The organism is Sphingobium phenoxybenzoativorans, assembly GCF_001757355.1.
In the GTDB taxonomy this organism is placed as follows: domain Bacteria; phylum Pseudomonadota; class Alphaproteobacteria; order Sphingomonadales; family Sphingomonadaceae; genus Sphingobium; species Sphingobium phenoxybenzoativorans.
Window position 1 is genome coordinate 56485 of sequence record NZ_MINO01000006.1, and the last position, 57671, is coordinate 114155.

50 protein-coding genes (2 of these 50 only partly in view) are annotated in these 57671 nt (G+C 63.0%); 22 read left to right on the plus strand and 28 right to left on the minus strand.

Annotated features, from left to right (window positions below):
• A protein-coding gene (locus BHQ40_RS05045) for a lipopolysaccharide biosynthesis protein (protein ID WP_070153330.1) crosses the window boundary here: on the plus strand, nt 1-1296 show its 3' portion. It extends 186 nt beyond the left edge of the window; only the last 1296 of its 1482 coding nucleotides appear in the window; its start codon lies beyond the left edge, outside the window; its stop codon occupies nt 1294-1296.
• A gap of 15 nt (nt 1297-1311) precedes the next feature.
• Here BHQ40_RS05045 and BHQ40_RS05050 read toward each other — a convergent pair whose 3' ends face one another.
• A complete protein-coding gene (locus tag BHQ40_RS05050) occupies nt 1312-2469 on the minus strand; it encodes a GumK N-terminal domain-containing glycosyltransferase (RefSeq protein WP_070153333.1) in 1158 nt (385 codons plus the stop codon).
• A gap of 480 nt (nt 2470-2949) precedes the next feature.
• Here BHQ40_RS05050 and BHQ40_RS05055 point away from each other — a divergent pair, with 480 nt between their 5' ends.
• Together BHQ40_RS05055 and BHQ40_RS05060 are read left to right on the plus strand one after the other, a co-directional pair.
• Nucleotides 2950-3228: a Rap1a/Tai family immunity protein gene (locus tag BHQ40_RS05055; RefSeq protein ID WP_139139189.1), complete on the plus strand. Its 279-nt coding sequence runs from the start codon at nt 2950-2952 to the stop codon at nt 3226-3228.
• A gap of 77 nt (nt 3229-3305) precedes the next feature.
• Entirely contained in the window at nt 3306-4907 is a 1602-nt protein-coding gene (locus tag BHQ40_RS05060; protein WP_070153336.1) for an alpha-amylase family glycosyl hydrolase, read from the plus strand.
• 178 nt (nt 4908-5085) lie between these two features.
• Here the strand turns inward: BHQ40_RS05060 and BHQ40_RS05065 are convergent, their stop codons facing one another.
• The 6 genes from BHQ40_RS05065 to BHQ40_RS05090 all read right to left on the minus strand — a co-directional run bounded on the left by BHQ40_RS05065 (nt 5086) and on the right by BHQ40_RS05090 (nt 10716).
• Complete coding sequence (locus BHQ40_RS05065; protein ID WP_171905768.1) at nt 5086-6354, minus strand: Xaa-Pro dipeptidase; 1269 nt, start codon at nt 6352-6354, stop codon at nt 5086-5088.
• A 73-nt stretch (nt 6355-6427) separates the two neighbouring features.
• The gene (locus BHQ40_RS05070) at nt 6428-6853 is read right to left on the minus strand and encodes an MAPEG family protein (RefSeq protein WP_083276708.1); all 426 of its coding nucleotides are present in this window, start codon (nt 6851-6853) and stop codon (nt 6428-6430) included.
• Between the two features lie 78 nt (nt 6854-6931).
• Complete coding sequence (locus BHQ40_RS05075; protein WP_070153345.1) at nt 6932-7549, minus strand: phosphatase PAP2 family protein; 618 nt, start codon at nt 7547-7549, stop codon at nt 6932-6934.
• 23 nt (nt 7550-7572) lie between these two features.
• Nucleotides 7573-8967, minus strand: coding sequence for a dihydrolipoyl dehydrogenase (lpdA, locus tag BHQ40_RS05080; protein WP_070153348.1), 1395 nt, complete (start codon nt 8965-8967; stop codon nt 7573-7575).
• A gap of 22 nt (nt 8968-8989) precedes the next feature.
• The gene (locus tag BHQ40_RS05085; protein WP_070153351.1) at nt 8990-9388 is read right to left on the minus strand and encodes an acyl-CoA thioesterase; all 399 of its coding nucleotides are present in this window, start codon (nt 9386-9388) and stop codon (nt 8990-8992) included.
• The gene (locus BHQ40_RS05090) at nt 9388-10716 is read right to left on the minus strand and encodes a pyruvate dehydrogenase complex dihydrolipoamide acetyltransferase (RefSeq protein WP_070153354.1); all 1329 of its coding nucleotides are present in this window, start codon (nt 10714-10716) and stop codon (nt 9388-9390) included. The genes BHQ40_RS05085 and BHQ40_RS05090 overlap by 1 nt, the downstream gene beginning before the upstream one ends.
• A 139-nt stretch (nt 10717-10855) precedes the next feature.
• Between BHQ40_RS05090 and BHQ40_RS05095 the strand changes: the two genes are divergently transcribed.
• The gene (locus tag BHQ40_RS05095; protein ID WP_070153593.1) at nt 10856-11311 is read left to right on the plus strand and encodes a universal stress protein; all 456 of its coding nucleotides are present in this window, start codon (nt 10856-10858) and stop codon (nt 11309-11311) included.
• Between the two features lie 120 nt (nt 11312-11431).
• Here the strand turns inward: BHQ40_RS05095 and rnr are convergent, their stop codons facing one another.
• Nucleotides 11432-13729 (minus strand): ribonuclease R, encoded by a 2298-nt coding sequence (rnr, locus tag BHQ40_RS05100; RefSeq protein WP_070153357.1) that lies wholly within the window; start codon nt 13727-13729, stop codon nt 11432-11434.
• A gap of 65 nt (nt 13730-13794) precedes the next feature.
• Here rnr and glpD point away from each other — a divergent pair, with 65 nt between their 5' ends.
• Together glpD and BHQ40_RS05110 are read left to right on the plus strand one after the other, a co-directional pair.
• Entirely contained in the window at nt 13795-15249 is a 1455-nt protein-coding gene (glpD, locus tag BHQ40_RS05105; RefSeq protein WP_070153360.1) for a glycerol-3-phosphate dehydrogenase, read from the plus strand.
• 27 nt (nt 15250-15276) lie between these two features.
• Nucleotides 15277-15744, plus strand: coding sequence for a cupin domain-containing protein (locus tag BHQ40_RS05110; RefSeq protein WP_070153363.1), 468 nt, complete (start codon nt 15277-15279; stop codon nt 15742-15744).
• 6 nt (nt 15745-15750) lie between these two features.
• Here BHQ40_RS05110 and proS read toward each other — a convergent pair whose 3' ends face one another.
• A complete protein-coding gene (gene proS / locus BHQ40_RS05115; protein WP_070153366.1) occupies nt 15751-17274 on the minus strand; it encodes a proline--tRNA ligase in 1524 nt (507 codons plus the stop codon).
• A gap of 113 nt (nt 17275-17387) precedes the next feature.
• Nucleotides 17388-17939, minus strand: a complete 552-nt coding sequence (gene phaR / locus BHQ40_RS05120; protein ID WP_070153369.1) for a polyhydroxyalkanoate synthesis repressor PhaR — start codon at nt 17937-17939, stop codon at nt 17388-17390.
• Here phaR and BHQ40_RS05125 point away from each other — a divergent pair.
• Both BHQ40_RS05125 and BHQ40_RS05130 read left to right on the plus strand, forming a co-directional pair.
• A complete protein-coding gene (locus BHQ40_RS05125) occupies nt 17938-19059 on the plus strand; it encodes an alpha/beta fold hydrolase (protein ID WP_139139190.1) in 1122 nt (373 codons plus the stop codon). The two genes, phaR and BHQ40_RS05125, sit on opposite strands and share 2 nt — an antisense overlap.
• A 55-nt stretch (nt 19060-19114) precedes the next feature.
• Nucleotides 19115-20287 carry an acetyl-CoA C-acetyltransferase gene (locus BHQ40_RS05130; RefSeq protein ID WP_070153375.1) on the plus strand — a complete coding sequence of 391 codons (1173 nt, stop codon included), beginning with the start codon at nt 19115-19117 and terminating at the stop codon, nt 20285-20287.
• 106 nt (nt 20288-20393) lie between these two features.
• Here BHQ40_RS05130 and alr read toward each other — a convergent pair whose 3' ends face one another.
• From alr to BHQ40_RS05180, 10 genes are all read right to left on the minus strand, one after another.
• On the minus strand, nt 20394-21440 hold the full coding sequence (gene alr / locus BHQ40_RS05135) for an alanine racemase (RefSeq protein WP_070153379.1): 1047 nt from the start codon (nt 21438-21440) through the stop codon (nt 20394-20396).
• A gap of 19 nt (nt 21441-21459) precedes the next feature.
• Nucleotides 21460-23061, minus strand: coding sequence for an MFS transporter (locus tag BHQ40_RS05140; RefSeq protein ID WP_070153381.1), 1602 nt, complete (start codon nt 23059-23061; stop codon nt 21460-21462).
• A gap of 62 nt (nt 23062-23123) precedes the next feature.
• The gene (locus tag BHQ40_RS05145; protein WP_070153384.1) at nt 23124-23495 is read right to left on the minus strand and encodes a tRNA-binding protein; all 372 of its coding nucleotides are present in this window, start codon (nt 23493-23495) and stop codon (nt 23124-23126) included.
• A 94-nt stretch (nt 23496-23589) separates the two neighbouring features.
• Nucleotides 23590-25575 (minus strand): acetyl-CoA carboxylase biotin carboxylase subunit, encoded by a 1986-nt coding sequence (locus tag BHQ40_RS05150; protein WP_070153387.1) that lies wholly within the window; start codon nt 25573-25575, stop codon nt 23590-23592.
• Entirely contained in the window at nt 25576-26112 is a 537-nt protein-coding gene (locus tag BHQ40_RS05155) for a hypothetical protein (RefSeq protein WP_070153392.1), read from the minus strand.
• 130 nt (nt 26113-26242) lie between these two features.
• Nucleotides 26243-27244: a biotin synthase BioB gene (bioB, locus tag BHQ40_RS05160; RefSeq protein ID WP_070153395.1), complete on the minus strand. Its 1002-nt coding sequence runs from the start codon at nt 27242-27244 to the stop codon at nt 26243-26245.
• The gene (gene scpA / locus BHQ40_RS05165) at nt 27244-29397 is read right to left on the minus strand and encodes a methylmalonyl-CoA mutase (RefSeq protein WP_070153399.1); all 2154 of its coding nucleotides are present in this window, start codon (nt 29395-29397) and stop codon (nt 27244-27246) included. Before scpA ends, bioB begins: the two co-directional genes overlap by 1 nt.
• 1 nt (nt 29398) lies before the next feature.
• Nucleotides 29399-30175: an enoyl-CoA hydratase-related protein gene (locus BHQ40_RS05170; RefSeq protein ID WP_070153401.1), complete on the minus strand. Its 777-nt coding sequence runs from the start codon at nt 30173-30175 to the stop codon at nt 29399-29401.
• Entirely contained in the window at nt 30172-30612 is a 441-nt protein-coding gene (gene mce, locus BHQ40_RS05175; RefSeq protein ID WP_070153404.1) for a methylmalonyl-CoA epimerase, read from the minus strand. The genes BHQ40_RS05170 and mce overlap by 4 nt, the downstream gene beginning before the upstream one ends.
• A 123-nt stretch (nt 30613-30735) precedes the next feature.
• On the minus strand, nt 30736-32268 hold the full coding sequence (locus BHQ40_RS05180) for an acyl-CoA carboxylase subunit beta (RefSeq protein ID WP_070153596.1): 1533 nt from the start codon (nt 32266-32268) through the stop codon (nt 30736-30738).
• 118 nt (nt 32269-32386) lie between these two features.
• Between BHQ40_RS05180 and BHQ40_RS05185 the strand changes: the two genes are divergently transcribed.
• Complete coding sequence (locus BHQ40_RS05185) at nt 32387-33802, plus strand: helix-turn-helix domain-containing protein (RefSeq protein WP_070153407.1); 1416 nt, start codon at nt 32387-32389, stop codon at nt 33800-33802.
• 91 nt (nt 33803-33893) lie between these two features.
• Nucleotides 33894-34370: a response regulator gene (locus BHQ40_RS05190; protein WP_070153410.1), complete on the plus strand. Its 477-nt coding sequence runs from the start codon at nt 33894-33896 to the stop codon at nt 34368-34370.
• 4 nt (nt 34371-34374) lie between these two features.
• On the opposite strand, the gene gorA is transcribed toward BHQ40_RS05190, so the two are convergent.
• The 3 genes from gorA to pgi form a co-directional block, all read right to left on the minus strand.
• Nucleotides 34375-35721 carry a glutathione-disulfide reductase gene (gene gorA, locus BHQ40_RS05195; RefSeq protein WP_070153413.1) on the minus strand — a complete coding sequence of 449 codons (1347 nt, stop codon included), beginning with the start codon at nt 35719-35721 and terminating at the stop codon, nt 34375-34377.
• 94 nt (nt 35722-35815) lie between these two features.
• Entirely contained in the window at nt 35816-36829 is a 1014-nt protein-coding gene (locus BHQ40_RS05200) for a class I SAM-dependent methyltransferase (protein ID WP_083276709.1), read from the minus strand.
• Nucleotides 36830-36943: 114 nt separating this feature from the next.
• Entirely contained in the window at nt 36944-38443 is a 1500-nt protein-coding gene (gene pgi / locus BHQ40_RS05205; RefSeq protein WP_070153421.1) for a glucose-6-phosphate isomerase, read from the minus strand.
• 140 nt (nt 38444-38583) lie between these two features.
• Between pgi and lepB the strand changes: the two genes are divergently transcribed.
• The 9 genes from lepB (at nt 38584) to lexA (ending at nt 46213) form a co-directional block, all read left to right on the plus strand.
• Nucleotides 38584-39405, plus strand: coding sequence for a signal peptidase I (lepB, locus tag BHQ40_RS05210; RefSeq protein WP_070153424.1), 822 nt, complete (start codon nt 38584-38586; stop codon nt 39403-39405).
• An 11-nt stretch (nt 39406-39416) separates the two neighbouring features.
• Nucleotides 39417-40070 carry a ribonuclease III gene (gene rnc / locus BHQ40_RS05215; RefSeq protein WP_070153427.1) on the plus strand — a complete coding sequence of 218 codons (654 nt, stop codon included), beginning with the start codon at nt 39417-39419 and terminating at the stop codon, nt 40068-40070.
• Nucleotides 40067-40960, plus strand: a complete 894-nt coding sequence (era, locus tag BHQ40_RS05220) for a GTPase Era (RefSeq protein WP_070153428.1) — start codon at nt 40067-40069, stop codon at nt 40958-40960. Before rnc ends, era begins: the two co-directional genes overlap by 4 nt.
• 51 nt (nt 40961-41011) lie before the next feature.
• Nucleotides 41012-41596 (plus strand): anthranilate synthase component II, encoded by a 585-nt coding sequence (locus tag BHQ40_RS05225; protein WP_070153431.1) that lies wholly within the window; start codon nt 41012-41014, stop codon nt 41594-41596.
• 210 nt (nt 41597-41806) lie between these two features.
• The gene (gene trpD, locus BHQ40_RS05230; RefSeq protein ID WP_070153433.1) at nt 41807-42799 is read left to right on the plus strand and encodes an anthranilate phosphoribosyltransferase; all 993 of its coding nucleotides are present in this window, start codon (nt 41807-41809) and stop codon (nt 42797-42799) included.
• Complete coding sequence (trpC, locus tag BHQ40_RS05235) at nt 42796-43587, plus strand: indole-3-glycerol phosphate synthase TrpC (protein ID WP_070153434.1); 792 nt, start codon at nt 42796-42798, stop codon at nt 43585-43587. The genes trpD and trpC overlap by 4 nt, the downstream gene beginning before the upstream one ends.
• Nucleotides 43584-44057 carry a cyclic pyranopterin monophosphate synthase MoaC gene (moaC, locus tag BHQ40_RS05240; RefSeq protein ID WP_070153435.1) on the plus strand — a complete coding sequence of 158 codons (474 nt, stop codon included), beginning with the start codon at nt 43584-43586 and terminating at the stop codon, nt 44055-44057. Before trpC ends, moaC begins: the two co-directional genes overlap by 4 nt.
• A 10-nt stretch (nt 44058-44067) precedes the next feature.
• Entirely contained in the window at nt 44068-45252 is a 1185-nt protein-coding gene (locus BHQ40_RS05245; protein WP_070153436.1) for a molybdopterin molybdotransferase MoeA, read from the plus strand.
• Between the two features lie 286 nt (nt 45253-45538).
• On the plus strand, nt 45539-46213 hold the full coding sequence (gene lexA, locus BHQ40_RS05250) for a transcriptional repressor LexA (protein ID WP_070153437.1): 675 nt from the start codon (nt 45539-45541) through the stop codon (nt 46211-46213).
• Here the strand turns inward: lexA and BHQ40_RS05255 are convergent.
• The gene (locus tag BHQ40_RS05255; RefSeq protein WP_083276710.1) at nt 46210-48369 is read right to left on the minus strand and encodes a ComEC/Rec2 family competence protein; all 2160 of its coding nucleotides are present in this window, start codon (nt 48367-48369) and stop codon (nt 46210-46212) included. The genes lexA and BHQ40_RS05255 overlap by 4 nt on opposite strands.
• Nucleotides 48370-48422: 53 nt before the next feature.
• On the opposite strand from BHQ40_RS05255, the gene gltX reads away from it, so the two are divergent.
• Both gltX and BHQ40_RS05265 read left to right on the plus strand, forming a co-directional pair.
• Entirely contained in the window at nt 48423-49871 is a 1449-nt protein-coding gene (gene gltX, locus BHQ40_RS05260) for a glutamate--tRNA ligase (protein WP_070153443.1), read from the plus strand.
• A 20-nt stretch (nt 49872-49891) separates the two neighbouring features.
• Nucleotides 49892-51178 carry a citrate synthase gene (locus tag BHQ40_RS05265; RefSeq protein ID WP_070153448.1) on the plus strand — a complete coding sequence of 429 codons (1287 nt, stop codon included), beginning with the start codon at nt 49892-49894 and terminating at the stop codon, nt 51176-51178.
• Between the two features lie 87 nt (nt 51179-51265).
• On the opposite strand, the gene BHQ40_RS05270 is transcribed toward BHQ40_RS05265, so the two are convergent.
• From BHQ40_RS05270 to BHQ40_RS05285, 4 genes are all read right to left on the minus strand, one after another.
• Nucleotides 51266-52630 carry a sensor histidine kinase gene (locus tag BHQ40_RS05270; protein ID WP_070153451.1) on the minus strand — a complete coding sequence of 455 codons (1365 nt, stop codon included), beginning with the start codon at nt 52628-52630 and terminating at the stop codon, nt 51266-51268.
• The gene (locus BHQ40_RS05275; RefSeq protein WP_139139191.1) at nt 52627-53718 is read right to left on the minus strand and encodes a hypothetical protein; all 1092 of its coding nucleotides are present in this window, start codon (nt 53716-53718) and stop codon (nt 52627-52629) included. Before BHQ40_RS05275 ends, BHQ40_RS05270 begins: the two co-directional genes overlap by 4 nt.
• 71 nt (nt 53719-53789) lie before the next feature.
• Entirely contained in the window at nt 53790-54974 is a 1185-nt protein-coding gene (locus tag BHQ40_RS05280; RefSeq protein WP_070153459.1) for a hypothetical protein, read from the minus strand.
• Between the two features lie 120 nt (nt 54975-55094).
• A complete protein-coding gene (locus BHQ40_RS05285) occupies nt 55095-55397 on the minus strand; it encodes an Hpt domain-containing protein (RefSeq protein ID WP_070153462.1) in 303 nt (100 codons plus the stop codon).
• Between the two features lie 84 nt (nt 55398-55481).
• Between BHQ40_RS05285 and BHQ40_RS05290 the strand changes: the two genes are divergently transcribed.
• Nucleotides 55482-57671: the 5' portion of a coiled-coil domain-containing protein gene (locus BHQ40_RS05290; protein ID WP_070153465.1), read on the plus strand. Its footprint extends 99 nt past the window's final position; 2190 of the gene's 2289 nt are visible here — the first part of the coding sequence; the start codon lies at nt 55482-55484; its stop codon lies beyond the right edge, outside the window.

The following is a 57671-nucleotide window of genomic DNA, read 5'->3' on the forward strand; positions in this document are numbered from 1 at the left end:
ATGCTCCGCAATGCCGGGGCCGCTTCGGGACCGGGCGATGCCTGGAAGGGGCTGGTGCATTCGGCGCTGCGCACCTTCCTCCTTTCCGTGATGCTGGTGGGTGCGGGCATGCTTGGCTACGCAGCGTGGCTGGGCCGGCACGAGGATGGAGGCGGATGGCGCTGGGCGGTCACGGCGGCACTGTTTGTCGCCTATGCGCTGGCCGCTTTCTCCACGGCGGTCGCGCGGGGACGGGGGCGTTTCGGGCAAACGGCGATCAGCACGGCGATAGGCGGCGCGCTGCAGGTGCCCCTGGTACTCATCGGGGCATGGTTCTGGGGCGCGGCGGGGGCCCTGATCGGCCATGTCGCCCGCTACCTGCCGCAAGCTTTGCGCCTGCGGGGCTATTTCAGGCACCCCGCCCGTCCCCTGACGCCAGAAATGCGGTCCTATGCAGGGAATATGTGGCTGAGCGACCTGGTGGAGAATATGATCCTCTCGCGGATCGAATTCCTGTTCCTGGGCATCTTCTTCGCCTCTACCCAGATCGGCTATTTCGCATCCGGCCTCGCGCTTGCAGGGCTGGTCGAGCAGATCATGCTGCAGATATCCCCCGCGCTTATCGTGGGATTTGCCGATGCGCATTCGCGCGGCGACATGAAGTCGCTGCAAACATCCTACAGCCGCGTCATGCGCATGGTCAGCCTGATCATCTTTCCCGTGACTTTCGGTGGAGCCGCGATCATCCCCGCGCTTCTGCCGCTGGTCTTCGGCGAGCCTTTCACCCCCGCCATTCCCGCCGCCGTCATACTGATGGCGACGGTCGGCGCTGCTGCGCTCGCCGTCATTCCCTGGGGCCTGATCAGCGCCGCCAGCCAGAGCCAGCAGATCCTGCGCATCCAGATATTCAGCGGCTTCCTGACGATCATCCTGCTGCTGGCCATCGTCCCCTGGGCGGGGCTGGAGGGGGCAGCCTGTTCGCGCGCCGGGGTCAGCCTCCTGACGCTTGCGATACTCCTCTATATCGCGGCCCGGCATATCGGGATTGCGACGCCCTGGGCAGCGTTGATCCGCACCATGATCGCGGGCGGCCTGTGCGCCGCTGCGGCGGCCATCCCGGTGATGATGATGCCGCCCATTCCCGCCATCGCCGTCGGAGTGATTGCAGGCGCTCTGGTCTATATCTTTGCGATCCGCATGCTTCGCCTGGTCGATCCGGACGATGCCGGCCTATTGCTGGCTGCTGTGGAGGGCAAATTGCCCGGCCCTGCGAAGCGGATCGCGGCGAGCCTGTCAGCCTTCATCGCGCCACGATAGCGGCAGCATCCGGCGTCAGCCCTCGAAGGCCGCCTCAAGCGTCTGCCGGGCCACATCGTGCCAGGTCATGATCCCCTTGCGCAAAGATGCCGAGTGGGGAAGCGCCAGCGCCGCATCGATCTTGCCTCGCCAGTCATCCTCTCCGTCCAGCCGGTAGGTGATGGCGTTCTTGCCGGTATAAGGAATGAGGTCCGGCATAAGGATCGGCAGTCTGCAATAGCTATATTGGGGCAGCTTCAGGCTGGATTCCGAAAGATACACCTCCCCCGCCGTCATCCTGTACGGCGCCAGACCGATGTCGGCGTGGCGGATATAGGGCACGATGCTGTCGAAATCCCGCTCGCCATAGATGACGACATTGGCGGGCAGCGGCCCATGCCACTGCGCGCCGAAGATATGGAAGGTCACTTCCGGGGCGGCCGCCGCCATTGCGGCAACGGCATCCTCATCGAACAGCATATTGCCCACGGACACGGCGTTCCGGCTGCCCGCCGGATAGGGCGATGGCTGCTTCTTGTCGAACAGGCGCGCATCGACGCCCTGCGGAATGAAGCGCACATTGCCGCCCGCGGGCAGGCGCTCGGCCAGCAGGCGGGACGGCACGCAGATGGTGTCGAACTGCGGGATAGCCCGCTCCTGGATGCTTTCCAGCACTGATGCCGCGCCCACGCTTTTCAACAGGTCGCGGCAGAAATAGAGCAGGCGCGCTTCGGGATTGTAACGATGCACCGTGTCGAAGAAACACAGGGCGGAGCCGCTCTCGATGACGACAAGATCGGCATCGGCGATCTGCTCGCGCGCGAATTTGGGCAGATAACTGCCATATAGCCGGAACGCGCCCTCGCTGAGCCGGTCGAGCACCGCGTTGCCCGAACTGAAGGCGTGAATGGGCGGCAGATAGGCTCCTGCCCACAGATTTTGCCGTACAAGCTCGAAATGGTTCGCCTGATGCGCGGACAGCGCCAGGAAACGCGGCCTGTCCTTGGCGTAGGTCAGCCAACTATGTCCGACGGTAGTGAAATAGACCTGGTTGCCCTGCTCCGCCCAATTCTGCGCCACGAAATGGACGGACGCCTTGCGATAGCCGGGCAGGAATACATGGGAGGTCAGGATCACGATCTTCCGCGGCGTCGCGGCGGCGATGGTCTTTTGAATGGCCTTGTGATGAAACACAGTCGCGATCCTGCACCGCCAGCGCACGGCGCGCTGACTTTCAGGGTGACCGGACAGATGCGTTCACCCACTCGACCTACAATCACGGCACGGATAATGGCGGGTTAAGCCCGTTCGGGGCTTTTTCTGCTGTCAGAAAATGGGACAAATCCTACGTTTCTGGACTGTTTCGGCATTTCGGAGCGGCGGCTGCGCCGGGGACGGAATGCAGGACATGTCGCCCCCGGCGCAGCCGCCGCGCGCGTACCAGCGGCGCGACTTTCAGAAGAGGGCCGCCGCCATGACCGGAGCCTCGCTTTCCTGCGGCACAATATGGTTAACATTCATTTCCCATCGCCGGTAAACTCCTGTAGAAATTCAACGGGTAACCGCATGAATCATAAAATGCGGGGGGCGTTCATGATCGGGTCTATTGTTGCTCCATTATTGTTGCTGGCTCCGGCTCCGGTCCAGGCGCCTCCAAAGGCGCCGTCGGTTTTTATGTTTGAAACCGGTGCGAGCCTGCTGGAGAAATGCCAGAATAAGGCGCCGGAATATGCGCTGGCCTGCACGGCCTATGTTGTCGGCGTTGTCGACGGCATCAAGAAGGACATCTATCTGGGCCGCGCGCCCACCACATGCTGGCCCGACCGGCTGGGCGCGACGCAGGTGCGCGATATCGTCGTCAAATATCTGAAAACCTATGCCGATCAACGCAATTTCCCGGCGTCGCTGATCGTCAGCGTCGCGCTGGCCGACGCCTTCCCCTGCCACCCCTGAAAAGACCGTCGAAGCATTTGCATCGTCGCCTTCGCTAACGCACAATGGCGTCACTATCAGCCGCATGCAGGAGAATCATGAGCGACAGCCAAAGCGATCGCTGGTGGCGGGGCGCCGTCATCTATCAGGTCTATCCGCGCAGCTTCGCAGATTCCAACGGCGACGGCATAGGCGACCTTCCGGGCATCACCGCAAAGCTTGACCATATCGCATCACTCGGCGTCGATGCCATCTGGCTGTCCCCCTTCTTCACGTCGCCCATGCGCGACTTCGGCTATGACGTGTCCGACTATTGCGACGTCGACCCGATTTTCGGGACGCTGGCCGATTTCGACGCCCTGATCGCCCGCGCCCATGCGCTGAACCTGAAGGTGATCATCGACCAGGTTTACTCGCATACCTCGGACCAGCACGCCTGGTTCGTGGAAAGCCGGTCCAGCCAGGACAATCCGAAGGCCGACTGGTATGTTTGGGCCGATCCCAAGCCCGAAGGCTCCCCGCCCTCCAACTGGCAATCCGTGTTCGGCGGTCCGGCATGGACGTGGGATTCACGGCGGCGGCAATATTATCTGCACAATTTCCTGAAAGATCAGCCGCAGCTTAACGGCCATAATCCGGACGTGCGGCAGGCGCTGCTGGACACGGCGCGCTTCTGGCTGGACCGGGGGGCGGACGGGTTCCGTCTGGATGCGCTGAACTTCGCTATGTATGATCTGGGCCTGCGCGACAATCCGCCGGAGACCAAGAAAGGCCCACGGACCCGCCCCTTCGATTATCAGCAGCGCCTCTACAACCAGGGGCATGAGGATATTCCCCTGTTCATCGAGTCCCTCGCGGGCCTGATCATCGGCCATGGCGACCATTTCACGGTGGCGGAAGTCGGCGGAGAGGACGCGGACCGGGAGATGAAGGAGTTCACTCGCCTGCCCGGACGCCTGAACAGCGCCTATGGCTTCACCTATCTCTATGCGCCGGAGCTGACGGCGGAGGTAGTGCGGGAGGCGATAGCGGAATGGCCGGGGAAGGACGCGTTGGAAGGATGGCCAAGCTGGGCCTTTTCCAACCATGACGCCCCCCGCCATGTGACCCGCTGGGGCGAGGGCCGCGAGCGTGACAGGCTGGCGCGCCTGACCATGTTGCTGCTGACGAGCCTGCGCGGAAATATCTTCATCTATCAGGGCGAGGAGCTTGGCCTGCCGCAAGCGCATGTGCCCTATGACCGGCTGGTCGACCCGGAGGCGATAGCGAACTGGCCGCTGACGCTCGGACGGGACGGCGCACGGACGCCCATGCCCTGGACCGGGGAAGCGCCATGGGGCGATTTCTCGGTCGTTGAGCCGTGGTTGCCGATGGACCCGGAGCATTTAAGGCTCGCCGTGGCGACGCAAGAGGAAGACCCGGACTCAATGCTGGCCTGGACGCGCCAGATGATGGCGCTGCGCAAGGCGCATGCAGCCATCCGCAAGGGCAGCATAAAAGTCAGAAAGACACCGAAGGCGTTGCTCGTCTTTGACCGGATTACGGGCGAGGAAACCGTGACCTGTGTGTTCAACCTGACCGACGCGCCGATCGCGTGGCAGCCGGATGACGCGGGATTGAGGATATTGGCGGCTGTGGGTTTTGAGGGTGAAGGCGTTCCGGCGAGCTTGCCTGCCCTGTCTGGCTATATTGCTATTTGAGAATAAACCCGCTCGTCCGGCTGACACGAGGCGCGTGACTCGGGTCAGTGTCGAAGGACTGTCCTTACGCCTGAAGAATAGAACAGGGCTTCGACAGGCTTAGCCCGGACGGGAATAAGGCTAGCGCATCCGTTTCTCGACTTCGCTCGAAACGAACGGAAGTGGCGCGTCCGGGCAGCTAGTCGACCAGCTTGCCGCCCTTCACGACATCCGTGACATGTTCGAGGACGGTCACATCCTTCAACGGATCGCCGGCGACGGCGATGATGTCGCCATAGCGGCCGACCGCGATCGCGCCCACGTCGCCCTCCTGCCCCAGCGCCTTCGCGCCGCTGACGGTCGCCGCCTGGATCGCCTGCAGCGGGGTCATGCCCCATTCCACCATCTTGGCGAACTGCTTGCCATTGTCGCCATGGGGATAGACGCCTGCGTCAGTGCCGAACAGCATCGGTACGCCCGCCTTCACCGCCTTGCGGAAAGTTTCGCGCTGCAGACGGCCGATCATCTTTTCCTTGTCCAGACTTTCCTGCTCGGTGCCGTTGGCGGTGCCGGTCGCAAGGATATAGTCGTCATTATAGATATCCATGTCGAACCAGGTCTTTTTCTGGGCGGCGAGTTTGATGGTCTCATCGCCCGCCAGACTGCAATGTTCGATCGTATCGATCCCGGCGAGGATGGCGGTCCGGATGCCCTCATCACCATGCGCATGCGCGGCGACCTTAAGCCCCAGCATATGCGCCTCATCGGCGATCGCCTTCATCTCCTCCAAAGTGAGCTGCTGTGTGCCAACCCCGTCGCCCAGCGAAAATACGCCGCCGGTAGCGCAAATCTTGATCGCGCGGGCGCCATATTTGTGGAGCCAGCGGACCTTGGCCCGTGCTTCCTCCGGGCCATTGACGATGGACGGCTGCTTGACGTCCATCGATGGAGGCAGGCCGCCCTCGTCACAATGACCGCCGGTCGCGCCGATGGCATAGCCCGCGGGCACAATCCGTGGCCCCTCGACATAGCCGCCCTCAATCGCCTGTTTCAGCCCGACATCGCCAAAGTCCGATGCGCCCACATTACGCACGGTCGTAAAGCCCGCCTTCAACGTCTTTTTCGCATTGGCGACGCCAACCGCCGTCCAGAAACTGTCGGTATAACGCAGGCCCTGATAGCCACCGACCTCCGCCAGGCTGGTCAGGTGGACATGCATATCGATAAGGCCGGGGAGGATCGTCTTGCCGGACAGGTTGATATGCCTGACCGTATCGGCCCAGCGGACAGTTCTGGCGTCAGCGATGCTGGTGATCCGGCCATCCTCGATAAACACCGCCGGGCTGTCGACCTCCCTGCCGGTCAATACGTCGACCATTTTGTCTGCGGTGACGACCACGGTTTCGGCGCTGGCGGCTATGGGCGTCAGCGAGGCGAGGAGACAGGCGGCGACGGCGAACTTCTTCATGCGATTCCTCCGCATATTTTTTTCGAGATCGCACCGGCCTACCGCGCGATCACATTATAATACAGATGTAAAATTATCGGCCGGATGCGATGTCGATGGCGAAGCCGATCCACATGGCCGAAAGTATGGCGCAAGACAGAGCGTAGACGGCAAAGCGCGCCATCACCGGGCCTTTGGTTGCATGGATGACGCTGTGCGCCACGCGCAAAAGAACGAAAATCCAGGCGAGAAGAATCTGGAGATGATCGGCGTGGCGGGTGATCAGCAGCAGCGGCACCAGCGCGAAATAGAGCACCGGCATCTCGAACAGGTTGCGCAGGTTATTGGCGGGCATCTCGACCGGCGAGAAATAACGAAGCGCCGCTTCGCCCGTCGCCAAATCCTCCTTAGCCGGGGGATTGGCCTTCATATGGCCGGATCGCTTGACAAACATCAGCAACCACACGGCATAGACCAATGCGACCAGCAGGAATGTGGGCCAGAGAATATCGACTTGCATGATTGCCTCCCCTTGCTGTTTGACTGAGGCAATACAGCATGGACGCGCAGCGGCGGCAAGCAGGTCAGCGACGACGGATCAGCGGCGCAACCACCCGCCGCACAGGAACAGCCACCCCATTCCCAATATCCAGCCGGCCAGAACATCGGTGGGCCAGTGAACGCCCAGCCACACCCGGCTGAAACCAATGGCGAGAATCATCGCGGAAGCGGCGGTCCATGCCCACCCCCGGCCGATCAGCATAGCCAGCGCGCCGAAGAAGATCATGTTTCCCGACGCATGGCCCGACGGAAAACTGTAACTTTTTACGATGTCCAGATGCGGCAGAAGGTCAGGACGCGGCGCGGCGAACACCTGCTTCAGTCCTGCGTTCAGCAATGTGCCGCCCACCACGACAAGAACCAGCCAGACTGTCTGACGCCCTCTGCCGCGCCAGAATAACATGGCGCAGGCGACCAGACTCATGCCGATCCGCGCCGCCGTATCGCCGATCTCGCTCAGCCCAACCATTGTCAGCGTGACGGGCGGACCGATGGCGGTGTCGCGCCATGCCCCCGCTCCGCCCATCAAGCCGTGGTTGAAGGGCCTGAGCCATCCCCAGCGCTGCGCGAGGGCGATGGCCAGAACCAGCAACAGCGACAGGATGAACAGCAGCGCCCGGCGACCAAGATCGCGCCGCTGTCTCACGCCCGCCATCCCGTCACCCGCACTCCAATTCCTCAGATATGGAGCGCGCGGCCATAGGCGCTCAGCACGCCCTCATGCATGACTTCCGAAATGGTGGGATGCGGGAAGATTGTGCCCATCAGCTCCGCCTCGGTCGTTTCCAGCGTCTTGCCGATGACATAGCCCTGGATCAGTTCGGTGACTTCCGCGCCGATCATGTGCGCGCCAAGCAATTCGCCCGTTGCCTCATCAAACACGGTCTTCACGAAGCCTTCGGTCTCGCCAAGCGCGATCGCCTTGCCATTGCCGATGAACGGGAATTTGCCGACCTTCACCTTGTATCCCGCTTCCTTCGCCTTGGCCTCCGTCAAGCCGACCGAGGCGACCTGCGGACGGGAATAGGTGCAGCCGGGGATATTCTTCACGTCCATCTCATGCGGATGTTCGCCGGCCATCGCCTCGACGCAGATGACTGCCTCATGCATCGCCTTATGTGCGAGCCACGGCGCGCCGGTGACATCGCCGAACGCATAAATGCCCTCGACATTGGTCTTGCCAAAACCGTCCGTGACGATGTGGCCGCGATCGGTCTTAACGCCCAGCGCCTCCAGCCCGATATTCTCCGTATTGGGGACGATGCCGATGGCGACGATGGCGTGGCTGAATTCCTCGGTGGTGACCGTGCCGTCCTTCGCCTTGATCTCAGCCTTCACGCCCTTGGGCGTAGCCTCCAGCTTCTGCAGGCCGGTGGAGGTACGGATATCCATGCCGAATTTCTTGAGCTGCTTTTCCATGAACGCGCTGATTTCCGCGTCCTCGACTGGCAGGATGCGGTCCAGCATTTCGACCACAGTCACTTTCGCGCCCATGTCGCCATAGAAGCTGGCGAACTCCAGCCCGATCGCGCCGGAGCCGATGACCAGCAGGTTGGTCGGCATTTCCGGCGGAGTCATAGCGGTGCGATAGGTCCAGATCTTCTTGCCATCGGCCGGCGCGAAAGGCAGGTCGCGGGCGCGGGCGCCGGTGGCGACGATAATCTTCTTGCCCTCCAGGACGGTCTTTTGATCCCCCTGAGTGACTTCCAGCTTGCCCTTGCCTACCAGCTTGCCGACGCCCTCATGCACGGCGATCTTGTGCTTCTTCATCAGCATCTTGACGCCGCCGTTAAGCTGATCGGCAACCTTGCGCGACCGCTGGACGACCTTTTCCAGATCATAGGCGGGTTTCGGCGCGGACAGCCCATAGGCTTCGGCATGGGTGATGTAATGATAGATTTCCGAGGAACGCAGCAACGCCTTGGTCGGAATGCAGCCCCAGTTGAGGCAAATGCCGCCGAGCCGTTCACGCTCAACGATGGCGACCTTCATGCCAAGCTGCGCCGCGCGGATCGCGCCGACATAACCGCCGGGACCGGAACCAAGGATGATAAGGTCGTAAGTGTCAGCCATGATGCAGAACTTTCTTTGCTGATTATTGCGCCAGGGGGGGCACGCTGCGGGTTTGGCGATCCTCTCCGATCGCCACGAAAGTAAAGGTCGCTTGTGTCACGCGGTAGGAGCGGTCGTCATGCCGGGTGCGGCGCCAGGCCTCCACCGCTATATTCATGGACGTGCGGCCTACGCTTTTCAGGGTTGCGAATACGGACACCTCATCTCCCACGACGACGGGCCGGAGGAACTCCATGCCCTCCACCGCGATCGTCACCGCCCTACCCTTTGAATGACGGGCGGCGACGGAACCAGCTGCCGAATCCATCAGGCTCATCAGCCAGCCGCCGAAAATATCCCCATAGGGATTGGTGTCGGCGGGCATGGCGATAACGCGGACGGCCGGATCGATAGCCGGGGGAGCCTCGTCAGGCTTGCTCATCAGGCGAGCATGCTCAGCGGATTTTCAACCAGCGCCTGGAACGCCTGCATAAGCTGCGCACCGACTGCGCCGTCTATGGCGCGGTGGTCGAAACTGCCCGTCGCGGTCATGACCGTTGCAACGGCCAGGGCGCCGTCCACCACACGCGGACGCTTGTCGCCGGCGCCAACCGCCAGGATCATGCCCTGCGGCGGATTGATCACGGCGTCGAACTGCTTGATGCCGAACATGCCCAGGTTGGAGATGGAGGCGGTGCCGCCCTGATATTCCTGCGGCTGCAGCTTGCCGTCGCGGGCGCGGGCGGCGAGGTCCTTGGCCTCTATCGCGATCTTCGACAGGGATTTGCCGCCAACATCGGTGATGACCGGCGTGATCAGACCGCCGGGGATCGCAACGGCCATGGATATGTCCGCGCGATGGAATTTGATGAGATTATCGCCGGAAAACTGGACATTGGCATCCGGCACCTGCGTCAGCGCAATGCCAAGCGCCTTGATCAGCAGGTCATTGACCGACAGCTTCACGCCGCGGCTTTCCAGACCCTTGTTGAGGTCACCGCGCAGCTTCAGCAACTTGTCGAGATTGCAATCAAGCGTCAGGTAGAAATGCGGAACGGTCTGCTTGGATTCCGTCAGGCGGCGCGCAATGACCTTGCGCATGGACGACAGCTTGATCGTCTCCGAAGGCACGCCTTCCGGCGCGGGAGCGGGCGTCGCAGCCGCAGGAGCAGCGGCCTGGGCGGGCGCAGCGGCCTGCGACGAGGGCGAGGGAGAGGGCGCGGGAGAGGGCGCGGCAGTTGCCGCGGATGGCTTCGCGCCATCTAGATCAGCCTTTACGATGCGGCCGTTCGGACCGCTGCCTTCGATCGTCGAGAGGTCTAGACCCGACTGCTCGGCAAGGCGGCGGGCAAGCGGGCTTGCCTTCAAACGGTCACCGTCGGAAACGGATTTTTCCGCTTTCGCCGGTACAGGATCGGCCTTGGCGACTGGCGCGGGTTCGGCCTTGGCAGGCGTGGCGTCCGCTTTCGGCTCGGCCTTCTCCGCCACGGGCGCGGCGGCCGGTGCGGGCGCTTCCGCAGCATCCTCGCCTTCGCTGGCGAGCGTGGCGATAACAGTGCCGACCTTCACGCCTTCGCTGCCTTCGGGCACCATGATCTTGGCGATCGTGCCTTCGTCGACAGCCTCAAATTCCATCGTGGCCTTGTCCGTCTCGATCTCGGCCAAAAGGTCGCCGGATTTTACCGTGTCGCCTTCCTTGACGAGCCATTTGGCCAGCGTGCCCTCCTCCATGGTCGGGGAGAGCGCCGGCATCTGGATGTTGATCGTCATGGGGTGTGCAGCCCTTTATTAAGGTGATTCCAGGGGAGGTTGGTGCGGTTTTGACGCTTTGGCCGCATGGGTCAAGGGTAGCCTTGTTTTCCGCAAAGATATGCCCCAGATTCAGGCTTCACAAGCGGGGCGGACCTTCATGCGCATTTATCTTGTGGTCGTTGACGAAACGCGGGAGGCCGAGGCCGCCCTGCGCTTTGCCGCGCGCCGCGCCGCCAAGACGGGCGGAGCGGTCCAGATCCTCGCTTTGGTACCCCCTACCGAGTTCGTCCAGTGGGGCGGCGTGCAGGCGACGATCGAGGAGGAGGCGCGGCAACGGGCCGAAGCGCTGGTGACGGGCGCCGCGGGCACATTGGTTGAGGAATCGGGCATAAGGCCGGTCATCACCGTGCGGCAGGGCGACCCCGTAACCGTTGTGCGCAAAATGCTCGATGATAATGACGATATTGCAGCGCTGGTGCTGGGCGCGGCGGCCGTGGGGCCTCCCGGACCGCTGGTTGCGCATTTCGCAGGGGCCGAGGCAGGACGCCTGCCCTGCCCGATTATGGTCATACCGGGATCGCTGGACCGGGAAACGCTGGATCGGCTGAGTTGAACCTATTGTTTCTTCTTCCGTTCGGGCGGAGCGAAGTCGAAGCCTCCCAATGAACGTAGTGAAGTGCCTTCACCTTCGCTCAGGGTGAACGGTTTCTCTATCCCGCTGCCGGACCCAGCTTCACTTCTTGCGATGCTTGCCCCGCGCGCTGCCGATATGCCGGATATTCGACGGCCGGCCCCGTCTTTGCGATGGCTTGCCCCGCAATCGGTCGCCGCGCACCGGCAAATGGTTCGCGCCTTCGGGAATTTCGAAGCGCAGCGCGCCGTTGATCGGGTCGGCCTCCACCAGCCGCAGCGGAAGATGCTGCCCGACGGTATAGCGGTCGCCGCTGTTCATGCCCTCCAGCGCCTTGCCAGCCTCGTCGAAGAAGAAACGCTCCGCGCCAAGTGTCGAAACAGGCACCAGCCCATCGCCGCCAAGCCCCTCCACCGTCGCGAAGAAACCGAAATTCTGGACGCCGGTGATGCGGCACTCAACCACCTCGCCCACGCGTGTCGCAAGGAAGGCGGCGACATAGCGGTCGATCGTTTCGCGCTCCGCCTCCATCGCTCGCCGCTCATGCTGGCTGATAAGCTCGCCGACACGGCCCATATTCGCCATGTCCTCACCGCTGAGCGACGTTCTCTCCGGGATCGCCTTGTCCTTCGGCGCGGGCAGTTCGAGGCCATAGGCGCCAACAAGCGCGCGGTGGACAAGCAGGTCCGAATAGCGGCGGATCGGAGAGGTGAAATGGGCGTATGACCCCAGCGCCAGACCGAAATGGCCTGCATTTTGCGGACCATAATAAGCCTGGGTCTGGGTGCGCAGTATCTGCTCCATGATCTGCGGCCGCGCCTCATTGTCGCCAAGCTTCGCGATCAGGCGGTTGAAGGTCGACGGCTGGATGACCTGCCCCAGCGCGAACTCCATGTCGAAGGTCTTGAGATATTCCTTCAGCGCCACCAGCTTTTCCCGGCCCGGCGGCTCGTGGATCCGGTACATGACGGGGGCCTTCTTCGCTTCCAGCGCCTTGGCCGCCGCGACATTGGCGGCGATCATATAATCCTCGATCAGACGGTGAGCATCCAGCCGCTCCCGCACGGCGACGCTGACGATCCGCCCATTCTCATCCAGCACGACCCGCCGTTCCGGCAGGTCGAGGTCGAGCGGACTGCGCGCATCCCGCGCCTTGGCCAACAACGCCCAGCAGGCCCAGAGCGGGCGAAGCGCGGTGTCGAGCAACGGGTTTTCCACCTCGCCGTCGATCGCCGCCTGCGCTTGCTCGTAGGGAACATTGGCGGCGACGCGAATGACGGCGCGGGTGAAGCGCCAGGATGTGACCTTCCCCTTCGCGTCGATAACAAGGTGGCAGGCCATCGCCGCCCGGTCCTCCTCGGCGCGCAATGAACACATGTCCGAAGAAAGCTGATGCGGCAGCATGGGGACCACGCGGTCGGGGAAATAGACGCTGTTGCCCCGCTTGCGCGCTTCCCTGTCCAGCGATCCGCCGGGCCGGACATAATAGGATACGTCGGCGATGGCGACGATGGCGCGGAAACCGCCCGGATTGGCGGGGTCCTCATCTGGCGCGGCCCAGACCGCATCATCGAAATCGCGGGCATCGACGGGATCGATGGCGACGATAGGCAAATGGCGCAGATCCTCCCGCTTGTCCTCATGCAGGGGAAGGCGGGCGACGCGCACTGCCTCCTCCTCCGTGGCGTCGGGAAAAACAAAGGGGATACCATGTTTATGGATCGCGATCAGGCTGAAGCTTTTCGGCGCGAAGGGATCGCCGAGGATATCCGTAACGCGTGCGCTGATGCGGGGCGGACGGCCGCTCGCCTCCGCCAGCACCAGGTCGCCGGGCTTGGCGTCCCCCGCGTCGCTGATGGGCGTAGCATTGCGGATGCGCTTGTCGACGGGACGCAGCCAGAGCTTGCCGCCCTCCTTCGCCTCGATCACGCCGAGCATGAGGTCGGAGCCCTTGGCAAGCTTCTTCATCGGGTGGGCGATCCAGCCATTGCCCGCTTCTTCCGTGCGGGCGAGGATGCGGTCGCCGACGGTCAGCGCGCTCCGCTTGCCGCGCTCCACAATGCGCAGGCGTGGCGGGGGAATGCCCTCCCCCTCCCACTTGTCCGGCACGCCCAGAAGCTGATTGCCATCGACATCGACGATGCGCAGCACCGTCACCTTCGGCACGCCGCCCATCTTGTGAAAGGCGCGGGCGGGACCAATGTCGATCAACCCTTCATCGGCCATGTCCTTGAGCAGCGCCTTGAGCGCGATCTTTTCCTGCCCTTTCAGCCCGAAAGCGCGGGCGATCTCCCGCTTGCCCGCAGGCGTATCGGAGGTCGCGATGAAATCCATGATCTGATCGCGGGTGGGAAAGCCGGCGGGCTTCACCTTTGAGGGCTTGCGGGTGGGGGGTGCCATGCATCCGCTATAGGGAGGCGGCGGCACGGTTGCCAGCGCCGTTCCGCTTGGCCACAAGATAGGCGGTGACCTATGACCTCATCATCGTCGGCGGCGGAATAAATGGATGCGCCATTGCGCGCGAAGCCGCGGTCAACGGGCTGAACGTCCTGCTGGTCGAAAAGGATGATCTGGCGGCGCATACCTCGTCGGCCTCCACCAAGCTGATCCACGGCGGATTGCGCTATCTGGAATATTATCAGTTCAAGCTGGTGCGCGAGGCGCTGCAGGAGCGCGAACGGTTGCTGAAGGCCGCGCCTCACCTGATCCGGCCGATGCATTTCGTACTGCCGCATGAGAATGCTATCCGTCCGTGGTGGATGGTGCGGCTGGGCCTCGCGTTCTACGACCGGATCGGGGGCAGGATCAGCCTGTCACGATCGCGCAGTTTGAAGCGGCGCGACGATCTTTTCCTCGCCCCGCTGCGGCGCAAGGGAAAGGGCTTCGTCTATTCAGACTGTTGGGTCGATGACGCCCGGTTGACGTTGCTGAACGCGATGGACGCCGCGCAACATGGCGCGCGGATCATGACGCGGACCGCCCTGGTTTCTGCGCAGCGCCGGGATGGCGTGTGGCAGGCCGAGCTTTCGGACGGGCAGCGGATCGCGGCGCGCGCGATCGTCAATGCCGCAGGTCCCTGGGTTGCGGAGATGCTCGCCGATATCCATGTGCAGAGCCGCAGCAAGGTTCGGCTGGTGAAGGGCAGCCACATCATCGTACCCCGCCTGTTCGAAGGTGAGCATGCCTATATGCTGCAGCAGCCGGACCGCAGGATCGTGTTCGCCATCCCCTATCAGGGAACGAGCACATTGATCGGAACCACCGATGTCCCGGTCGCCCGGCCGGAGGATGCCGGGATCAGCGAAGATGAAGCGCTTTATCTTTGCGCAGCGGCCAATCGCTATCTGGGGCGGCAGATAACGCCGCGCGACGTGACGTCGAGCTATAGCGGCGTCCGGCCGCTTTATGACGATGGCGCGCCGGAGAGCCGGGCGGTGACGCGGGACTATGTGCTGGAATTGGATAGCGAGGGTCCACCCGCCCTGTCGGTATTCGGCGGCAAGATCACGACCGCGCGGAGGCTGGCGCAGCAGGCTTTCGATACGCTGGCGGGCGCCATGAACTGGCGGCGCAATGCGTCGACGGAGGACAAGCCATTTCCCGGCGGCGAAATGGCGAATTTCTCGCGCTATCTGGAGGAAGTCCGCAAAGGCTGGCCCTTTCTGGGTGAGGCGCGTTCGCTGCGGATGGCGCGGGCTTATGGCGTGATGCTGGGCGAGATGCTCGACGGCGTGAGCAGCGCAGAGGCAATGGGCAGGGATTTCGGGAGCGGCTTTTCGGAGGTTGAGGCCCGGTGGATGCGCGACCGCGAATGGGCGGCAACGGCCGACGATTGCCTCATGCGACGTAGCAAGCTGGGCCTGGCCATGAGCAATGCCGAACAAATTTCATTCCAGGTATGGTGGGAAAATCTCTCCTGATCGTTGAAAGGCGAAAGGGAGAAAAACATGGGTCACATCTACAGATCCGGCTTGGCGCTCGCGGCGCTTCTTCTTCACGGCGCGGCCGATGCGCGCGACGACAAAACCCGCCTTGCATACGCCATCAACAAGGATGGGGCCGACCATTATGTCTGGGGCGGAAAGAATGACGGATGGTATCTGGTCAAACGCCAGGACATGACCGTCATTCAGGAACGCATGGTGTCCGGCGGCGAGGAAGTGGCCCATTATCACAAGAAAGCCCGCCAGTTCTTCTATGTCCTGTCAGGCGAGCTGGTGATGGAGGCCGATGATTATTCCAACGTCGTCAAGGCCGGCGAAGGCATAGAGATCGAACCGGGCAAGGTGCACCAGGCCCGCAACCCCAGCGGAGCGCCGCTGGAGATGCTGGTGATCTCCTTCCCCAACAGCCATGCCGACCTGGTGGAAATCAAGCCCGCGCGCCGGGAAACGCGATTGGCGCAGGCGGACTGATACAATTTAATAGGCGCGGCCCACGAGGACGCGCTCCACGGCGGCATCGCCGGTAAAGATGCATGCGCCATCGGCGGGCCCGGCATCGGATGGCACGTTGCGCAGCGTCAGTTTCAGGCCCTTGAGCGTTTCCACCACCTTGTCGAGCGCCGCGCCGGTGGGCTTGCTCCACTGCACTTCCAGCCAGCCGGGACGCGCGGCCGAGAACCACGCCTTCAACCCTTCCATGTCTTTCACGTCACGGTTTATGTTGCGCGAAATGAACGCGGTCGCCTCCTCATGCAATGCCGTCTGGATTTCGGCGAGCAGTTGCACTGCGCCACCAATAAAGTCGCCCTTCGCCATGATGGCGCTGTCGAGCTTTCCATCCGCCTTGTAGAGCCGGTCACGGCGCAGCACGGAAACATTGCCCGCCGCCAGATCGCGGCCGCCAACCTCGACAATGACCGGCGCGCCCTTTTTCACCCAACCCCAGCGCTTGTTCGCAGCCTTGGCCGACTTGCGGTCGAGATGCGCGCGGACCGGTTCGCGGAAAACATCCTGCGCGTTGAGCGCTTCGGTGATTTCCGCGCAATAGGCGAGAATATCCTCATCCTCCGGCGTATCGCGCAGCATGGGCACAATGACGATCTGATGTGGCGCGATGCGCGGCGGACAGCGCAGCCCGTCATCGTCGCCATGCACCATGATGACGCCGCCAATCATGCGGGTGGACACGCCCCAACTTGTGGTGTGCGCCAGTTCCTGCTGCCCCTCGCTATTCTGGAAGCGGATATTCTGGGCGCTTGAGAAGGTGGTGCCAAGGAAATGCGAGGTGCCCGCCTGCAGGGCTTTGCCGTCCTGCATCATCGCCTCAATCGAATAGGTCGAAACAGCGCCGGGAAAACGCTCATTCTCCGGCTTCTCGCCCGCGATCACCGGCATCGCCAGACAATCTTCGGCGAAGCTGCGATAGACCTCCAGCATCTTGAGGGTTTCCTCGCGCGCTTCCTCCGGCGTAGCGTGCGCGGTGTGCCCCTCCTGCCAGAGAAACTCGCTGGTACGCAGGAACATGCGGGTGCGCATTTCCCAGCGCACGACATTGGCCCATTGGTTGATCAGCACGGGCAGGTCGCGCCAGCTCTGCACCCAGCGGGAGAATGCCGCGCCGATAACGGTTTCGGACGTGGGCCGCACGACCAGCGGCTCCTCCAGCTTCGCTTCCGGATCGGGAACCAGCCGACCGTCCTTCTGGATCAGCCGGTGATGCGTGACGACCGCCATTTCCTTGGCGAAGCCGTCGACATGCTCCGCTTCTTTCTCGAAGAAGGAAAGCGGGATGAACAGCGGGAAATAGCAATTCTCATGCCCGGTCGCCTTGATCTCGGCGTCCAGAAGCTTCTGCATACGCTCCCATATGCCATAGCCCCAGGGGCGAATGACCATGCAGCCCCTTACGCCGGATTCCTCGGCAAGATCGGCCTCGGAAATGACCGCCTGATACCAGGCGGCGAAATCCTGTTCGCGGGTGACGTTGAGAGCGTGTTTCACTGACCTGACCTGAATTTGCGGGAATCCCTCGCCCATAGGCAAGCAGGCCGGTCATGTCGAGGCTGGCGGCACGCGCACGTCCGGTCAGCCCATGCAGACCGGACGCGGGAAGATTATTTGGCCAGCTTCTCGATCTTGGCGTTCAGGCTGGCGAGTTGCGCCTTCAACTGCGCGATCTCGTCATCCTTGTCGTCCCCCTGCTCGGCCGGAGCATCCTTGCCCTGAAATGCGCTCGTCGCGGCTTCGAACAGCTTCATGTTGCGCTTGGCGATCTCCGCCAGCGGACCGCCGGCAAAGGCGCCCTGCATGGCGTCCTGAAACTGCTTCTGATTCTTGCGGAACGCCTCCATGGAGGCTTCCAGATATTGCGGCACCATCGACTGCATCGAATCGCCGTACATGGAGATAAGCTGGCGCAGGAAGTTCACCGGCAGCATATTCTTGCCGCGCTGTTCCTCCTCCATGATGATCTGGGTCAGGACATTGTGGGTGATGTCCTCGCCGGTCTTGGCGTCGACAACAACGAACTCCCGGCCTTCGCGCGTCATCTGCGAAAGCAGGTCGAGCGTGATATAGCTTGATGTTTCGGTGTTGTAGAGCCGCCTGTTAGCGTACTTCTTGATCGTCACCGGTTCCGAATCGCCCGCCACCTTAGACTTGGCCATGAATGAAGCTCCCATCCCAGTTGATGCTGCAATAGCACCAAAGGTTTCTGCACCGCAACATGGACCGCGGCCATTACCGCTGTTTCTCGACATATTGTGGCGGGAAACGCACGGCGATCCAGCGTTGCGGCAGCGCGCGTTCGAGGGATTGTCGCGATATCAGAACGCTTCACGCCCGCTTCCGCCTCCCCCGCCCCGCGCCGCAGCATCCGCGCAAAATACGCGATTGTTGCATTATGGCACGGAAAACCGCCCAAAAATCACGAAATCCCAATCTCTTACCGCACCGGCGCCAGTGGTTTTCATCCCTTCGCTGATCAACCCGCCTACTGTGCTTGACCTATCCGAGCGGCAATCCATGCTGCGCTACCTTGCTGCGCGCGGTCATGATCCGTGGCTGATCGATTGGGGAACGCCGGAGGCTGGCGAGACGGGGCTGGACCTGGCGGGCCATATTGAACGGAAGCTGGTTCCCCTGATTGAAAGCATCGGCCGCCCCGTCATCCTGGCCGGCTATTGCCTGGGCGGCACATTGGCCCTGGGGCTTGCCGCCATCATGCCCGTGGCCGCCGTCGCCGCGATTGCATCGCCCTGGAACTTCGACGGCTTCCCGCCCGACGCGCGGGAGGAAGTCGCCCGGCTGTGGAGTAACGCCAAGGCGGTGTGCGCCCGGCTGGGCTATGTGCCGATGGAGGTGCTGCAATCGGGTTTCTGGTCGCTCGATCCGGCGCGGACGATCCGCAAATATGCAGCGTTCGGAGATATGGCTCCCGGTTCGCACGCTGAACAGGCGTTCCTCGCGCTTGAGGACTGGGCCAATGAGGGGCCGCCCCTGACCTATGCGGCCGGGGAGCAATTGTTCGAGCATCTCTATGCAGGCAATGCCACGGGCCTGGGCCAGTGGACAATCAGCGGCCAGCACGCCTCGGCTACGGACCTGCCCTGCCCCACCCTGTCGATCGCGTCGCTGACCGACAGAATCGTGCCGGCGGCGTCCTCGCCCGTGCTGGACGAGAACTGGACGCTGAAGCTGGGCCATGTCGGCATGATCGTCAGCAGCCGCGCGCAGGAAACCCTGTGGGACCGGCTCTCCGGGTGGCTATCCAAGCATGGAGGCTGATGCTAAGGCCCGCCCAGTTTGAGATAGTGTCCTCAGGATAGTGGGAGGTTTCATCATGACCGACATCGTCATCACCGCAGCCAAACGTACGGCCGTTGGAAGCTTCCTTGGCGCATTCGGGACGACCCCGGCGCATGAGCTTGGCCGGGTGGCCATAGAGGCAGCGCTGACGCAGGCGGGCGTGGCTCCGGCGGAAGTGGACGAAGTGATTCTGGGACAGGTGCTAACCGCCGCCCAGGGCCAGAATCCGGCGCGGCAGGCGTCCGTCAATGCGGGCATCCCCATCGAACGCACCGCGTTCGGCATCAACCAGGTTTGCGGATCGGGCCTGCGCGCTGTGGCGCTGGCGGCGCAGGCGATCCAGACCGGCGACGCCGCGATCATGATTGCGGGCGGCCAGGAGAGCATGTCGCTTTCCCCCCATGCGCAGGCGATGCGTGCGGGCACCAAGATGGGCAATGCCAGCCTGGTCGATACGATGATCCTCGATGGGCTGACCGACGCCTTCAACGCCTATCATATGGGCATCACGGCCGAGAATGTGGCCGAGAAATATCAGGTGACCCGCGAGGAGCAGGATTCCTTCGCCGTCGCCAGCCAGAACAAGGCGGAAGCGGCGCGCGCCGCCGGCCGCTTCGTTGACGAAATCGCTCCCGTGACCGTCAAGGGCCGCAAGGGCGACACCATCGTCGATGCCGACGAATATATCCGCGCCGGGGCGACCATCGATGCGATGCAGGGCCTGCGCCCGGCCTTCAAGAAGGACGGCACTGTAACGGCCGCCAACGCCAGCGGCATCAATGACGGCGCAGCGGCGCTGGTGCTGATGTCCGCCGCCGAAGCCGCCAAGCGGGGAAGCCCGGTTCTGGGACGGATCGCGTCCTGGGCGACCTGCGGCGTTGATCCCTCCATCATGGGCATCGGCCCTGCCCCGGCGAGCCGCAAGGCGCTGGAGAAGGCGGGCTGGAAACTGTCCGACCTGGACCTGATCGAAGCGAACGAAGCATTTGCCGCCCAGGCGCTGGCCGTTGGCAAGGAACTTGGCTGGGATGCGGAGAAGGTGAACGTCAATGGCGGCGCGATCGCCATCGGCCACCCCATTGGCGCGTCGGGCGCGCGCGTGCTGACAACCCTGCTTTATGAAATGGGCAAGCGGGACGCCAAGAAGGGTCTCGTCACTCTCTGCATCGGCGGCGGCATGGGCATCGCCATGTGCGTCGAGCGCTGAGGCAAAGTTTCCCGAATGAGCCGTTCGGGCTGAGCGTGTCGAAGCCCTGCCTATTCTGAAGAACAGTACGGCACTTCGACACGCTCAGGACGAATGGAAAAACGGTCTAGGCCCACATTCGGTCGTACCGTGCGCCAAGGCCTGTCAGCAGTTCATAATGCGACAGGCCCGACTGCGCAGACGCAATCCGCAGATCATATTCGATGTCGACCCAGTCACCCTCGGCGAGATCAGGCTGCGCGCTGACATCGATGATCAGCAAGTCCATCGACACCCGGCCAAGGACAGGCAAGCGCGCGCCTCCCGCCAGCGCAGCGCCTCGGCCCGAAAAACCCCTCAGATACCCGTCGGCATAGCCAAGGTTTAGGATCGCCGCCTCCACGTCCTGCGTGGCCGTGAAGGTCGCGCTGTACCCAGCCGTATCGCCCGCCCGTATTTTCCGGCGCTGGAGTATCTGCGCCTGGGGAAACACGACCTGGCGAATGCCGCTTTCCGCTTCAGCGCGAGGCATGCCGCCATAGAGCGCCAATCCAGGGCGGGTAAGACCGAAACGATAGGACTCACCGAGCAAAATCCCGGCGCTGTTGGAAAGGCTGAGGCGTCCGGCTTTCACCCCCTGCGCGACATCCGCAAAGCTATCCCGCTGCTGGGCGTTGAGGGCATGATCCTCATCCGCGCAGGCCAGATGACTCATCAGCGTATGGATCGTCAGCCCCTCGGTCAGCGCCGCGCAATCCTGTCGCCAGTCGAGGCCGAGGCGATTGATCCCGGTATCGATCATCACGTCGCAAGCGCCGCCGCCAGCCTCCCGCCAACGCGCAACCTGCTCCGGCGTGTTCAGCACGGGCCTGGCCACGCCCGAAAGCGCAGCAGGCATATCCTCGGCACGGACGCCGTGCAGTACGGACAGCGACACGCCCTCCGGCAAGGGCATGAGCGCCTCCGCCTCCGCCCAGGTCGCCACAAAGAAATCCCGGCATCCGGCGGCAGCGAGATGCGCCATGACCTGCCGTGCGCCAAGGCCATAACCATTGGCCTTGATCGCCGCGCCGCATGCAGCATCCCCGCCCACAGCGCGCAGCCAGCGCCAGTTGGAAACCAGCGCCTCCCTATCAAGGCGCAGGCGAAGCGGAGCGGCGGACGATGAACTCATGGCCGAGCCGATAGCGGCCTCAACCAGTCGCGTCCAGTTTCGCGCCGCGCGTCTCCGGGAGGCCCCACAGCGCGACGGCCAGCGCCATCGCCACCACCGCTATCGTATACCAGAGGCCCGAATAGGGATCGCCGGTCTTTGCAACGATATATTGACTGACCAGCGGCAGGAACCCGCCGAAATAGCCCGTCCCGATATGATAGGGGATCGACATGGAGCTATAACGGATGCGCGCCGGGAATAATTCCGACAGCATCGCCGCGACAGGCCCATAGGTTGCGCCAGAAAGGGCCGAGAGCGCCAGCACGCCCACGAAGATCATGAACAGTTGCGCGCCAGACGGCGTGACCTTGGCGAAGTCATAGCCCTGAGCGGCCAGCGCTGCGTCCAGCGCAGCGGGACTGGTATCGGCCTGAACCGCACCGGCGATGCTAACCTGCGCCGTGGGCGATACCGCCTTGGTATAATGCACGCCCTTTTTGGAGAAATAGTCGAGCAGCTTGCCGCAGTCGGTGGGCTGAACCTTCGCAAACGGATCATAGCTGCAATTGGGTCCGCTGACGACGACCGGCGCGCGGGCGGACAATTTGGCAAGATCGGGATTGGCGGCGCTGCCGATCAGGTGGAAAATGGGAAAAAGGAGGAGCAGCGTGGCGGCATAGCCAATGACCACCGGCTTTTTGCGCCCGATCTTGTCCGACAAATGCCCGAAAAACAGGAAGAAGACGAGGCCCGTGGTCGCCCCGAATCCCACCACCATCTGGGCGACAACCGGTTCGACCTTGAGCGCGTTCTGGAGGAAATAGAGAACCTGGAACATCGCCGTGTACCAGATGACCGTCAGCCCCGCGGCGACGCCGAACAGCGCGACGAAGATCCGCTTCTTGTTGCCCGGATAGGTGAAGGTTTCCTTCAGCGGGTTCTTCGCCTGCTCACCAGCCGCCTTCATGGCGACGAACACCGGACTTTCCTTGAGCTTCAGGCGCATCCAGAGCGAGAAAGCGAGCAGCGCCAACGAGAACAGGAACGGGAAGCGCCAGCCCCATGCGTCCCATGCCTCCTGGCCAAGCACCCATTGCGTGCCAAGCACGACGATAAGCGACAGGATGAAGCCGCCGACAACGCCGGCCTGAATGAAGCTGGTGTAGAAGCCCCGCTTTTCCGGCGGCGCATGTTCCGCGACATAGATGGCCGCGCCGCCATATTCCCCGCCCAGCGCCAGTCCCTGACATATGCGCAGCAGGATCAGGATCGCGGGTGCGGCATAGCCGATCGTCGCGGCGGAAGGCAGGATGCCCACGCCTGCCGTGGCGACGCCCATGAGCACAATCGTCGCCAGGAAGGTATATTTGCGGCCCAGCTTGTCTCCGAGATATCCGAAAAGCACTGCGCCAAGGGGACGAAAACCGAACCCAACGGCAAAACCGGCGAGGGAATAGAGCAGTTCGACGGTCGGGTTGTCGGTCGGGAAGAAGGTCCTGCCGATGATCGCGGCGAGCGTGCCATAGATGAAGAAATCATACCATTCGAACACTGTGCCCAGCGACGATGCGGCGATGACCAGCCGGTCACGTTTCGCATTCATCACATAATCAGCACCAACCCCCGCGGCTTCCGCCATTATGCGCCCCTATTTCCGATCATTGCCCATATCCTGTATGTTTCCTGCACCCTGCACAAGGGTCAGAACAGCCGGGAGCCATCCGGCACGTCCCGATCCGGCGCGAACAGGACAACCGCACCAGCCTCATCGGCAAAGCCCAGGGTGAGCACCTCCGACATGAATTTGCCGATCTGACGCCGGGGAAAATTGACGACCGCCGCAACCTTCCGCCCGGCAAGGCTTTCTAGCGCGTAATTTTCCGTAATCTGCGCGCTGCTCTTTTTATGTCCCAGCACCGGACCGAAATCGATAACAAGCTTGAACGCGGGTTTGCGCGCTTCCGGGAAAGGTTCTGCCAAAACGATGGTGCCGATACGGATATCGACCTTCAGAAAATCGTCGAAGCTGATTTCCGGGGCGGCTGGGGCGGATGGATCGTGATTGAGGTGCATATTAGCCCCTTATCCGTTCGGGCCGGGCTTGTCGAAGCCTGTCCTGAGTACCCGCTTTGCAGGCAGTCGAACGGCTCAGCCCGAACGGAGAAGATTATTCCATCTCCAGAATGATGGCGTCCACGGGCAGGCTGTCACCCTGCTTGGCGGAAACGGATTTCACCACACCCGCCTTCTGCGCGCGCAGGATGTTTTCCATCTTCATCGCCTCGATCACCGCGAGCGGCTGACCAGCCTCAACCTTCTCGCCTTCGCCGACATGCAGCTTCACCAGCAGGCCCGGCATCGGACAGATCAGGAAGCGCGAAAGGTCCGGCGGAATCTTCTCGATCATGTGCGCGGCGAATGGGGCGATATGGGCCGGCAGCACGCGCAGCACATGACTCGCGCCATGCGCCGTCAGTCGGAATCCGCTGCGGACCGGAGCGATCTTGACCGCCAGCTTAACACCATCAAACTCCGCTTCGACCAGCCTGTCGCCCGGCGTATATTCCAGGCTCATGTCCATCACTTCGCCATCGACGACCACTTCATCGACGTCGAAGCCGACCTGATGCACAGCGCCGCCAATCTTCACTTCCCACATGCTGGGCGGGCGAAGGCGCTTGCCGAGCTGGCCATCGATGCGGCGCGCACGGTCAGCATAGGCGGTGGCGGCGAATGCGCCGACAGCGGCAAGCTTCCTGAGCAATTCCGGTGACGCGGGCGCGCCCTCGAACCCTTCGGGATATTCCTCGGCTATGAAGCCGGTGGTGATGTTGCCGCTGCGGAACCGCTCATGCTGCATGATGGCGGACAGGAAATCGATATTGTGACCGGGACCGTCGATTTCGAACTTGTCGAGCGCGTCGATCTGCTTGTCGATCGCCTCCAGCCGGGTCGGCGCATAGGTGATCAGCTTGGCGATCATCGGGTCATAGAACATGCTGACCTCGCCGCCTTCAGCAACGCCGTCATCTACGCGCACGCCGTCGCCTTCCTCTGGCGGGCTGTAGCGCGACAGACGGCCCGTGGAGGGCAGGAAGCCGCGATAGGGGTCCTCGGCATAGACGCGGTTCTCAACCGACCAGCCGTTGATCTTCACATCCGCCTGCGTGAACGCCAGCTTCTCGCCATTGGCGACGCGGATCATCTGCTCGACCAGATCGACGCCGGTGATCTGCTCGGTGACGGGATGCTCAACCTGCAGGCGGGTATTCATTTCCAGGAAGTAGAAACCGTCGCCGGTCTTGTCCTCGCCCGACACGATCAGCTCGACCGTGCCTGCGCTGAAATAGCCGACGGCGCGGGCCAGCGCGACGCACTGCTCGCCCATCTTCTTGCGCATTTCCGGGCTGACGAAGGGCGACGGCGCTTCCTCGACCACCTTCTGATGGCGGCGCTGGATCGAGCATTCCCGCTCGTTGAGGTAGACGATATTGCCATGCTGATCGCCCAGCACCTGGATCTCGATATGGCGCGGGCTTTCGATGAATTTCTCGATGAACACGCGGTCGTCGCCGAAGCTGTTGAGGCCCTCGCGCTTCGTCGCCTCAAAACCTTCACGGACATCCTGCTCGCTATAGGCAAGGCGCATACCCTTGCCGCCGCCGCCAGCCGACGCCTTCATCATCACCGGATAGCCGATCTCGTTGGAGATTTTCACGGCATGCTCGGTATCGTCGATCACGCCGACGAAGCCGGGGACGACATTGACGCCCGCTTCCATCGCGAGCTTCTTGGATTCGATCTTGTCGCCCATCGCGGCGATCGCATTGGCGGGCGGACCGACGAAGATGATGCCTTCAGCATCCAGCGCGTTGCGGAAGCTTTCCCGCTCCGACAGGAAACCGTAGCCGGGATGAACCGCGTCAGCGCCAGTCTGCTTGCATGCTTCGATGATCTTGTCGGCAATCAGGTATGACTGGGCGGCTGGCGACGGGCCGATATGCACGGCTTCGTCGGCCATCAGCACATGCGGCGCGCGGGAGTCAGCGTCGGAATAGACCGCGACGGTCTTGATGCCCATCTTCTTGGCGGTGCGCATGACCCGGCATGCGATCTCGCCACGGTTCGCGATCAGGATTTTCGTGATTGCCATTTAAGTTTTGCTCTCTCGCTTAAATACAAACCATGTGGAAATGAGAAGTGTAGCCGACACAATCGCGTTGATCGTCGGGAGGGCCAGCATGAAGAAGTTGACGCCGTTGACGTCACATTCGTAAGGGCCAGGCGTTTCTGCATAAATGCATTTGGGGTCGTCCATCGAACGCATCTGGCCGCCGAACCCAATCGAAAAATAGAGCATGCCAAAGAAGGCAAACCAAATTACCAGCGTAAGAAACGCGCTCATTCTAAGCGTCCGAGTTTCACCGTCTGGTTTGCGCAGGAGCGCAATGCAGGCGACTGGAACGGCGACTATGGCGGTCGCAACTACAGAGCCCAGTACCCAGTATCCTCCCCAAGTGCGCGAATTGCGGAAAATGGGCTCCATCTCATTCAAGCGCCAGTTCAAAGGATCAAACGCGCGCTCGGCAAATACGCCAATGGCTGGACCGCCATTGGCTAAAGCCCAGACCAGCAGCAAAAAGGCCAAAACCCATCTGGCATTTACAGCGACGGACGGCTGATAGCTCATTTTGCTGCCAGAACTTCACTCACACCCGTCATGCCGGACTTGATCCGGCATCCCGCCTTCTTCTCGCGCGAGAGCAGAGAAGAAGCGGGACCCCGGCTCAAGGCCGGGGTGACGAGGGTGGGCGCGTATGTCACTCGGCCGCCTCCAGATGCGCCTTCACTTCCGCCTGCATCGGCACGACGCCCAGCTTGGCGAACAGCGCCGCGTCGGCATTGTCGCCCGCATTGGGGGTCGTCAGCAGCTTGTCGCCGGTGAAGATGCTGTTCGCGCCGGCCATGAAGCAGAGCGCCTGACAGGCTTCCGACATGCTCTCGCGGCCTGCCGACAGGCGGACCATGCTTTCCGGCATCACGACACGCGCAACGGCGACCGTGCGGACAAACTCGATCTCGTCGATCTTGGCCAGCGGCGTGTCGGCCAGCATATTGCCCAGCACCGTGCCCTTCACGGGGACGAGCGCATTGATCGGCACGCTGTCGGGATGTCTGGGCAGGGTCGCGAGCGCATGGAGGAAGCCAACCCGGTCCTCGCGGGTCTCGCCCATGCCGACAATGCCGCCAGAACAGACATTGATGCCCGAATTGCGGACATTCTCCAGCGTTTCCAGCCGGTCGTCGAACGTCCGGGTGGTGATCACCTTCTCATAATGTTCGGGCGAGGTGTCGATATTATGGTTGTAATAGTCCAACCCCGCATCGGCGAGCGTCTTGGCCTGCCCCTCGGTCAACATGCCGAGCGTCATGCAGGTTTCCATGCCCATCTGGCGCACGCCCTTCACCATCGAGACGATGGCGGGCATGTCGCGATCCTTGGGGTTGCGCCAGGCCGCGCCCATGCAGAAGCGTGAGCTGCCCGCGTCCTTCGCCTGCGCCGCCGCTTGCATGACCGCTTGCACGCTCATCAGCTTTTCGGCCTTCAGCCCCGATTCAGCGGACGCGGACTGGTTGCAATAGCCGCAATCCTCCGGGCAGCCGCCGGTCTTGATCGACAGCAGCGTGGAAAGCTGAACCTCATTGCGCGGATGGTTCGCACGGTGAACGGTCTGCGCCTCAAACATCAGGTCGTTGAAGGGCAGGTCGAACAGCGCGGCGATCTCCTCACGCGTCCAGTCGGTACGAACTTCTACGGTCATTACGCAGCTTCCTCCAGCCCCGCGGGGGGCATGTTGTGGCCGAGGAGGCGCAGCACGTCTGCGGCGCATTCCACGACGTTGGAGCCAGGGCCATAAATCCCCTGAACGCCTGCGTCACGCAGATAGTCATAATCCTGGGGCGGGATAACACCGCCTGCAATGACCTTAATGTCGTTGCGGCCCTGTTCGCGCAGCTTCTGGATCAGCTCCGGGATCAGCGTCTTGTGACCCGCCGCCAGGCTGGACGCGCCGACCACATCGACCTCGCTCTCCAGCGCAAGAACGACCGTCTCGTCGGGCGTCTGGAACAAAGGCCCGGACACAACATCGAACCCCATGTCGCCAAAGGCAGAAGCGATGATATTCGCGCCGCGGTCATGCCCGTCCTGGCCCATTTTAGCGACAAGAAGCTTGGGTTTGCGGCCCATCCGGCGCTCAACCGCCTTCACGCCGTCCAGCACCTGCTGCCAGCGGCTGTCGCCTTCATAGGGCTTGGCATAGACGCCCTTCACCGGCGTCGGCTGCGTCCCATAGCGGTCGAAGCTCTCCTCCATGGCGGAAGAAATCTCGCCCAGCGTCGCGCGGGCGCGGGCGCATTCGACGGCCAGGGCGAGCAGATTATTCTCCAGGCTGGCTGGCGCAGCCGCCCCTTCTCGCAGCGCTTGCAAAGCAGCTTCGCATTTTGCGCTGTCACGCTCCGCCTTCACCTTGTTGATGCGGGCGATCTGGCCTTCGCGCACCTTGGCGTTGTCGACTTCCAGCGTTTCGAGAAGGTCCTCATTGGCGAGGCGATATTTGTTTACGCCCACGATCACGTCGTCGCCGCGGTCGACCCGCGCCTGACGCGCGGCGGCGGCGGTTTCGATCATCGCCTTGGGCCAGCCGGCCGCAACGGCCTTCGCCATGCCGCCTTCGGCCTCGACGCGCTCGATGATTTCCCACGCCTCGTCCACGAGCTGCTGGGTCAGGGCCTCGACATAATAGCTGCCGCCCAGGGGATCGACGACATTGCACATGCCGGTCTCCTCCTGGATGACGATTTGCGTATTGCGGGCGATGCGTGCGGAGAAATCCGTCGGCAGCGCAATCGCCTCGTCCAGCGCATTGGTGTGGAGCGACTGGGTGCCGCCCAGCATTGCCGCCATCGCCTCTATCGTCGTACGCATGACGTTATTGTACGGGTCCTGCTCTGTCAGCGACACGCCGCTGGTCTGACAGTGGGTGCGCAGCATCTTGGACCGTTCGTCCTTCGCACCCATCTTCGTCATGACCCGGTGCCACAGCACGCGCGCGGCGCGCAGCTTGGCGATCTCCATGAAGAAGTTCATGCCGATGGCGAAGAAGAAGCTCAGGCGCCCGGCGAACTTGTCGATGTCCAAGCCCGACGCCACGCCATAACGCACATATTCCGCGCCGTCGGCGATGGTGAAGGCCAGCTCCTGCACCTGCGTCGCCCCGGCCTCCTGCATATGGTAGCCGGAGATCGAGATGCTGTTGAACTTGGGCATCTCGCGCGAGGTGTAGCCGAAGATGTCGGAGATGATCCGCATCGAGGGTTCGGGCGGATAGATATAGGTGTTGCGGACCATGAACTCCTTGAGGATGTCGTTCTGGACCGTCCCGTCGAGCAGCTTGCGATCGACGCCCTGCTCCTCACCCGCGACAATGAAGAAGGCGAGGATCGGGATCACCGCGCCATTCATGGTCATCGACACCGACATCTTGTCGAGCGGGATGCCGTCGAACAGGATCTTCATGTCCTCAAGCGTGTCGATCGCCACGCCGGCCTTGCCGACATCGCCCGTGACGCGGGGATGATCGCTGTCATAGCCGCGATGGGTAGCAAGGTCGAAAGCGACCGACAGGCCCTTCTGACCCGCCGCGAGATTGCGGCGGTAAAAGGCGTTGGATTCCTCGGCCGTCGAGAATCCCGCATATTGCCGGATCGTCCAGGGGCGGCCCGCATACATGGATGCGCGCACGCCGCGCGTGAACGGCGCAAAACCGGGGAGGCCCGGATCGACGGTGACATCCTCGGCGGTGTAGAGCGGCTTGACGGTAATCCCTTCCGGGGTTTCCCAGTTCAGGTCCTTGCCCTTCACTTCCTTCGAAGCTGCGGCCGACCATTGGTCGAGGGTTGGCTTGTCCGTCATGTCACTTACCCTTGAAAACCGGCTTGCGCTTCTCGCCGAAGGCGGTGATCGCCTCCCGCGCATCCTCGGTGCGGCCTGCGGCGCGCTGATCGTCGCGTTCGGAATCGAGAACGGCGTCTAGCGATGAATCCAGCGCGGAATTGATCGCCTTGCGTATCATGCCCAGCGCCACCACAGGTCCGGCCGCAAGCTTCTTCGCCAATGCCAGCGCCGCGTCATGCAGCGCCTCGTCATCGACAACCTTGTGGATCAGCCCCCAGTCAGCGGCTTTTTCCGCTGGGATTTTCTCCCCCAGCAACGCCATCTCCATGGCGCGCGAACGCCCCACGGCCTTCGCCAGCATCCATGTCGCCCCGGCATCAGGAACCAGACCGATATTGGCGAACGCCAGCAGGAAATAAGCGGAATGCGCCGCCACCGTCAGGTCGGCCGCCAGCGCGAGGGAACAGCCGGCCCCGGCGGCGGCGCCCTGCACTGCGCTCACCACCGGGACCGGGATCGCCGCAAATTTGCGGACGAGAGGATTATAATGTTCTTCCAGAAGCTGGCCCAGGTCATCGGGCAGACCACCAGTGGAGACGAGATCGGCGCCGGACGAAAAGGCGCGCCCCTCCCCCTTCAACAGCACGCAGCGCGCGCCATCGGCAACAGCGCGATCGAGCGCCGCGCCGATATCGCCCAGAAGGGCCGTGCTGAGCGCGTTGAGCCGGTCAGGCCGGTTCAGCGTCAGAATCGCGACGCCCTCATCCAGCGTGTAGAGGAGATGCTGCTCGCTCAATGCGCGCCCTCCTTTGGCGTTTCCATGACCTCGGTGAGGACGCCGTTCATGTCCTTGGGGTGGACGAAGAAGATCAGCGTCCCATGCGCGCCGATGCGCGGCTCGCCCAGAACACGCGCGCCCTTGCCCTCAAACCATGCCTTCGCCTCATGGATGTCGGGGACTTCATAGCACATATGATGTTGGCCACCGGCGGGGTTCTTGGCGATAAAAGCCGTGATCGGCGAGCTTTCGTCGAACGGTTCGATAAGCTCGATCTGTGTTCCCGCCGTCCCGTTCTCGCCCGGCGTATCCACGAAGCACACCTTCACGCCCTGCGCTGGCAGGTCGAAAGGCGCGTGAATCTTCGTCGCGCCCATCACGTCGCGATAATAGGCGATGCTCTTTTCGAGCGAGGGCGTGGCGACGCCGATATGATTGAGACGGCCGAGTTTCATTCTAGTCACCCCTTCCGCTTGCGGGAGGGACGGGGGAGGGCCTGTCCAATCCAGCGGCGAAATCAATCAATCGAGAGGAACATGCCCTCCCCTAACCCCTCCCGCATGCGGGAGGGGAACAAGTCACAGCGGAATATTATCGTGCTTCTTCCAGGGATTCTCCAGGCTCTTATTCTTGAGCTTGCGCAGGCCCAGCGCGATCCGCTTGCGCGTCGAATGCGGCTGGATCACTTCATCGATAAAGCCTTTGCTTGCCGCAACGAACGGGTTAGCGAAGCGCGCCTCATATTCGGCGGTGCGCTCGGCGATTTCCTCCGGCGTCTTGCCGCGGAAGATGATTTCGACAGCGCCTTTCGCGCCCATCACGGCGATTTCGGCGGTCGGCCAGGCATAGTTGAGGTCGCCGCGCAGATGCTTGGACGACATGACGTCATAGGCGCCGCCATAGGCCTTCCGCGTGATGACGGTGATCTTCGGTACGGTCGCCTCGGCATAGGCGAACAGCAACTTCGCGCCATGCTTGATGATGCCGTTATGCTCCTGCCCCACGCCCGGCAGGAAGCCCGGCACATCGACAAAGGTGATGATCGGAATATCGAACGCATCGCAGAAGCGCACGAAGCGCCCCGCCTTCTTCGACGAACCGATATCAAGGCAACCCGCCAGCACCATCGGCTGGTTGGCGACGATACCGATCGTCTTACCCTCGATCCGTCCGAAGCCGCAGATGATATTGCCTGCATGGGCCGGCTGCACCTCAAAGAAATCGCCTTCGTCGACGACCTTGCGGATCAGCTCATGCATATCATAGGGCTGGTTGGCGTTGGCCGGGACCAGCGTGTCGAGGCTTTCCTCGATCCGGTCCCATGCATCGGCGGTCGGACGCTCCGGCACCGGCTCCCGGTTCGATCCAGGCAGGAAGTCGATGAAATCGCGGGTCGCCAGCAGCGCCTCGATATCATTTTCGAACGCCACGTCGGCGACGCCAGACTTGGTGGTGTGCGTCACCGCGCCGCCCAGTTCCTCCTGGGTCACGATCTCATTGGTCACGGTCTTTACGACGTCGGGACCCGTGACGAACATGTAGCTGCTGTCCTTCACCATGAAGATGAAGTCGGTCATCGCCGGCGAATAGACCGCGCCGCCCGCGCACGGCCCCATGATGACGCTGATCTGCGGGATAACGCCACTGGCGTTCACATTGCGCTGGAACACCTCGGCATAACCAGCGAGCGAAGCGACCCCCTCCTGGATGCGCGCGCCGCCGGAATCGTTGAGGCCGATCACCGGCGCGCCGACCTTCATGGCCATGTCCATGATCTTGCAGATCTTCTGCGCATGCCGTTCGGACAGCGAGCCGCCGAACACGGTGAAATCCTGGCTGAACACGAAAACCAGACGTCCGTTGACCGTCCCCGATCCGGTGACAACACCGTCGCCGGGGATATGCTGCTCGTCCATGCCGAAATCGGTGCAGTTATGCTCGACATACATGTCGAGTTCTTCGAAGCTGCCTTCATCCAGCAGCACGTCCAGCCGTTCGCGCGCTGTCAACCGGCCCTTGGAATGATGGGCGGCGATGCGCCTTTCGCCACCGCCAAGGCGGGCCGCCTCCCGTTTCGCTTCCAATTGTTCGACGACAGCGAGCTTCGACATGCGCATCCTCTCTTGCAACCGCCACGCGGCAAGCCGCTCCTTTTCCACGGCTTCATCCGCAGCGCAAATGTGAATTTGCGGAATTGCAAACATCCGTTTTGCAAACTATTGCGGAAAAATGGCACGTGGCGCACGGATTTTCGCGGGACAAAAGCTTCGGCAACTTCGGCTGGACCAGCGTATGGACCAGGCTGCCATGGCCGCGATGCTAGGCATTTCCGTATCCTATCTCAGCCAGCTAGAAAATGACGACCGCCCCTTGACGGCAAAGGTGAAGGCGGCGCTTGCCGAGGCATTCCCCCTCGACTGGGCGGCTTTCGACCCGCGGGAGGAGGAACAGCTTCTGGGCGCCTTCACCTTCGCGCTTGCGCATCCGGAGGTATCGCGCGCGCCGCTGGAGCCGGAACGGATCGAGAAGCTGCACCTGCAATTCCCAGAGTTCGCCGCCCGCTATGTCGATCTGCATCGCGCCTACCGGCAGGCCAACGAGCGGCTGAACATGATCGAGGAAGCGATCGCCAATGACACGGCGACGCAAGCCCGCATGCCCTGGGAAGCGGTGCGCGACTGGTTTCATGACGCGGGCAATTACGTCCATTCGATCGATTGCCTTGCCGAAGACATGGCGGCCAAGCTGTGGGCGGGGGACGAGCTGGACGAGGGCATGCTGGTTGAGGCGCTGGCGCGGCGGCACGGGCTGGAAACGCTGATCGCCGAAACGCCTGATTCCGCGCTCCGCACCTATGAGAGCGTGAGCAAGCGGCTGTTCATCAACGCCGCCCTTCCCACCGAAAGCCGCAAGTTCATGCTGGCGCACCAGTTGATGATGCTGGAGGGATCGGCCCTGATCGCGGATGTCGCGCGGCAGGCGAACCTGCCGATCCTTGAAGCGGACCGGCTGCTGACCATTGGTCTTGCCAATTATGCCGCCGGAGCCTTGCTGATGCCCTATGCCCGGTTCCGGGAAAGCGCACGCGAATTGCGGCATGATATCGACAGACTGGCCCGCCGTTTCGGCGTGAGCTTCGAGCAGGCGTGCCACCGCCTCTCTACCCTGCAGCGGCCGGGCATGCGGGGCATTCCCTTCTTCTTCTGCCGTGTGGACATGGCGGGCAACATCACCAAACGGCACAGCGCCACCCGGCTGCAATTCGCGCGTTTCGGCGGCGCCTGCCCGCTGTGGAACGTGCATGAGACGGTCGCCATTCCCGACCGGATCAACGTGCAGCTCGGCGAGACGCCCGATGGCGTCCGCTATGTCTCCATGGCCAAGGGGCTGGTGAAGCCTTCCGGCAGCTATGCGCGATCACCGCGTCGCTATGCCGTTGTTCTTGGCTGTGAAGTCGAACATGCGGGCAATTTCGTCTATGCCGATGGCCTGCGCCTGAACGACGAGGCGTCAGCGACGCCCATAGGCGTGACCTGCCGGCTATGCTCCCGGCATAGCTGTGATCAGCGCGCCTTTCCGCCCGCCGACCGGGCGATCCGCATCGACCCGGATAATCGCCAGATCGTTCCCTACCTCATTGATTAAAACAATCCGGCCATTTGCCGTTAATTAACTGGATTCACTCTCATAACGGGATGAATGCTCCGCCTGACGGCAGAATGAGAGTTTACGCCGAATGCTTCGCCCGCGCGTCCTTGTGATCGACGACTCTCTCACCATCCGCGCCATGTTCGAGGAGTTGCTGCTCGCTGACCCCGAACTCAAGCTTGTAGGCCTCGCCGAGAGCGCGGAGGAAGCGTTGGCCATGATCGATCAGGTGACGCCCGACGTCATCGCCGTCGATCTTCACCTCCCGGGCCTCAACGGCCTGGATTTCCTGGACCGGATCAAGGATCACTGGCATCCCATGTCGGCGGTACTGGTCTCCTCCTCCGCCAAGCATAAATCGGACATTTGCAAGGAAGCGTTCGCAAGGGGTGCGGTCGCCTGTTTCGACAAGTCAAAGCTCATCGCCAACGGCGCAAAGCTTTGCCAACTGCTGAAAGACGCCGCCCAGGGGCATTTCAATCACGCCTCCTACCGCACCTGCGGCACCACCCTACCCACCAAGGCGGAGGCGGCGCAAGCCGCGCCGGACGCCGAAGCCGCCTGAATACTTATTTCAGCAGCACCAGCTCCTCCGCCATGCTGGGGTGAAGCGCGACGGTATCGTCGAAATCCTGCTTGGTCAGCCCCGCCTTCACGGCGACCGCCGCCGCCTGCAGAATCTCCGGCGCGTCGGGACCGATCATATGCAGGCCGACTACTCGGTCAGTCGTCGCATCAACGATCATCTTGTAGAGCGCGCGCTCGTTGCGGTTGGCGAGGACATTCTTCATCGCCCGGAAGTCGGACGTGTAGACTTTGACCGTGCCCAGCTTGTTGCGCGCCTCAGTCTCCGTCATGCCGACGGCGGCAAGCGGCGGGTGGCTGAACACGGCTGAGGGTATGCAGCCATAGTCGACAGTGCGCGGATTGCCGCCGAACACGGTGTCCGCAAAGGCATGCCCCTCGCGGATGGCCACCGGGGTCAATTGCACCCGGTTGGTGACGTCGCCCACCGCATAGATGCTTTCGACATTGGTTCGGTTATGGTCGTCCACCTTGATCGCGCCCTTGTCGTCAATCTCGACCCCTACATCCTCCAGGCCAAGATTGTCGCTCTTGGGCTTGCGGCCGGTGGCGAACAGCAGCAGATCGCACGCGATGGGATCGCCATCCTTGATGCGGATGCACATGGTGCCATCCTCATTCTTTTCGATCCGTTCCATCTGCGCATTGAAGCGGAAGTTGATCCCTTTCCCCATGCTGATCTGCAGCAGGCGGTCGCGGATTTGCGCGTCATAGCTGCGCAGCATCTGGTCCGACCGGTTGACGAGCGTCACATGCGCGCCAAATTCGTGGAAGATGCCAGCAAACTCATTGGCGATATAGCCGCCGCCAGCGATCACGACGCGCTTGGGGCATTCATCCAGATGAAACACCTCATTTGAGGTCACGCCATGCTCGGCGCCCTCTACCTCCGGCACCATCGGCCAGGCGCCGGTGGCGACGAGAATATATTTCGCGGTGACCGTCTTGCCACTGGCCAGTTTCACTTCATGCGGACCGGCGACTGTCGCCCGCTCCGGGATGATCTCGACCTTATGATTGCCCAGCGTCTGGGTATAGAGACCCTCCAGCCTGTCGACATCGGCCAGCACATTGTCGCGCAGCGTTTTCCAGTCGAAATCACAATCCGGCACATTCCAGCCGAAACGGCGCGCATCTTTCAGATCCTCGGCGAAATGCGCGCCGAACACGAGCAGCTTCTTGGGCACGCAACCGCGAATGACGCAGGTGCCGCCGACGCGATATTCCTCTGCGATCGCAACCCTGGCCCCATGCGCGGAGGAGACGCGGGCGGCCCTTACCCCTCCCGATCCAGCGCCGATGACGAACAGGTCATAGTCATAATCGCTCATGCACAATCTCCACTTGGCGCGGGATATGGCGTGGCTTGGTTCGCGTTACAAATGGGAAATCGCCTGAAGTGGCAAGGCGGGCCGGGAAATCCCGCTAGGTCTTCCGAAAGAGATAATAGCCGTCATCGCCGCCGCCCAGCATCCGCCGGCCAAGTTTGGCACCCAGCCGCGCAGCGGAGCTGGCAAAACCGCGCATGCTGGTATGATCGACAGTTGTCACGCTTTCCCGTGCGCGGCCAATGATCTTCAGGCCATTGGCCTGCGCCAGCCACTGCATCGTGCGGCCGCTATAGGCGTTGAGATGCTCCAGCGGCTGGACCGCGGCAAAGGCGAAATCATCCCGCCGCCACGCCTTCCCCATCCGCGCTTTCTGAAACGGCGATATCCGCGTCAGACCGCGCCGGGCCAGCAGACGGCGGATGCTCCCTCCACGGGGAACGGCCACTTTCATGATCCCGTCCGTGGCGGCGGCGAGACGGCGAAACGCCTCTCCAGGTTCGACCAGATGCTCGAACACCTGTTCGGTATGGACGATATCAAAGCGCTCGCCGCTCACCCCAGCGGCCTCGATCACGCCTTCGTCTATCATTTCCACACCGATGGATGCGGCCGCCCGCTTCTTGTCATCGCCCAGCTCGGTAGCCGCCACCTGCGCGCCCAGCGCCCGCGCCACTCGCGCCCAGCGGCCATATCCGAAGCCATAGTCCAGAAAGCGGATGTCGGAAGGATGCTTGTCCGTCGCCTTGAACAGCACCGACAACTCGCCTGCCACCTTGTGAAAATTGTCGAGCGTCAGCCGTTCACGCTCCAGTTCCGCAAGAAAGCGGGGCGCTATCATCTCGGAATAGATATGGGTCAGCAGCGCGTCGTTGGGCACGTGGCGTTGATAGACAAGCGCGCAGACGTCGCACTGGACCAGGCTATAGTCGGTGCCCTCCAGCCTGCCCCAGTCCACCCTGCCCTGCTGCTCGTCATATTGGCTGGCGATGAAGCTGCGCACCGGGTCGGCCGCCATTGGCGCCGTGTAGAAGGGATCACTCCCCCGCTGCCCGCAAACGGGGCATGTCTCGCGAATTTCGAAATGCTGTGCGTTGCGCTGTGCCTGCATGCCCGATCGATGCTGTTGCCGCCTGCCGACTGATAAGGCCGCAAATAGCAGAGCAACGCAAGCCGAACGCCATAGCGCGCGGCAGGCGTGCGATCAGCCGAGTCCGCCGATCGCTTAGCTCAGGGCGAGATCGATCAGGGCCATGGTCGAGGGGTCAAAACCGGTCGGACCATCCTTTTCGATCGATTTGGCGATTTCCTTGCCCAGCTCCACGCCGAACTGGTCGAAAGGATTAATCTCCATCAGCATGGCGTTGGCGAAGGTGCGATGCTCGTAAAAGGCGATCAGAGCGCCCAGCGCCTCCGGCGTCACATCGTCGAGCAGGATCGTCGTCGATGGGCGATTGCCCGGATAGGCGCGCGCCGGATCACCGGCATTCTCCTTGCCCCGCATCAGTGCAGCGCCCTGAGCAAAGCAGTTGACGAGCAGCGTCCGGTGATGGGCCGGGTCAAGGCTGTGTCCCGGCTCCTTCGACGCAATGAACTCGACGGGCACGACATGCGTGCCCTGATGCAGCAACTGGAACACCGCATGCTGCGCATCCGTGCCTACGCCGCCCCAGGTGATGGCGGAGGTCGGGCCATCGACGGGCGAGCCATCCGCCTTCACGCTCTTGCCATTGCTCTCCATCTCAAGTTGTTGAAGGTAAGAGGGAAGGAGCTTCAGCCGCTCATCATAGGCAAAGACAGCGCGGGTCTGGCATTTCAGGATGCGGGCGTAGAACTGATCCACGAACGCAGCGATCAGCGGCGCATTTTCGCGCGGCGCGGCAAGCCGGAAATGGCGGTCCATCGCCGCCGCCCCTTCCAGCAGGCTTTCAAACGCCCCCCAACCAAGCGCAAGCGCCGCCGGGAAGCCGATCGACGACCAGAGCGAATAGCGCCCGCCGACGGACTCGTTGAACGGCAGGATGCGTGTTTCGTCCACGCCCCATTCCATGGCCTTGTCCGGCGATGCCGTCAGCGCGATCACCCGGCCATAGGGATCGTCGACGCCCGCCTCCTGCATCCAGGCAATGGCGCTGGCGGCGTTCAGCATGGTTTCGGTGGTGGTGAAGGTCTTGGAAGCGACCGCCAGGATCGTCGCATGCGGATCAAACCGCGCCATCGCCTTTTCCAGCGCCACGCCATCGACATTGGACACGATGGCGACGTCATACCGCCCGGCTTCATCGCTCAGCGCATCGACAATCACGTCCGGCCCAAGCGCAGACCCGCCAATGCCGACATGCAGAATATGCCGCACGGCGCCCAGGCCATCGGCCTCTATAACGTCGATCAGGCCGCGCATCCGGCCGTGCAGCGCCTTGGCCTGCGCGACGCTTTCTGCATTGCCCTCGCCGCGCTCTGCCGGATGCTCGGCGGCGCGGCCTTCCGTATTGTTGATCTTCTCGCCGTTGAACAGGGCGTCCCGGCGGCCGGCGAAATCCACTTCCTCGGCCAATCCGACAAAGGCGTCGATCAGCCCATCCGTCAGATGTGTCTTGGACCAGTCGAACCGCAGCGGCCCGTGGGTCAGCGTCAGCTTGGACAACCTGCCGGGATCGGACTCGAATATGGTCTTGAGTTCGGGAACTGGCTGGTTCGAAATGGCTGTCCAGGCTTGGCTCGGCATAGGGTCGGATGCTCCTGACGATGGGCGATTCCCGGCCTTCTTAGCGGAAGGAAAGCGCGGAAACTATGCGGGTCCCTTGACCATTACGCCGCGACCTTACAAATGCGCGACAAATGGCGGAAAAGGATGTACGGGGCGCAATGGCCAAACAATCCGAAACGCGGGACTTCCTCTGGTTTCTCGCAAAGCTCGCACTGTTCGTGTTTATCCTGCGCAGCTTCATAGTCTCCCCCTTCAATATCCCTTCGGAATCGATGCAGCCGCGGCTGTTGATCGGCGACTATCTGCTCGTTGCGAAATGGCCCTATGGCTATTCGCGCTACAGCCTGCCCTTCTCCGTGCCGCTAATCCCTGGGCGAGTGCTGGCGTCGCGGCCCGAACGCGGCGACGTCGTGGTGTTCAAGGCCCCGCCGACTGTGAAGCAGGACTATATAAAGCGCGTCATCGGCCTGCCGGGCGATCTGATATCGATACAGAATGGCACGGTCATCCTGAACGGCCAGGCGATTCCGAAGCAGAAGATCGCCGATCTTGTTATCCCCGCCTCCCAGAACATGATCGACGCGGCGGAGAAGGAAGGCAATCGCTCCCCCTGCTATCGCCCGGAATTTGAGGAGGCAGTGGCCGGGGGCATGAATTGCCGCTACCCACAATATCGCGAAACGCTGCCCAATGGCAAAAGCTACAATGTCCTCGATCTGGTGCAGGACGGCCCGGCCGACAATCGCGATACCGTCGTGGTACCCGAAGGCCATCTGTTCCTGATGGGCGACAACCGCGACCGCAGCGCCGACAGCCGTTTCCCGGCCGAGGAAGGCGGCGGCATTGGCCTCGTGCCGGAGGAAAATCTGGTCGGCCGCGCACTGGTGTCGGTATTCTCGACGGACGGCAGCGCCAACTGGCTGCTCCCCTGGACCTGGTTCACGGCCGCCCGCTGGGACCGCATCGGGGAAGGCTTTTGAGCCGATCCGGCATGGGCGCGTGGATTGAGGAGCTGATCGGGCGCGCGCCGGGGAAACCCGCGCTGTTCACCCAGGCGCTCACGCATGGCAGCGCAGGCGGCAGCGATTATCAGCGGCTGGAGTTTCTGGGCGACCGCGTGCTCGGCATCGTCATGGCGGAATGGCTTTTCACCCTGTTCCCGACGGAGCCCGAAGGGTCGCTGTCGCGCCGGTTCAACGCCCTGGTCTCCGGCGAAACCTGCGCAGAGGTCGCCCGCTCGATCAGCGTGCAGCCACATCTGGTGCTCGGCAAGCAGGCGCGCGACGATGGCGCGGCGGACAGCGACAATGTGCTGGGAGACGTCATGGAGGCGATCATCGGCGCACTGTTCCTGGATGGCGGGATCGATGAAGCGCGGACGCTGGTGAAGCGCCTGTGGAGCGACCGGGTGCATACCCAGAACAGCGCGCCCAAACATCCCAAGTCCGCGCTGCAGGAGTGGGCGGCCGCCAATCGCCGCAAGCCGCCCGAATATGTTATGACCGGCAAATCCGGCCCCCATCACGCCCTGCGCTTCACCGTCACGGTGTCGATCAAGGGCGCGGGCGACGCATCGGCCGAGGGCGGGTCAAAGCAGGAGGCGGAAACCGCCGCCGCCAAGGCTCTTTTGGAGAAACTGTCATGAGCCAGAGCTGCGGCATCGTTGCCGTTGTCGGCGCGCCCAATGCGGGCAAATCCACCCTGGTCAATGCGCTGGTGGGGCAGAAGGTCGCGATCACCAGCCCAAAGGCGCAGACGACCCGCACCCGCGTCATGGGCGTCGCGATGGAGGGTGAGGCGCAGATCGTTCTGGTCGACACGCCCGGCATATTCGAACCCAAGCGCCGGCTGGATCGCGCGATGGTGCAGGCGGCCTGGGGCGGTGCGCAGAATGCCGACCTGATCGCGCTTGTGATCGACGGCAAGGCCGGGCTGGGTGAGAAGCTGGCGCGCGCGGTCGAGGGTCTGCAGGAGCGCAAGGAACGCAAATGGCTGATCATCAACAAGGTCGATATCGCCATCAAGGAAAAGCTGCTCGTCCATGCCGAACGGCTGAACGGCTCCGTCGGTTTTGAGGAGATATTCTTCGTCAGCGCCGCGACGGGCGACGGCCTGCCCGAACTCAAGTCCGCGCTGGCCAAAGCGATGCCGGAGGGGCCATGGCATTTCCCGGAGGATCAGGTATCGGACGCGACCGACCGCATGCTGGCCGCGGAAATCACGCGCGAACAGCTCTACCACCAGCTTCACGCCGAACTGCCCTATGCGGCGGCGGTCGAGACGGAGAAATATTCCGAGCGGCCGGACGGGTCGGTGGAGATCCACCAGCAGATCCTGATCGGCCGGACCAGTCAGCGCGCGATCGTGCTGGGCAAGGGCGGCGCGCGCCTGAAGGAAATCGGGTCGAAGGCGCGGGCGGAACTGGCGGCGCTGCTGGGCGTGTCTGTCCACCTCTACCTGCATGTGAAGGTGAAGGCGGACTGGGAGGATGACCGGGGCGTGTACCGCGACATCGGTCTCGACTGGGTGGAATAAAGCCCCCAGAATCCCTTTGAATAACGCCGCGCGGACGCTAAGCGGAATGCCATGATCCTCGTCATCGACAATTATGACAGCTTTACCTGGAATCTGGTCCATTATCTGATGGAGCTTGGCGCGCAGGTTGAGGTCGTCCGCAACGACGCCATGTCGGCGGGGCAGGCCCTGTCATCCGGCGCGCAGGCCTTTCTGCTTTCGCCCGGTCCCTGCACGCCCAATGAAGCGGGCATCAGCCTTGATATGGTTGCCGCCTGCGCGGAAACCGGCAAGCCGCTGCTGGGCGTGTGCCTGGGCCATCAGGCGATCGGCCAGCATTTCGGCGGCAAGGTGGTGCGCGGCGGACTGATGCACGGCAAGACTTCGCCGGTTCGGCATGACGGCACGGGCATGTTCGAAGGGTTGCCCTCCCCCTTCACCGCCACTCGCTATCACTCGCTGATTGTCGAGGACATTCCGGACTGCCTGGCGGTCAACGCCACGGCGGAGGATGGATCGGTCATGGCTTTCCGGCACAAGACGCTGCCGATCCACAGCGTGCAATTCCACCCGGAAAGCATCGCGACGGAACATGGCCACGCCATGCTGGCCAATTTCATGGCGATCGCAGGCATGCGGGTGAAGGAGCGGGCCTGATTAGCTCGAATCCTCTGTTCCGTAAAAATTGAACGACCCCCGTTCGTTTCGAGCGCAGTCGAGAAACCAGCGCGATGCTTCTCGACTGCGCTCGAAGCGAACGGATGTTGTGGCTCCGCCCACTCAAGACAGGGCCGATGCACAACAGGTGCATGATCCTCTGCTGACCTCTCTCGACTCTCCCTGCCTCCGCCCGCTAAGGCACGCGCCATGACCGCTCTGCCTAATCCCTCCACGCCATTGGCCGCCGATGAAGCCGCATCCGCATTCACGGCGATATTGGACGGCACGGTAAGCGACGAGGCAATCGCGGCTTTCCTGACCGGCATGAGCCAGCGCGGTGAGACAGCCGCGGAGATCGCCGCCGCCGCGCAAGCGATGCGGGCGCGCATGATCCCTATCGAAGCGCCGGAGGGCGCAATCGACGTGTGCGGCACCGGCGGCGACGGGCACCACACGCTGAACGTATCGACAGCCGTTTCGCTCGTCGTTGCGGCCTGCGACGTGCCGGTCGCCAAGCATGGCAACCGGGCAGCCTCGTCCAAGGCGGGGGCAGCCGACACGCTGGAGGCTCTGGGCCTTGACCTCAACCATGTGGCGGAACAGGCCGAGCGTTCGCTGGCGGATATCGGCATCTGTTTCCTGTTCGCGCAGAATCACCATCCCGCGCTGAAACGGCTGGGGCCAATCCGCAAGGCCATTGGCCAGCGGACGATTTTCAACCTGATGGGTCCTCTCGCCAATCCAGCGCGGGTGAACAGGCAGTTGGTCGGCATCGCCCGCCCCTCCTATGTACCCATCTATGCCGAAGCATTGGCGCAGCTTGGCATCGACCGCGCGATGGTGGTGTCGGGCGACGAGGGGCTGGACGAGCTTTCGGTTGCGGGCGGCAACGACATTGCGGACATAACCGGCGATGGCGTCGTCGCCATGCGCCGCTGGTCCCCCGCCGATGCCGGCCTGCCCACACATCCCATCTCCGCCATCCGGGGAGGCGACCCGGCGCATAATGCCGCCGCCCTGCGCGCCTTGCTGCTTGGCGAGACCGGCCCCTATCGCGACGCCGTGCTGTTCAACGCCGCCGCCGCGCTGATGGTGGCGGGCGCGGCGACCGACCTGCGCGAAGGTGTAGAGGAGGCCGCCGAAGCCATCGACAAGGGCCTTGCCAATGCCCTGCTCAATTGCTGGATAGCCTATAAATGACCAACAAGCTGATCGAAATCTGCGATGTGAAGCGGGAGGAAGTCGCCCGCCGCAAGGCCGCAATCTCTCTCTCCAGCCTGCATGAGCGCGCCGCCGGGCAAACGCCGCCGCGCGGCTTCCGAGCCGCTCTGGATGCAAAGGCGCAAACCGGATATGGCCTGATCGCGGAGATCAAGAAGGCCAGCCCCTCCAAGGGCCTGATCCGCCCCGATTTCGATCCGCCAGCCCATGCCAAGGCCTATGAAGCGGCGGGTGCGGCCTGCCTCTCGGTTCTTACCGACGAGCCGTATTTTCAGGGGCATGACGATTATCTGATCGCCGCGCGCGCCGCCTGCGCCCTGCCTGTCTTGCGCAAGGATTTCATGATCGATCCCTGGCAGGTGCTGGAGGCCCGCGCGTTGGGCGCCGATGCGATCCTGATCATAGCCGCCGCTTTGGATGACGCGGAAATGACGGAGATTGAGGCGGTGGCGCTGGATCTGGGCATGGACGCTCTTGTCGAGGTGCACGACGCGCAGGAACTGGAGCGCGCGCTGAAGCTCAAATCGCGGCTGATCGGCGTCAACAATCGCGACCTGCGCGATTTTACCGTGGATTTCGCACGCACTTATGAACTGGTTGGGCAAGCGCCGGAGGGATGCACCTTCGTCGCGGAAAGCGGCCTCACCTCCCATGCCGATCTCACCGCTATGGCCGGGCATGACGTCCGCTGCTTCCTGGTTGGCGAGGCGCTGATGCGGCAAGCCGATGTCGAAGCGGCTACGCGCATGCTATTGACGGGAACATGAGCGGTCTCACCCATATCGACGCCGATGGCAGCGCGCGCATGGTCGATGTGTCGGCCAAGAATGTAACCGTGCGCGAGGCGGTGGCGACCGGCCGGATCAGCATGTCCGCCGATGCCGCCAGAGCGATCGCCGATGGCCTGGTGAAAAAGGGCGATGTGCTCGCCGTCGCTCGCATCGCAGGCATCATGGCCGCGAAAAAAACCGCCGACCTGATCCCGCTTTGCCACCCCCTGCCGCTGAGCGCAGTGACGGTGGAATTCGCACTGGACGAAAGCGGCGTCACCGCGACCGCGACAGCGCGGATCGCCGCACAGACAGGGGTTGAGATGGAGGCGATGACCGCCGTCTCCGTCGCCTTGCTGACCATCTATGACATGGCGAAGGCGATGGACAAGGCCATGGTCATCGGCAATGTCCGCCTCCTTTCCAAGACCGGCGGCAAATCTGGCGACTGGCGGGCGGAACCGTGAGCCTCCGCCCGTGAGCCTGTTGCCCGTCGCGGAGGCGCAAAGGCGGTTGCTCGACGCGGCTCCCGCTCTGGGCGGGGAAACGGCGCCGCTGGACCAGTGCATCGGACGATGGCTGACCGGGGATGTGCTTGCGCGACGCGACCAACCCTGGGCCGACCTGTCCGCCATGGACGGTTACGCCATCCGGCATTCTGACTTGCCCGGACCTTGGCAGGTCGCAGGCGAAAGCGCGGCGGGCGACGCCTCCCTGGCTCCTCTGAGCAGTGGACAGGCGATGCGGATTTTCACCGGCGCGCCATTACCGTCCGGCGCGGACATGGTGGTGATGCAGGAGGATGTGACCCGGACCGGCGACGTCATCCGGCTAGCTCCCGGCGTCACGCCGCGCGCGGGCGCGCATGTGCGCCGGGCCAGATCGGACTTCGCCATTGGCGACACGCTGATCGAAGGCGGCACCCGGCTCAATCCCGCCCATATAGCGCTAGCAGCGATCGGCGGATATGGCGCGCTGCCGGTCGGGCGCAAGCCGCGGATCGCCTTAATCTCCACCGGCAGCGAACTGGTCGAGCCGGGCGAGGATGCGCCGCCGGGCCGCCTGCCTGCGTCCAACGCCGTGATGCTGGGCGCTATGCTGTCCGCTCTCCCGTGCGAGGTGGAGCAGGTGGGGATCATCTCCGATTCGCTGGACATACTGACCCACGCCTTCATTCGTGCGAAAAGCGCGGACATCATCGTCACCACTGGCGGCGCGTCGGTCGGCGATCATGATCTGGTGCGTCCTGCTCTGGAAGCGGCGGGTGGCGCGATCGATTTCTGGAAAATCGCCATGCGCCCCGGCAAACCGCTCATTTCGGGCAGGCTGGATTCCGCGCTTGTGATCGGGTTGCCCGGCAATCCCGTATCGGCATTCGCCACGGCGACGCTTTTTCTGCTGCCCGTCATCCGCAAATGTGCAGGTAGCATCTCCCCCCTGCCCGTGCCGGTGATGACGCCGCTCGGCGAAGCGATGGACGCCAACGCCAGTCAGCGCGACGCTTATCTCCGGGCCACCCTGACTGACGGATCAGTGGCGGTGTCGGGAGAACAGGACAGCGCGATGCTGCAATCGCTTGCGTGCGCCAATTGCTTCATCATTCGCCATGCGGGCACGCCGGCCGCAGACGCTGGAACGCTGGTGCCCGTGATCACCTTTTGACGCCTGATCCGGCGCGATGGACTTTTATTGATATTGGGCCTTGCCGGGGAAGAAATCGCGGCGGCGCTCGTCGCCCAACTGGCGCTGGCGCTTCTCATACGGGTTGCGGCGGCGGTCTTCCACCTTGCTGCGTTGTTCTGGCATTTCTGGCTCCGGCATCATCATGACTGGAAAAACCGCTATCCCGGCTTTCCGGTTCCGCCGGATGCGACGAAGCGTTGCCGCTTGACTTGCCACCATGTGTTTCCTATGCGTTCTGCATCCGTTCCAAAAATGGTGACAGATCATGATGACGTCAAAGCAACAGGAACTGCTCAGCTTCATTCACCGGCGGCTTGAGGAGGGTGGCGTGTCACCTTCTTTCGAGGAGATGAAGGATGCGCTGGACCTGCGTTCCAAGTCCGGGATCCACCGGTTGATCAGCGCGCTGGAGGAACGCGGCTTCATCCGCCGCCTGCCCAACCGGGCGCGAGCGCTGGAAGTGCTCAAGCTGCCGGAGGGCATGGAGCGGGCGAAGAAGCCCGCGCTGGTTGCAGTACCCAAAGCGCCTGCGCCGATCATGCCGATCGCGGCCAATGATATCATCGAAATCCCCATGCATGGCCGCATCGCCGCCGGTGTGCCGATAGAGGCGATGGAGGGGCAGAATATGCTGTCCGTTCCCGCCGCGCTGTTGGGTGCGGGCGATCATTATGCTCTGGAAGTGGCCGGGGACTCCATGATGGAGGCTGGCATTCTCGACGGCGACTTCGCGCTGATCCAGAAGACCGACGTTGCGCGCGAGGGGCAGATCGTCGTCGCCCTGATCGACGAGAGCGAGGCTACGCTCAAATATTTCCGCCGCGAGGGCCCTCGCGTCCGGCTCGATCCGGCAAATTCGGCCTATGAGCCGCAGCTTTACGATGCGGCGCAGGTGCGCATCCAGGGCAAGCTTGCCGGGCTGCTGCGCCGGTATAATTAAGGCGCAATGTTTCCGGCCTTCTGGCGGGAATATTGGGAGAAATGTGAAGGCGGCGTCATCCATGGATGGGCGTCGCCTTTTCGTTTCACGGTCTTTATCACGCCCTGCCGCAAATAGATGGCGACGCCGCCTGTACGGCGCAACATGGACCGGTCGATCTTCAGCCAGCGCGGATTACAGGTGCGCGGCAACCGCCTTTCGCTCACCACCACATCAGCGGCGGCGCAATCGCGCGCAAGCTGGCTGGCGGGAACCAGATCGAAACTGCGGGTCGCGAGCATCCGCCAGCGGCGTTCTCCTCGTACGATATCGACATTGCACAGGTCCCGGCTGCATCGCGCCGCCGGAATATCCGCAAAGGCTGCCAGATCACCATCATAGCCCGCGCTTTCCGAAAGCGCGTCCCGCACATAGTCGCCCGCCTTGTCGCGCAATATCGCCATGCCGCCATCGGGCAGGCGTATGGCGACATGGCGTCCGTCGCCCGTCACCATAATGTCGGGTTTTGGCGTCATGGCGATCATGGCCGCGCCCGCCAGCACGGGCAGGAGGCCGATCCAGCGCGCCCGGCTCCGCCATAACAGGCACCAGAGACCGCCCGCCACCGTCAGCCCGAACGCCATAGGGGACGTCGCAGGCGTCAGCGCGACCGCGCCGGGACTGGCGGCGACCGCTTGCGCCACAATAAGCAGGAGCGCCAGCGCCTTCTCCACAATCCACCAAGCCGGAAAGCCAAGCCCGGCAAGATCGAGAAACAGCGCCAGCGCCTCGAACGGCATGATGATGAAGGTGGTCAGCGGAATGGCGATAAGATTTGCGATCGCCCCAAGCATGCCTGCCTGGTGAAAATGGAACAAAGCGATCGGCATCAAGGCGATTTCAATCGCGAGGCCGGTCAGGAAAAGGCCCAGCAGATGACGTAGAAATCGAATGGGCATCCGCTCCTCCCGCGCCGACACCAGCGCGCGAAACCGGGGATGTTCGCCAAGGGCGACAATCACGGTCACGGCGGTAAAGCTCATCTGAAAGCTGGGACCGGCAACCGATTCCGGCCACAACAGCAATATGAACAGCGCGCCCGCCGCCACCAGCCGGAGCGTCAGGGAATCCCGGCCAAGCGCAAGGCCGCCCAGCACAAGCAGCGCGGCGACGCAGGAGCGCACCGTTGGCACATCCGATCCCGTCAGCAGGGTGTAGCCGATGCCCGCCGCAGCGCCCCCCGCAGCGGATAGGAGCAGCAGCGGCCATCGCAGCGCCAACCTTGAACTAAGCGCCAACAGGCGGAGGATCAGGAAGATCACTGCGCCGATCAGCGCAGTGACGTGCAGGCCGCTGATCGACAACAAATGCGCCAGACCGCTTCGCCGCATCGCTTCCGCATTGTTTTCGGGGATTGCTCCCCGATCGCCGGTTGCAAGGGTTGCCGCGATTGCGCCCGGTCCGCCCGCCACCCGCGCCTGGATATGCGTAGAAAGGCGCTGCCGCAGCGAAGGACCGCCATCGGCCGGCGTCTCGACAATCTTTATGGGCGGCAAAGCCTTCCCCGTCGCGCCGATCCCCATGAAGAAGGCGCGTTGCGCGAAATCATAAGCGCCCGGCACGGCGGGCGGCGCAGGCGGCATCATGCGCGCGCGAAAAGCGATGATGACCCCCTCCGCCAGCCCCTCTGGCTGGTCGGCGTCCGCAATATTGACCCGGACTTGGGCAGGCAGGTCAGGCCGCTCCAAGGGCGTCAGCACCAATCGCGTGCTGCCCTGCGCCGGAAGCGGCTCGATATGCGTGATACGGCCGGTCATTTGAACGAACGCCGCGCGCGCCAGCGGCGGCTCACCGAACGCCACCGCCTTGCCCCAGATGATCAGGCACCCGATGCTGGCCAGAAATCCGGTCGCCGCCAGCATCATGCGCAGGCGGGAACCGGCCGGAATCAGCCCCGCCGCCACGATCAGCGCGGCGCACAGGAAACACCATCCCATCCATGCGAAAGGTCCCGGCAGCAGGAACCATGCCGCAATGCCGCCACCCAGCGCCACCGGCGCCCAGAGGGCAATATGTTCCCTCTCCTTTTCCAGCCAGCGCTCGATGACCGAAAACAGGACGGAAAAAGATAGTCCGCCCCAACGCTTAGTGGAGGTTTGTCGTGGCTCAAAAGCCATGCTAGGGGGCGTGCGATCCATGAGGTTAAGCAGGAATGTCGGGGAATCGTTGAGTGAGCGCAACAACTGAAAACGGCACAAAAACAGGGCCGGTCGTTACGCGTTTCGCTCCTTCACCCACTGGCTATCTGCATATTGGCGGCGCTCGCACCGCCCTTTTCAACTGGCTGTTCGCCCGCCACCATGGCGGCAAATTCCTGCTTCGCATCGAGGATACGGATCGCGCGCGTTCGACCGAGGCGGCGATCGACGCGATCTTTGACGGGTTGGACTGGCTTGGCCTGTCCGGCGACGAGCCGCCTGTTTTCCAGTTCGCCCGCGCCACGCGCCATGCCGAGGTCGCCCACGCGATGCTGGAGGCGGGCCATGCCTATCGCTGCTATGCGACGCCGGAGGAACTGGCGGAATTGCGCGAGCAGCAACGGGCGGCGAAACAGCCCATGCGCTATGACGGCCGCTGGCGCGACCGCGACCCTTCCGAAGCGCCGGCGGGCGCGCCCTTCGTTATCCGTATCAAGGCCCCGCGAGAGGGCGAAACGGTCATCGAAGATGCCGTGCAAGGCCGTGTCGTTGTCCAGAATGCCGAGCTGGACGACATGATCCTGCTGCGGTCGGATGGCACGCCCACCTATATGCTGGCCGTGGTGGTCGATGACAATGATATGGGCGTCACCCATGTCATTCGCGGCGACGACCATCTGAACAACGCCTTCCGCCAGCTTACGATCATCAAGGCAATGGACTGGAAGGTGCCGGTCTACGCCCATATCCCGCTGATCCACGGCGCAGATGGCGCGAAACTGTCAAAGCGTCACGGCGCGCTCGGCGTCGATGCCTATCGCGACGAAATGGGCATGCTGCCGGAGGCGGTGATCAACTATCTGCTTCGCCTCGGCTGGGGTCATGGCGATGAGGAAATCATCAGCCGGGAACGGGCCGTCGAACTGTTCGACCTTGCCGGCGTCGGCCGCTCCCCGTCGCGCTTCGACATCAAGAAGCTGGAAAATCTGAACGGTCATTATCTGCGAGAGGCCGATGACGCCCGCCTTGCTACATTGGTCGCCCCCCGAGTGGCTGCGCTGATCGGGCGGGAAATGTCCGCCAATGACAGCAGCTTGCTCGCACAGGCCATGCCGTCGCTCAAGCCCCGCGCCAAAACGCTGGACGAGATCGCTGACGGCGCTTTGTTTCTTGTCAAACAGCGCCCGCTGGATTTTGACGAGAAGGCCGCGCTTCTGCTAGACGATGCGGCGCGCACGCTGTTGCAGAAAACTGCCGACGCCCTTGGCCAGGTTCCTTCCTGGACGATGGACGCGATCGAAGAAACAATACGCAGCGTAGCAGAGGACGCCGAACTGGGCCTTGGCAAGGTAGCTCAACCCCTGCGTGCAGCGCTGACGGGGCGGACCACCTCGCCGGGGATATTCGACGTACTCTTCCTCCTCGGGAAAGATGAAACATTATTGAGATTGTCGGACGCCCAACGGGTTTCCGCGAACTGACGCGAATGAAGGAGAACGAAGTGGCCGACACCAAAGCCAAACTGACCCTTGGAGAGAATAGCAAGGAATATCCGATCCTGAGCGGCACTGTCGGTCCGCAAGTGATCGACATCCGAAAGCTGTACGGCGATACGGAAATGTTCACATTCGACCCCGGCTTCACGTCGACGGCGAGCTGCGAATCCGCCATCACCTATATCGACGGCGACCAGGGCGTCCTTCTTCACCGGGGCTATCCCATTGACCAGCTCGCGGAAAAGTCGAGCTTCATGGAGGTCTCCTACCTGCTGCTGCACGGCGAACTGCCGAGCAAAGCGGAGCTGGAGAAGTTCGAATATACCATCAACCGCCATACGATGGTGCATGAGCAGCTTTCGACCTTCTATCGCGGTTTCCGCCGCGATGCGCACCCGATGGCGATCATGTGCGGCGTGGTCGGCGCGCTGTCGTCCTTCTACCATGACTCGACCGACATCAACGATCCCAAGCAACGGCTGATCGCCAGCCACCGCCTGATCGCGAAGATGCCGACGATTGCGGCCATGGCTTACAAATATTCGGTGGGCCAGCCCTTCCTCTATCCGCGCAACGACCTGTCCTACGCCGGCAATTTCCTGCGCATGACCTTCGGCGTTCCGGCCGAGGAATATGTGGTCGACCCGGTGGTCGAGGATGCGATGGACAAGATCTTCATCCTGCACGCCGACCATGAGCAGAACGCATCGACTTCGACCGTCCGTCTTGCCGGTTCGTCGGGCGCCAACCCGTTCGCGTGCATCGCGGCCGGCATCGCCTGCCTCTGGGGTCCGGCGCATGGCGGCGCGAACGAAGCTGCGCTCAACATGCTGCGGGAGATCGGCACTGTCGATCGCATCCCGGAATATATCGCCCGCGCCAAGAACAAGGACGATCCGTTCCGCCTGATGGGCTTCGGTCATCGCGTCTACAAGAATTTCGACCCCCGCGCGAAGGTGCTGTCGAAGGCCGCGACGGACGTGCTGGAGAAGCTGGGCATCAACGATCCCGTTCTCGAAGTTGCGCGCGAACTGGAGCAGATCGCCCTCAACGACTCCTACTTCATCGAGAAGAAGCTGTACCCGAACGTCGATTTCTACAGCGGTGTCATCCTGTCGGCCATTGGCTTCCCGACGGAAATGTTCACGGTGCTGTTCGCCCTCGCCCGCACCGTCGGCTGGGTCGCGCAGTGGAACGAAATGATTTCCGATCCAGGCCAGAAGATCGGCCGTCCGCGTCAGCTCTATACCGGCTCGGCGCAGCGCGACTATGTTTCGGTCGACAAGCGCTGAACCACGCTGGACAATCTGCACAGAAGAAAGGCGGCCACCCAAGGGAGGCCGCCTTTCTTCTTGGTAGCAATGAAAAGCCGCTGCCGCTCAGGGCCGCGCTGGCATGGTGAAAATGAAACGGGCGCCCTGCCCCGGCGCGCTTTCGACGGTAATTTCTCCCCCCATCGCCCGCGCCAGCTTGCGGGAGATGTAGAGGCCAAGGCCGCTGCCATGGGAATCCTCCCGGCCCAGCCGCTCAAACTTGTCGAAGATGCGCTCCTGATCGTCCAGCGCAATGCCGCGGCCTTGATCGGCCACTACCACCCGCGCCATGCCATCCTCATTTTCCAGCCGGACCCAGACCATCGATCCTTCGGGGGAATAGCGCAGGGCATTGCCGAGCAGGTTGACCATCACCTGCAGCGCGCGGCGGAACTCGCCGATGGCCAGCAATTGCTCGTCCATGCGCGGCGCATCGATACGGATATGGCGATCGGCGGCCTTGACCGCCAGCAAGCCGGCCGTGCGGCGTGCAATATCGGCCAGGTCAACCTCCTCACGCGCCACGGTGAAGTCGGGACGGTCGATCGCCTGCAGATCGGCAAGGTCGTCGACCAGTTCCATCAGGTGACGGCCCGCCGATCCGATATCGGCGGCATAGGCGGCATAATCCTCCCGCAGTGGCCCTTCCAACTGGCCGCTGATCGTATCGGCATTGGCGATAATCCGGCCGAGCGGCTGGCGCAGAGCGCGATCGAGGCGGCGGCCGAACAGGGGCGAGAAAGAAGCGGCGATCTCGCCCTCCTCTCCTTCCACGTCCACGGCTTCTTCGACCGCTTCCGCCATGGTGGCGATGCCGCGATAGCCCATCAGGCGGCCGGTAATGTCGAACAGCGGAATGCCGGACAGAATAAGGTCCTCGCCAGCACCATGTACGGCCCTCGCCCGCTGGCCCGCAAAGGGACGGCGTTCGGCAAGCGCTTCCAGGATCGGCATCTCGCCGGATTCCGCCGCCAGCAGCTTAAGATGCGCCGTCAGGCGCGCGCCGGGACCGGGCAGGCCCGGCCCATCGCCATCAACCGTGACGAAACGCATCTGCGTATCGATCTGCCACGACCAGCCGTCATGCCCCGGCTTTTCCACCAGCGGATCGAGAAACGCCGTGCGCGGATGGAGAGGCCGCTCACGCCAGTCCAGGATGGAAAGCTCAACCACATCGTCGCCCGGTTCCGCCCGCACCCAGAGGTCGAGGTCGACATCCTGCCCCGCCGCGATCACGGGACGGGAGAGAATGACCTTCAGCCGCCAGCATAGCCGGGCAAGGGCGGCCAGTTGCGGCACAAGCAAGGCGTCGCCCAGATCGCCGCCCGCATCATGTTGCAGGGCGAGAACGGGACCATCCGCGCTCAACAGCACGCCTTCCGCCGAAACGGTCGCGGTGATGACATCGCTGTGCGCGGGCAACATGTTCATGCGCTGCTGGCGGGATCGATCAGGGCAAGCTTGGCGCGCAATTCCGCCGGGCCGCGCATGCTGGCGATGGCGACTTGGCCATCGGCGTCGGTCCAACCGTCAAAGGCGGCGGTGAGCGCGACAATCGCCGAATCGTCAAGATCGCGCCGCACAGGCTGAATCTGGAGCAGCAGATGGCGGCAATCGGATGCGGAACCGCCCAGCACATGACATAGCGCGGCAATCCGTTGCGCCGGAGCATGGACAAGCGCGTCCAGCACCGCATGCGCGGGCATGCCTGCGCGTTCGCCCGCAAACGCCGCGAACAGGAGCATGCGGCGATGGGCCAGCGCCTGCCCAAGCAATTCGCCTTCATCCGGCCGTCCGCGCAAGAGGCGCGCAATCCTGCTGGCCCGCGCAACCGGCGTCTCGCCCTCATCATGCGCGGCAATGATGTTGGCGGCGGCTGTGGCGATCAATGTCTGCACGGACAGCGGATCGGCCAGGCCGGTGCGGCCAATCCCCGCCACGCTGAGCGCGGTCACGGTCCAGACGATATCCGCGAACTGCTCTGCGGGAAGGTCGGCCGCCATTGCTGCATGTTCGCCCTGTACGGTCGCCCAGCGCAATTCAGCCAGGGAAAGCGCGCTTGCCTGCGCCGCCACATCGGGATCGGCGTCATAATGCAGCCAGGAAATATCCTCGCCATCGCGGGCGACGGGATTGTCCGTGCCCAGACCCGCCTGACGCGTGAGCAAGCCGATGGCCGCCCGGATGCGCATCTGCGCGATCAGATCAGCGCCGATCAACTGCGGATTGGCCTGAAGGCCCACCCATGCAGATCCTTCCCTTATGGCCGAAAAAGCGGAAGCAAGCGCGGTGCCGGACAGCGCATCGCGCAATTCCGCTTCCACCGCGTTCACGCATCCCGCCAGATGACGGCGGGTTTCGCTGATCAGCGCGTCCGTCCACAGGGAGCCGCCAACCGGCAAAAATTGTGCGAGATCAAGCATGTGCAGGATCGGCCCGCCGACCGAACCGATGGCCGCCATCAGAGGACGGGAGCCGACCGGAAAGGTCGCTCCATGATCTAGCGGCATGGCGCTCATGGACAGCACCATAGGGCTGCGTGGTTAATTTGCACTAAACCCCAGTTGTAAAACCCGTCCTCGAAAATCGCTTAGCTTTCCGGGCTTTCATTGCCCAGAACCGCCAACCCCAGCGACAGGATCGCGCAGGCGATCGCCAATGTCAGACCGAAGTGGAAATAACCGCCGCCGGTGGTGACAAGAAGGATCAGCAGCGCCGATCCCGGCGTCAGTATCGCCCATTTCCGCGCGCCCGGAAAGCGGCCGGACCGCAGGCCCAGCATTAATATGGCGAGCAGTCCGGCCAGATAGAGCCCCTCCATCGTCCTGTCCGCCTCGCTGCCCAGAAGGGCGATGCCGGCCAGCACGATCAGATGCGGCATGACGCCCATCCAGCCTTCCAGGCCACCCCTGCGGGCCAGTTGCACCAGCCGGTCCACCGTCAGCGACAATAGGATCGCGGCGAGAAACAGGAGCAACGCGATCATCGGCCAGGCCAGCAATGTCGCGACTATGCCGATCAGCGCCACGGCGATCGCTCCGGCGCGCACCTGCGCTGCCGGGACCTGACTGCGCAGAAATTCCGGGGCGATGCGCGCCGCCAATGGGGCGATAAGCATCCGTTCCGCACCCGCTTCCCCTGCAGGGGCGCGCTTCCCGGCCAGAAGCGCGCGGGACACCAGATCCGCCTCCGCCTGACTGCCGACAAGGGCCAGGCGCGCCTCCATCACATCTTCTGCAGGCACGGCGATACGCTGACTGCCCGCCTGAACGACGGCGCGGACCAGCGTCAGTTCCAGATCCCAGTCGCCGATCATGTCCAGCGTGCCGAACAGCACGTCGGGCGACACGCGGGCAAGGCCGGCCCAGCGCTGGCCCGCATCAATCCGTTCGAACCGCGCGGTCGTGGCGCTATCCTCGGTCACCAGCAGCACATTGCCCGGCTGGGCGGCGACCGCGCCATAGAAACGCTGCGGCACTATGGCTCCGTCCGCGACCAGCAGCATGTCGCGGTCACGCGGCGCCTCGCGCAGCAGCGACACCATGTCGCGGACGATGGAGACGGAAATGCCGTCAGCCGTCAGACTGTCTATCGCCCGCGACAAGGACTGGGTGACCGCCCCCACCAATATCATCACCTGATCGGCGCCAGCCTCCGCCGCCTGCCGCACCTGATATTCCAACAGGCTATTGCCCGCGAAATGCAGGTTGGCGCGCAAAACGCCAAGCGAATCGCTCGCCGCCTGGCTGGCACAGATTATCGCCGAAAAAGACATGAAAGTGCGGACCCGGAAAGCAATGCTTTACCCGCCTTCTCGCAACAGCGGAGGCCGGGCGCAAGTGCGGGCTTTGCATGCTGTGCGTCTGCCGTGCGGAGAGGCCGCACGGCGGGGAAATCAGCCGAGGGCGAATTCCGTCACGGCCGCGCGCAGGCGGCGCAGCATTTTGGGATCGCCCGGCGCGGACTGCGCAGCTTCATCGGCCAGCGCCATCAGGCCGGATACGCCGAAGCTCGCCGCCAGCCCTTTCAGGCGATACGCGGCCAGTTGCCAGTTGGCGTCGCAACGCGCGCGGCTGAGAAGATCGAGCTGACGCTCCGCGCTTTCGAGGAACGCCGTGCGCAGATCCGCGATCAATCCCGCATCGTCGCCGACAGCAGCGGCAAGGGCGGCGTCCAAAGCTCCCGGATCATAAGACATAAGCCAATCGTTACCCGTCAGGAGGTTAACTTTTCGTTGCGAATAGGCGTTTGCGCGGACCAAAAACATGGTACAGAACGGGACATGAATGGGGGAAACAAGATCATTGGCCTGCGCCGCCAATCTGAGGCCGATGAGGCGCAGCCAGCCGTGACCGACGACGAGCTTCTGCTCGAGGAATATTATTCTTCCGAGTTCTCCGATCAGCCCGTCTCGGCGGGTTGGCCGGCCGTTGCGCGGGTCGTTTTGGCGGCAAGCGCCGCGATATGGACCATCTTCACTCTATGGGTGATGTTCGGGCGGGGTCAGCCCCTGCCTCCGGTCGAGGCGATCCCCGGCGCAGTCGCCACCTTCGCCATCCCCCTGGTGCTGATCGGGACGCTGTACCTCCTGCTGATTCGCAACAGCCACGCCGAATCGCGGCGGTTTCAGAAGGCCGCGGAAAGCCTGAGACTCGAAAGCGAAGCGCTTGAGCAGAAACTGTCCCGAATCGGCACACAATTGGCCAATGCCAAGGCAGCGATGCAGGAGCAGGCGCTGCTTCTGGAAAATTACGGCGCCGCCGCCAGCGCGAATATGGAAGCATCCGCCAAGCTGATCGCATCGAGCGCCGCCGAGGCCGCCGACCACACGATGACGGCGGAGAAGGCCGGGGCCGAACTCGCCGGACAGATGACGGAACTGGTGCGGACCCTCCCCTCCCTGCAGGAGCGGGCAAACTCCATGTCCGCGCATCTGATGGAAAGCAGCCAGGCGATGACCGGCCGCATCGATTCGCTGGAGCGGCGGCTGCAGGCGGTCATGGCCATTTCTGACGATGCGCGGTTGCGCACCCTGTCCGCGACCAAGAGCCTGACGACCCAATTGGCACAGTTGCAGGAGGAAACCCGTTCCGCCTCCGACGAAATCAACGGCATGGCGGAACAGGCCGCCCAGCGGATCGACGCCGCGATAACCGGCGCGCGCGCCGCGCTGGAGGAAACGGGCATGGGCCTGGAAGCGCAGGCCACATCGCTCAACGCGCTCGTCGAACAGTCGCGCACCGCGATCACCGGCATAGGCGGTGAGGCCGTCACCGGTTTTCAGGGGCACAGCCAGAGCATCGAAGCCAGACTGCTTGAGCTTTCGCGCATTCTGGAGGGGCATCAGCAGATCAGTGCGGGGCTGAGCGACGACCTGACCGGCAAGCTGGACTTTGTCGAGAGCCGGTTCGGCGAATTTGAGAAGCAGGGCTTGGCGCGCAACGAACGCATCGCGTCCACCCTGGCGACCGTCGCTGCCGAGGCGGAACGGATGGACCGCGCCCTGGCGGCGGGCAACAGCACCGCCGAACAGCTTATTTCCCGGTCCGAAAGCTTGCTGATGGCGCTGGATTCCAGCGTGCGCGAGATTGAGGAAACCTATCCCGCGGCGCTGGGGCGGCTTGACGGCCGGGTCGAGGAGACGCGCAAGCTGCTGGCGAGCGCGGAGCCGGAGATCGAGAAGCTGGAAACAATCGCCCAATCGGTACTCGGCCGCACACAGGAAACCGAGGAACTGCTGCGCGATCAGGCCAAGCGGCTCAACGAGCTTCTGGAGACGACCGGCGAAAATCTCGCCAGCAACCGCAGCGAGGTCGAGATGCTGCGCGACGTGCTCTACAGCGCGGACGAGGGCGCGGCGCGGCTTAAGGAAAGCGCCGGGCCGCAACTGGTCGCGGCGCTTGTCCGGGTCAAGGATACGGCTGACCAGGCGGCGGAGCGCGCGCGGCAGTCGCTGGCGCGGGCCATTCCCGATGCGGCCGACGCGCTGGGCAAGGCCAGCGCGGACGCCTTGAAGAATGCCGTCAGCGAACAGGTGACCGCGCAGATCGCGCAGCTTTCAAGCGTTGCGGATCAGGCCATCGATGCCGTCAGCGCCGCGACCGATCGGCTGGACCGGAAAATCCAGGCGATGTCCGAGAGCAGCAACAGCATCGAACAGAAGATTCTGCAGGCGGATGAAGCCGTCGCCGCGCGCGACCGCGATCATTATACGCGCCGTTCCAAGGACTTGATCGAATCGCTCAACAGCACGGCCATCGACATCACCAAGGTCTTGTCGAGCGACGTGACCGATCTTGACTGGGCCGATTATCTGAAGGGCGACCGGGGCGTATTCACCCGCCGGGCCGTCCGCCTTCTCGATGCCGGCGAAGCGCGCGAGATCGGCCTGCAATATGACGGCAATGCCGAGTTCCAAGAGCATGTGAACCGCTACATCCATGATTTTGAAGGGATGCTGCGGATCATCCTG

Bases quoted from the DNA above. Each gene is read 5' to 3' on its own strand.
- era (WP_070153428.1), top strand. From the start codon at position 40,067: ATGAGCCAGAGCTGCGGCATCGTTGCCGTTGTCGGCGCGCCCAATGCG.
- BHQ40_RS05180 (WP_070153596.1), bottom strand. From the start codon at position 32,268: ATGTCGAAGCTCGCTGTCGTCGAACAATTGGAAGCGAAACGGGAGGCG.
- gorA (WP_070153413.1), bottom strand. From the start codon at position 35,721: ATGAGCGATTATGACTATGACCTGTTCGTCATCGGCGCTGGATCGGGA.
- lexA (WP_070153437.1), top strand. From the start codon at position 45,539: ATGATGACGTCAAAGCAACAGGAACTGCTCAGCTTCATTCACCGGCGG.
- BHQ40_RS05055 (WP_139139189.1), top strand. From the start codon at position 2,950: ATGTTTGAAACCGGTGCGAGCCTGCTGGAGAAATGCCAGAATAAGGCG.
- BHQ40_RS05090 (WP_070153354.1), bottom strand. From the start codon at position 10,716: ATGACGATCAACATCCAGATGCCGGCGCTCTCCCCGACCATGGAGGAG.
- BHQ40_RS05140 (WP_070153381.1), bottom strand. From the start codon at position 23,061: ATGGCGGAAGCCGCGGGGGTTGGTGCTGATTATGTGATGAATGCGAAA.
- alr (WP_070153379.1), bottom strand. From the start codon at position 21,440: ATGAGTTCATCGTCCGCCGCTCCGCTTCGCCTGCGCCTTGATAGGGAG.
- rnc (WP_070153427.1), top strand. From the start codon at position 39,417: ATGGGCGCGTGGATTGAGGAGCTGATCGGGCGCGCGCCGGGGAAACCC.
- mce (WP_070153404.1), bottom strand. From the start codon at position 30,612: ATGAAACTCGGCCGTCTCAATCATATCGGCGTCGCCACGCCCTCGCTC.
- BHQ40_RS05075 (WP_070153345.1), bottom strand. From the start codon at position 7,549: ATGGCGGGCGTGAGACAGCGGCGCGATCTTGGTCGCCGGGCGCTGCTG.
- BHQ40_RS05065 (WP_171905768.1), bottom strand. From the start codon at position 6,354: ATGAAGAAGTTCGCCGTCGCCGCCTGTCTCCTCGCCTCGCTGACGCCC.
- BHQ40_RS05225 (WP_070153431.1), top strand. From the start codon at position 41,012: ATGATCCTCGTCATCGACAATTATGACAGCTTTACCTGGAATCTGGTC.
- bioB (WP_070153395.1), bottom strand. From the start codon at position 27,244: ATGACCGTAGAAGTTCGTACCGACTGGACGCGTGAGGAGATCGCCGCG.
- BHQ40_RS05125 (WP_139139190.1), top strand. From the start codon at position 17,938: ATGAATGAAGCTCCCATCCCAGTTGATGCTGCAATAGCACCAAAGGTT.
- BHQ40_RS05190 (WP_070153410.1), top strand. From the start codon at position 33,894: ATGCTTCGCCCGCGCGTCCTTGTGATCGACGACTCTCTCACCATCCGC.
- lepB (WP_070153424.1), top strand. From the start codon at position 38,584: ATGGCCAAACAATCCGAAACGCGGGACTTCCTCTGGTTTCTCGCAAAG.
- BHQ40_RS05150 (WP_070153387.1), bottom strand. From the start codon at position 25,575: ATGGCAATCACGAAAATCCTGATCGCGAACCGTGGCGAGATCGCATGC.
- BHQ40_RS05155 (WP_070153392.1), bottom strand. From the start codon at position 26,112: ATGAGCTATCAGCCGTCCGTCGCTGTAAATGCCAGATGGGTTTTGGCC.
- BHQ40_RS05085 (WP_070153351.1), bottom strand. From the start codon at position 9,388: ATGAGCAAGCCTGACGAGGCTCCCCCGGCTATCGATCCGGCCGTCCGC.
- BHQ40_RS05285 (WP_070153462.1), bottom strand. From the start codon at position 55,397: ATGTCTTATGATCCGGGAGCTTTGGACGCCGCCCTTGCCGCTGCTGTC.
- moaC (WP_070153435.1), top strand. From the start codon at position 43,584: ATGAGCGGTCTCACCCATATCGACGCCGATGGCAGCGCGCGCATGGTC.
- BHQ40_RS05185 (WP_070153407.1), top strand. From the start codon at position 32,387: ATGGCACGTGGCGCACGGATTTTCGCGGGACAAAAGCTTCGGCAACTT.
- trpD (WP_070153433.1), top strand. From the start codon at position 41,807: ATGACCGCTCTGCCTAATCCCTCCACGCCATTGGCCGCCGATGAAGCC.
- BHQ40_RS05255 (WP_083276710.1), bottom strand. From the start codon at position 48,369: ATGGCTTTTGAGCCACGACAAACCTCCACTAAGCGTTGGGGCGGACTA.
- BHQ40_RS05060 (WP_070153336.1), top strand. From the start codon at position 3,306: ATGAGCGACAGCCAAAGCGATCGCTGGTGGCGGGGCGCCGTCATCTAT.
- BHQ40_RS05270 (WP_070153451.1), bottom strand. From the start codon at position 52,630: ATGAACATGTTGCCCGCGCACAGCGATGTCATCACCGCGACCGTTTCG.
- BHQ40_RS05130 (WP_070153375.1), top strand. From the start codon at position 19,115: ATGACCGACATCGTCATCACCGCAGCCAAACGTACGGCCGTTGGAAGC.
- pgi (WP_070153421.1), bottom strand. From the start codon at position 38,443: ATGCCGAGCCAAGCCTGGACAGCCATTTCGAACCAGCCAGTTCCCGAA.
- BHQ40_RS05200 (WP_083276709.1), bottom strand. From the start codon at position 36,829: ATGCAGGCACAGCGCAACGCACAGCATTTCGAAATTCGCGAGACATGC.
- phaR (WP_070153369.1), bottom strand. From the start codon at position 17,939: ATGGCCAAGTCTAAGGTGGCGGGCGATTCGGAACCGGTGACGATCAAG.
- BHQ40_RS05070 (WP_083276708.1), bottom strand. From the start codon at position 6,853: ATGCAAGTCGATATTCTCTGGCCCACATTCCTGCTGGTCGCATTGGTC.
- rnr (WP_070153357.1), bottom strand. From the start codon at position 13,729: ATGGCACCCCCCACCCGCAAGCCCTCAAAGGTGAAGCCCGCCGGCTTT.
- BHQ40_RS05275 (WP_139139191.1), bottom strand. From the start codon at position 53,718: ATGAGCGCCATGCCGCTAGATCATGGAGCGACCTTTCCGGTCGGCTCC.
- scpA (WP_070153399.1), bottom strand. From the start codon at position 29,397: ATGACGGACAAGCCAACCCTCGACCAATGGTCGGCCGCAGCTTCGAAG.
- trpC (WP_070153434.1), top strand. From the start codon at position 42,796: ATGACCAACAAGCTGATCGAAATCTGCGATGTGAAGCGGGAGGAAGTC.
- lpdA (WP_070153348.1), bottom strand. From the start codon at position 8,967: ATGGCTGACACTTACGACCTTATCATCCTTGGTTCCGGTCCCGGCGGT.
- BHQ40_RS05280 (WP_070153459.1), bottom strand. From the start codon at position 54,974: ATGTCTTTTTCGGCGATAATCTGTGCCAGCCAGGCGGCGAGCGATTCG.
- BHQ40_RS05095 (WP_070153593.1), top strand. From the start codon at position 10,856: ATGCGCATTTATCTTGTGGTCGTTGACGAAACGCGGGAGGCCGAGGCC.
- BHQ40_RS05110 (WP_070153363.1), top strand. From the start codon at position 15,277: ATGGGTCACATCTACAGATCCGGCTTGGCGCTCGCGGCGCTTCTTCTT.
- BHQ40_RS05145 (WP_070153384.1), bottom strand. From the start codon at position 23,495: ATGCACCTCAATCACGATCCATCCGCCCCAGCCGCCCCGGAAATCAGC.